At 43.2% G+C, this 57671-nt stretch carries 62 protein-coding genes (2 of these 62 cut by a window edge); 53 read left to right on the top strand and 9 right to left on the bottom strand.

Features of this window, described 5'->3' with window-relative positions; genetic code table 11:
- The 3 genes in view from dxs to xseB are tightly spaced (at most 53 nt apart) and all read right to left on the bottom strand, a layout consistent with a single transcriptional unit that may run on beyond the window.
- Window positions 1-1408 carry the 5' portion of a 1-deoxy-D-xylulose-5-phosphate synthase gene (gene dxs / locus V6259_RS14325; RefSeq protein ID WP_341585073.1) on the bottom strand. It extends 473 nt beyond the left edge of the window, so 1408 of the gene's 1881 nt are visible here — the first part of the coding sequence; its start codon is at window positions 1406-1408; its stop codon lies beyond the left edge, outside the window.
- Window positions 1409-1461: 53 nt separating this feature from the next.
- The gene (locus V6259_RS14320; RefSeq protein ID WP_341585072.1) at window positions 1462-2343 is read right to left on the bottom strand and encodes a polyprenyl synthetase family protein; all 882 of its coding nucleotides are present in this window, start codon (window positions 2341-2343) and stop codon (window positions 1462-1464) included.
- Entirely contained in the window at window positions 2340-2582 is a 243-nt protein-coding gene (gene xseB, locus V6259_RS14315) for an exodeoxyribonuclease VII small subunit (protein ID WP_133011778.1), read from the bottom strand. The genes V6259_RS14320 and xseB overlap by 4 nt, the downstream gene beginning before the upstream one ends.
- Before the next feature lie 171 nt (window positions 2583-2753).
- Between xseB and pomA the strand changes: the two genes are divergently transcribed.
- Both pomA and V6259_RS14305 read left to right on the top strand, forming a co-directional pair.
- Entirely contained in the window at window positions 2754-3509 is a 756-nt protein-coding gene (gene pomA, locus V6259_RS14310; RefSeq protein WP_133011777.1) for a flagellar motor protein PomA, read from the top strand.
- Between the two features lie 27 nt (window positions 3510-3536).
- Complete coding sequence (locus V6259_RS14305) at window positions 3537-4544, top strand: flagellar motor protein MotB (RefSeq protein ID WP_341585071.1); 1008 nt, start codon at window positions 3537-3539, stop codon at window positions 4542-4544.
- Window positions 4545-4669: 125 nt separating this feature from the next.
- On the opposite strand, the gene bioA is transcribed toward V6259_RS14305, so the two are convergent.
- Window positions 4670-5959: an adenosylmethionine--8-amino-7-oxononanoate transaminase gene (bioA, locus tag V6259_RS14300; RefSeq protein WP_341585070.1), complete on the bottom strand. Its 1290-nt coding sequence runs from the start codon at window positions 5957-5959 to the stop codon at window positions 4670-4672.
- Between the two features lie 58 nt (window positions 5960-6017).
- Window positions 6018-6770: a ComF family protein gene (locus V6259_RS14295; RefSeq protein ID WP_341585069.1), complete on the bottom strand. Its 753-nt coding sequence runs from the start codon at window positions 6768-6770 to the stop codon at window positions 6018-6020.
- 37 nt (window positions 6771-6807) lie between these two features.
- Here V6259_RS14295 and bioB point away from each other — a divergent pair, with 37 nt between their 5' ends.
- From bioB to V6259_RS14105, 38 genes are all read left to right on the top strand, one after another.
- Window positions 6808-7863 carry a biotin synthase BioB gene (gene bioB, locus V6259_RS14290; RefSeq protein ID WP_341585068.1) on the top strand — a complete coding sequence of 352 codons (1056 nt, stop codon included), beginning with the start codon at window positions 6808-6810 and terminating at the stop codon, window positions 7861-7863.
- On the top strand, window positions 7847-9025 hold the full coding sequence (gene bioF / locus V6259_RS14285; RefSeq protein ID WP_341585067.1) for an 8-amino-7-oxononanoate synthase: 1179 nt from the start codon (window positions 7847-7849) through the stop codon (window positions 9023-9025). The genes bioB and bioF overlap by 17 nt, the downstream gene beginning before the upstream one ends.
- 11 nt (window positions 9026-9036) lie before the next feature.
- Window positions 9037-9834: an alpha/beta fold hydrolase gene (locus tag V6259_RS14280; protein ID WP_341585066.1), complete on the top strand. Its 798-nt coding sequence runs from the start codon at window positions 9037-9039 to the stop codon at window positions 9832-9834.
- Window positions 9821-10675: a malonyl-ACP O-methyltransferase BioC gene (gene bioC, locus V6259_RS14275; protein ID WP_341585065.1), complete on the top strand. Its 855-nt coding sequence runs from the start codon at window positions 9821-9823 to the stop codon at window positions 10673-10675. Before V6259_RS14280 ends, bioC begins: the two co-directional genes overlap by 14 nt.
- Window positions 10672-11349: a dethiobiotin synthase gene (gene bioD, locus V6259_RS14270; protein WP_341585064.1), complete on the top strand. Its 678-nt coding sequence runs from the start codon at window positions 10672-10674 to the stop codon at window positions 11347-11349. The genes bioC and bioD overlap by 4 nt, the downstream gene beginning before the upstream one ends.
- 132 nt (window positions 11350-11481) lie before the next feature.
- Window positions 11482-11964, top strand: coding sequence for a helix-turn-helix domain-containing protein (locus V6259_RS14265; RefSeq protein WP_341585063.1), 483 nt, complete (start codon window positions 11482-11484; stop codon window positions 11962-11964).
- On the top strand, window positions 11964-13118 hold the full coding sequence (locus V6259_RS14260) for a sensor histidine kinase (protein WP_341585062.1): 1155 nt from the start codon (window positions 11964-11966) through the stop codon (window positions 13116-13118). The genes V6259_RS14265 and V6259_RS14260 overlap by 1 nt, the downstream gene beginning before the upstream one ends.
- Before the next feature lies 1 nt (window position 13119).
- Window positions 13120-14469 carry a sigma-54-dependent transcriptional regulator gene (locus tag V6259_RS14255; RefSeq protein WP_133011766.1) on the top strand — a complete coding sequence of 450 codons (1350 nt, stop codon included), beginning with the start codon at window positions 13120-13122 and terminating at the stop codon, window positions 14467-14469.
- A 67-nt stretch (window positions 14470-14536) separates the two neighbouring features.
- Window positions 14537-14899 carry a flagellar hook-basal body complex protein FliE gene (gene fliE, locus V6259_RS14250; RefSeq protein WP_133011765.1) on the top strand — a complete coding sequence of 121 codons (363 nt, stop codon included), beginning with the start codon at window positions 14537-14539 and terminating at the stop codon, window positions 14897-14899.
- 27 nt (window positions 14900-14926) lie between these two features.
- Window positions 14927-16606, top strand: coding sequence for a flagellar basal-body MS-ring/collar protein FliF (fliF, locus tag V6259_RS14245; RefSeq protein WP_341585061.1), 1680 nt, complete (start codon window positions 14927-14929; stop codon window positions 16604-16606).
- Window positions 16607-17617 carry a flagellar motor switch protein FliG gene (gene fliG / locus V6259_RS14240; protein WP_341585060.1) on the top strand — a complete coding sequence of 337 codons (1011 nt, stop codon included), beginning with the start codon at window positions 16607-16609 and terminating at the stop codon, window positions 17615-17617.
- A 7-nt stretch (window positions 17618-17624) separates the two neighbouring features.
- Complete coding sequence (locus V6259_RS14235; protein WP_133011762.1) at window positions 17625-18428, top strand: FliH/SctL family protein; 804 nt, start codon at window positions 17625-17627, stop codon at window positions 18426-18428.
- An 11-nt stretch (window positions 18429-18439) separates the two neighbouring features.
- Window positions 18440-19771, top strand: coding sequence for a flagellar protein export ATPase FliI (gene fliI / locus V6259_RS14230; RefSeq protein ID WP_133011761.1), 1332 nt, complete (start codon window positions 18440-18442; stop codon window positions 19769-19771).
- A gap of 54 nt (window positions 19772-19825) precedes the next feature.
- A complete protein-coding gene (fliJ, locus tag V6259_RS14225) occupies window positions 19826-20260 on the top strand; it encodes a flagellar export protein FliJ (RefSeq protein ID WP_341585059.1) in 435 nt (144 codons plus the stop codon).
- 95 nt (window positions 20261-20355) lie between these two features.
- On the top strand, window positions 20356-22254 hold the full coding sequence (locus tag V6259_RS14220; RefSeq protein WP_341585058.1) for a hypothetical protein: 1899 nt from the start codon (window positions 20356-20358) through the stop codon (window positions 22252-22254).
- Between the two features lie 241 nt (window positions 22255-22495).
- Complete coding sequence (locus V6259_RS14215; RefSeq protein ID WP_240537033.1) at window positions 22496-23014, top strand: ATP-binding protein; 519 nt, start codon at window positions 22496-22498, stop codon at window positions 23012-23014.
- Window positions 23015-23067: 53 nt separating this feature from the next.
- A complete protein-coding gene (locus V6259_RS14210; RefSeq protein WP_341585057.1) occupies window positions 23068-25170 on the top strand; it encodes a flagellar hook-length control protein FliK in 2103 nt (700 codons plus the stop codon).
- Between the two features lie 114 nt (window positions 25171-25284).
- Entirely contained in the window at window positions 25285-25800 is a 516-nt protein-coding gene (locus V6259_RS14205; protein ID WP_133011756.1) for a flagellar basal body-associated FliL family protein, read from the top strand.
- A 5-nt stretch (window positions 25801-25805) separates the two neighbouring features.
- A complete protein-coding gene (gene fliM / locus V6259_RS14200) occupies window positions 25806-26783 on the top strand; it encodes a flagellar motor switch protein FliM (protein WP_133011755.1) in 978 nt (325 codons plus the stop codon).
- Window position 26784: 1 nt separating this feature from the next.
- Complete coding sequence (gene fliN, locus V6259_RS14195; RefSeq protein WP_341585056.1) at window positions 26785-27246, top strand: flagellar motor switch protein FliN; 462 nt, start codon at window positions 26785-26787, stop codon at window positions 27244-27246.
- A gap of 5 nt (window positions 27247-27251) precedes the next feature.
- Window positions 27252-27674 carry a flagellar biosynthetic protein FliO gene (gene fliO, locus V6259_RS14190; protein WP_240537031.1) on the top strand — a complete coding sequence of 141 codons (423 nt, stop codon included), beginning with the start codon at window positions 27252-27254 and terminating at the stop codon, window positions 27672-27674.
- Window positions 27671-28408 (top strand): flagellar type III secretion system pore protein FliP, encoded by a 738-nt coding sequence (gene fliP, locus V6259_RS14185; RefSeq protein ID WP_133011753.1) that lies wholly within the window; start codon window positions 27671-27673, stop codon window positions 28406-28408. Before fliO ends, fliP begins: the two co-directional genes overlap by 4 nt.
- A 2-nt stretch (window positions 28409-28410) precedes the next feature.
- Window positions 28411-28680, top strand: a complete 270-nt coding sequence (gene fliQ / locus V6259_RS14180) for a flagellar biosynthesis protein FliQ (RefSeq protein ID WP_133011752.1) — start codon at window positions 28411-28413, stop codon at window positions 28678-28680.
- Window positions 28680-29462, top strand: coding sequence for a flagellar biosynthetic protein FliR (fliR, locus tag V6259_RS14175; RefSeq protein WP_133011751.1), 783 nt, complete (start codon window positions 28680-28682; stop codon window positions 29460-29462). The genes fliQ and fliR overlap by 1 nt, the downstream gene beginning before the upstream one ends.
- The gene (flhB, locus tag V6259_RS14170; RefSeq protein WP_341585055.1) at window positions 29455-30591 is read left to right on the top strand and encodes a flagellar biosynthesis protein FlhB; all 1137 of its coding nucleotides are present in this window, start codon (window positions 29455-29457) and stop codon (window positions 30589-30591) included. Before fliR ends, flhB begins: the two co-directional genes overlap by 8 nt.
- Before the next feature lie 39 nt (window positions 30592-30630).
- On the top strand, window positions 30631-32751 hold the full coding sequence (flhA, locus tag V6259_RS14165; protein ID WP_133011749.1) for a flagellar biosynthesis protein FlhA: 2121 nt from the start codon (window positions 30631-30633) through the stop codon (window positions 32749-32751).
- Window positions 32752-32850: 99 nt separating this feature from the next.
- Window positions 32851-34152, top strand: coding sequence for a flagellar biosynthesis protein FlhF (gene flhF, locus V6259_RS14160; RefSeq protein WP_133011748.1), 1302 nt, complete (start codon window positions 32851-32853; stop codon window positions 34150-34152).
- A gap of 98 nt (window positions 34153-34250) precedes the next feature.
- Entirely contained in the window at window positions 34251-34988 is a 738-nt protein-coding gene (locus V6259_RS14155; protein ID WP_133011747.1) for an RNA polymerase sigma factor FliA, read from the top strand.
- 55 nt (window positions 34989-35043) lie between these two features.
- The gene (locus V6259_RS14150; protein ID WP_207923232.1) at window positions 35044-35424 is read left to right on the top strand and encodes a chemotaxis response regulator CheY; all 381 of its coding nucleotides are present in this window, start codon (window positions 35044-35046) and stop codon (window positions 35422-35424) included.
- A 9-nt stretch (window positions 35425-35433) separates the two neighbouring features.
- Window positions 35434-36222, top strand: a complete 789-nt coding sequence (locus V6259_RS14145) for a protein phosphatase CheZ (RefSeq protein WP_341585054.1) — start codon at window positions 35434-35436, stop codon at window positions 36220-36222.
- Window positions 36223-36233: 11 nt separating this feature from the next.
- Window positions 36234-38423, top strand: coding sequence for a chemotaxis protein CheA (locus V6259_RS14140; protein WP_341585053.1), 2190 nt, complete (start codon window positions 36234-36236; stop codon window positions 38421-38423).
- Window positions 38424-38452: 29 nt separating this feature from the next.
- A complete protein-coding gene (locus V6259_RS14135) occupies window positions 38453-39517 on the top strand; it encodes a protein-glutamate methylesterase/protein-glutamine glutaminase (protein WP_341585052.1) in 1065 nt (354 codons plus the stop codon).
- Window positions 39517-40254: a flagellar motor protein gene (locus V6259_RS14130; RefSeq protein WP_341585051.1), complete on the top strand. Its 738-nt coding sequence runs from the start codon at window positions 39517-39519 to the stop codon at window positions 40252-40254. Before V6259_RS14135 ends, V6259_RS14130 begins: the two co-directional genes overlap by 1 nt.
- The gene (locus tag V6259_RS14125; RefSeq protein ID WP_341585050.1) at window positions 40247-41095 is read left to right on the top strand and encodes an OmpA family protein; all 849 of its coding nucleotides are present in this window, start codon (window positions 40247-40249) and stop codon (window positions 41093-41095) included. Before V6259_RS14130 ends, V6259_RS14125 begins: the two co-directional genes overlap by 8 nt.
- Before the next feature lie 69 nt (window positions 41096-41164).
- Entirely contained in the window at window positions 41165-41938 is a 774-nt protein-coding gene (locus tag V6259_RS14120) for a ParA family protein (RefSeq protein WP_133011740.1), read from the top strand.
- A gap of 9 nt (window positions 41939-41947) precedes the next feature.
- Entirely contained in the window at window positions 41948-42826 is an 879-nt protein-coding gene (locus V6259_RS14115; RefSeq protein ID WP_341585049.1) for a chemotaxis protein CheW, read from the top strand.
- A 92-nt stretch (window positions 42827-42918) separates the two neighbouring features.
- Window positions 42919-43362: a chemotaxis protein CheW gene (locus V6259_RS14110; RefSeq protein ID WP_133011870.1), complete on the top strand. Its 444-nt coding sequence runs from the start codon at window positions 42919-42921 to the stop codon at window positions 43360-43362.
- Window positions 43363-43383: 21 nt separating this feature from the next.
- On the top strand, window positions 43384-43788 hold the full coding sequence (locus V6259_RS14105; RefSeq protein ID WP_133011738.1) for a DUF2802 domain-containing protein: 405 nt from the start codon (window positions 43384-43386) through the stop codon (window positions 43786-43788).
- A gap of 6 nt (window positions 43789-43794) precedes the next feature.
- Here the strand turns inward: V6259_RS14105 and V6259_RS14100 are convergent, their stop codons facing one another.
- Window positions 43795-44049, bottom strand: a complete 255-nt coding sequence (locus tag V6259_RS14100) for an EscU/YscU/HrcU family type III secretion system export apparatus switch protein (RefSeq protein ID WP_133011737.1) — start codon at window positions 44047-44049, stop codon at window positions 43795-43797.
- Window positions 44049-45437 (bottom strand): flagellar hook-length control protein FliK, encoded by a 1389-nt coding sequence (gene fliK, locus V6259_RS14095; protein WP_341585048.1) that lies wholly within the window; start codon window positions 45435-45437, stop codon window positions 44049-44051. Before fliK ends, V6259_RS14100 begins: the two co-directional genes overlap by 1 nt.
- A gap of 119 nt (window positions 45438-45556) precedes the next feature.
- Here fliK and ccmA point away from each other — a divergent pair, with 119 nt between their 5' ends.
- The 12 genes from ccmA to V6259_RS14035 all read left to right on the top strand — a co-directional run bounded on the left by ccmA (window position 45557) and on the right by V6259_RS14035 (window position 55746).
- Window positions 45557-46165, top strand: coding sequence for a cytochrome c biogenesis heme-transporting ATPase CcmA (ccmA, locus tag V6259_RS14090; RefSeq protein ID WP_341585047.1), 609 nt, complete (start codon window positions 45557-45559; stop codon window positions 46163-46165).
- Window positions 46166-46168: 3 nt separating this feature from the next.
- Window positions 46169-46831 carry a heme exporter protein CcmB gene (ccmB, locus tag V6259_RS14085; RefSeq protein WP_341585046.1) on the top strand — a complete coding sequence of 221 codons (663 nt, stop codon included), beginning with the start codon at window positions 46169-46171 and terminating at the stop codon, window positions 46829-46831.
- Window positions 46831-47577 (top strand): heme ABC transporter permease, encoded by a 747-nt coding sequence (locus V6259_RS14080; RefSeq protein ID WP_341585045.1) that lies wholly within the window; start codon window positions 46831-46833, stop codon window positions 47575-47577. The genes ccmB and V6259_RS14080 overlap by 1 nt, the downstream gene beginning before the upstream one ends.
- Window positions 47564-47743 carry a heme exporter protein CcmD gene (ccmD, locus tag V6259_RS14075; protein ID WP_240537030.1) on the top strand — a complete coding sequence of 60 codons (180 nt, stop codon included), beginning with the start codon at window positions 47564-47566 and terminating at the stop codon, window positions 47741-47743. The genes V6259_RS14080 and ccmD overlap by 14 nt, the downstream gene beginning before the upstream one ends.
- A complete protein-coding gene (gene ccmE, locus V6259_RS14070) occupies window positions 47743-48204 on the top strand; it encodes a cytochrome c maturation protein CcmE (RefSeq protein ID WP_133011732.1) in 462 nt (153 codons plus the stop codon). The genes ccmD and ccmE overlap by 1 nt, the downstream gene beginning before the upstream one ends.
- A 6-nt stretch (window positions 48205-48210) precedes the next feature.
- Window positions 48211-50157 (top strand): heme lyase CcmF/NrfE family subunit, encoded by a 1947-nt coding sequence (locus V6259_RS14065; RefSeq protein WP_341585044.1) that lies wholly within the window; start codon window positions 48211-48213, stop codon window positions 50155-50157.
- The gene (locus tag V6259_RS14060) at window positions 50150-50659 is read left to right on the top strand and encodes a DsbE family thiol:disulfide interchange protein (RefSeq protein WP_341585043.1); all 510 of its coding nucleotides are present in this window, start codon (window positions 50150-50152) and stop codon (window positions 50657-50659) included. Before V6259_RS14065 ends, V6259_RS14060 begins: the two co-directional genes overlap by 8 nt.
- The gene (locus V6259_RS14055) at window positions 50656-51069 is read left to right on the top strand and encodes a cytochrome c-type biogenesis protein (protein ID WP_341585042.1); all 414 of its coding nucleotides are present in this window, start codon (window positions 50656-50658) and stop codon (window positions 51067-51069) included. Before V6259_RS14060 ends, V6259_RS14055 begins: the two co-directional genes overlap by 4 nt.
- Complete coding sequence (locus V6259_RS14050; protein ID WP_341585041.1) at window positions 51066-52280, top strand: tetratricopeptide repeat protein; 1215 nt, start codon at window positions 51066-51068, stop codon at window positions 52278-52280. The genes V6259_RS14055 and V6259_RS14050 overlap by 4 nt, the downstream gene beginning before the upstream one ends.
- A 65-nt stretch (window positions 52281-52345) precedes the next feature.
- On the top strand, window positions 52346-53401 hold the full coding sequence (gene zipA / locus V6259_RS14045) for a cell division protein ZipA (RefSeq protein WP_341585040.1): 1056 nt from the start codon (window positions 52346-52348) through the stop codon (window positions 53399-53401).
- A gap of 69 nt (window positions 53402-53470) precedes the next feature.
- A complete protein-coding gene (gene ligA, locus V6259_RS14040; RefSeq protein WP_341585039.1) occupies window positions 53471-55510 on the top strand; it encodes an NAD-dependent DNA ligase LigA in 2040 nt (679 codons plus the stop codon).
- A complete protein-coding gene (locus V6259_RS14035) occupies window positions 55510-55746 on the top strand; it encodes a YheU family protein (protein ID WP_133011726.1) in 237 nt (78 codons plus the stop codon). Before ligA ends, V6259_RS14035 begins: the two co-directional genes overlap by 1 nt.
- A gap of 28 nt (window positions 55747-55774) precedes the next feature.
- Here V6259_RS14035 and cysE read toward each other — a convergent pair whose 3' ends face one another.
- Window positions 55775-56602 (bottom strand): serine O-acetyltransferase, encoded by an 828-nt coding sequence (cysE, locus tag V6259_RS14030; protein WP_341585080.1) that lies wholly within the window; start codon window positions 56600-56602, stop codon window positions 55775-55777.
- Between the two features lie 117 nt (window positions 56603-56719).
- Between cysE and V6259_RS14025 the strand changes: the two genes are divergently transcribed.
- Window positions 56720-57049: a hypothetical protein gene (locus V6259_RS14025; protein ID WP_133011725.1), complete on the top strand. Its 330-nt coding sequence runs from the start codon at window positions 56720-56722 to the stop codon at window positions 57047-57049.
- Window positions 57050-57111: 62 nt separating this feature from the next.
- Here V6259_RS14025 and mnmC read toward each other — a convergent pair whose 3' ends face one another.
- Window positions 57112-57671, bottom strand: the 3' portion of a protein-coding gene (gene mnmC / locus V6259_RS14020; RefSeq protein WP_341585038.1) for a bifunctional tRNA (5-methylaminomethyl-2-thiouridine)(34)-methyltransferase MnmD/FAD-dependent 5-carboxymethylaminomethyl-2-thiouridine(34) oxidoreductase MnmC. The gene runs 1477 nt beyond the window's last position; the window shows 560 of its 2037 coding nt (coding positions 1478-2037); its start codon lies beyond the right edge, outside the window; its stop codon occupies window positions 57112-57114.

Raw genomic sequence — 57671 nt, 5'->3', positions numbered from 1 at the left:
GTTCATAACCTGTTTGTAGCATTTTACGGCATTCATCTTCATCTGATGGTGCCATAACAAGCATGTTCGGAATGCAACGCAGAAAGCTTAAATCATAAGCGCCTGCGTGAGTAGGACCATCTTCTCCGACTAAGCCGGCGCGATCGATAGCAAATAAAACGTCTAGATTTTGCAGTGCAACGTCGTGGATTAGCTGATCATAGGCGCGTTGTAAAAATGTGGAATAGATCGCAACGACAGGTTTTACGCCATCGCATGCCATGCCAGCAGCGAGGGTGACGGCGTGTTGCTCTGCAATGGCGACATCAAAATAGCGCTTTGGAAAACGTTCTGCAAAGTCGATAAGGTCAGAGCCTTCTTTCATTGCTGGAGTAATCGCGACCAGTCGATCGTCTTGCTCGGCGGCATCGCAAACCCACTGACCAAAGACATTGCAATATTTGGGTAATTTAACCGCTGGTTTTGTTACTTTAACGTCTGGTTCTGTTTTATTGATCGCGTGGTAGCCAATTGGATCGCCTTCAGCGGGTTCAAAACCTTTGCCTTTTTTGGTAATGACGTGAAGAAATTGAGGGCCTGAACGATCTTTCAAATTGGCGATGGTGGTCAAAAGATGATCCATATCGTGACCATCAATTGGTCCAATATAGTTAAAACCTAGCTCCTCAAACATGGTGCCAGGGGAGACTAACCCTTTCATGTGCTCTTCGGCTTTGCGGGCGATTTCTAATGCGGTGGGTAAGCCTGAGAATACTTTACGGCCACCTTCACGAATATTCTCGTATGTTTTGCTCGCCCACATGCGAGCGAAATAACTCGACAGTGCACCAACGGGTTTTGAAATAGACATTTCGTTGTCATTCAAAATTACCAGCATGTCAGCTTTTACATCACCAGCATGGTTGAGCGCTTCAAACGCCATACCAGCAGACATAGCGCCATCACCGATAATAGCAACGGCTTTACGTCCTGTTTTTAAATGGCGAGCGGCCAAAGACATACCCAGCGCAGCACCGATGGAGGTACTAGAGTGACCAACACCAAAGGTGTCGTATTCACTTTCTTCGCGTTTTGGAAAGCCAGAAATGCCATCCTCTTGACGAATGGTTAATAGCGCATCGCGACGGCCTGTAAGGATTTTATGGGGATAAGCTTGGTGTCCTACATCCCAAACGAGGCGATCTTCAGGGGTATTGAAAATATAGTGCAACGCGACGGTCAATTCGACAACGCCTAGTCCTGCGCCAAAATGTCCACCTGTTTGGCCAACACTAAAAAGCATATATTCGCGTAGCTCTCGTACTAGGGCAGGCAGCTGTTCTTTTTTTAATGCACGTAAATCTGAAGGTGCATTTACCTGATCTAGTAGTGGCGTTTCGGGACGCGAGGTTGGGATTTCATCAAACATTGGCACCAGTAAGGTCTCACAAATTAAGGCTAAATTGTTAACGCGCTAGTATATCAGTGGTTGCGACCAATAATATAGTTTGCGAGCTCAACTAAGGGTTGTGCAGATTCTCCAAACGGGGAAATATGCTCAATGGCTTGCTTGTGTAATTGCTTAGCCAGCGTTTGAGCGCCTTCGAGTCCTAGTAATTTAGGGTACGTTGGTTTATTTGCTTCTTCATCTGAGAACTGTGTTTTACCTAACGTTTGGGTGTCGCTAGTAATATCAATGATGTCGTCTTGGACTTGAAAGGCTAAGCCTATTGCACAAGCGTAGGCGTCTAAGGATTGGAGCTGCTCTTGTGTTGCCAGTTCTGTGCTTAGCGCGCCCATTCGTACACTGGCGCAAATTAATGCTCCCGTTTTATGCTTGTGCATTTGCTCTAATGTTTCGATCGAAATATCTTGCCCAATGTTCGAAAGATCAATCATCTGGCCTGTAATCATGCCGTGTCGTCCTGAGGCAAGAGACAGTTCACGTATCAATTGAAGCTGTGTTGTCGCTTGGCCAAGTGACGGAGCACTTAGCAATTCAAAAGCAAAAGTTTGTAGAGCATCACCAGCAAGAATGGCCGTTGCTTCGTTAAAGTAAATATGACTGGTAGGCTTGCCGCGACGTAGATCGTCATCGTCCATAGCGGGTAAGTCGTCATGAATTAACGAATAAGCATGGATAGATTCAATGGCCGCTGCGCAAGCATCGGTTAGCGGATTTGGTTCAGCGAAAATGGCCGCGGTGGCGTAGGTGAGCATTGGCCTAATACGTTTTCCGCCATTGAACAAACTATATGCCATTGCTTCTTGCAAATTCGTCGCTGGCGGGTAAGTATCTAATTGTTGTTTAAGATAACTATCAACGCGAAGGCGAGCGTATTGAGAGAATTGGTCTAAATTCACGAATCAGATTCCGGATCAAAGGGTTCTAAATGTTCTCCGTCTTGCTTATCGAGTAAGATTTGAACCTTTTGCTCGGCTTGTGTTAGAACGGATTGACAGTCTTGGCTAATTTTCACCCCTTTCTCAAATGCTTTTAATGCTTCTTCGAGTGGTAGTTGATTAGACTCTAATTGAGTCACAATACTGTCTAACTCGTTTAGATTTTCTTCGAAATGACGAACGCTATTTTTACGAGGCATGATTAATTCTCTTAGGTATTACGATAATTTGTAACAGAAAACGATAAATTCTTCGAGTATCGTTTCTGAGAAAATTACAAAAATACTGATCAAAGATCTGATCCTTTTATATTCTTTCGTTTAGAATTGGTTAAACTGTGTTTATTATAGCTTTTTTGTTAGGAGACGTGTGTGGATATCGCAACGTTAATTGGGTTGGTCGGCTCTTTTGTCATTGTTTTAATGGCTATTCTCTTGGGCGGCTCTGCAGGGATGTTCTTAGACCCCGCCTCTGTACTGATTGTATTGGTAGGTTCCACTTTCGTGGTGCTCATTCAATACCCTTTAGGTCAGTTTCTTGGCGCAGGTAAAATCGCAGCCAAAGCGTTTATGTTTAAAAGTGTTCCTTTAGATACTTTGATTGATGAAATTTATGGTTTAGCAGATGAGGCGCGTAAAGGCGGCCTGCTTTCCCTTGAAGGAAAAGAGGTGAGTCATCCTTTTTTATCAAAAGGTATTCAAATGCTTGTCGATGGTCATGATGGTACTGTCGTCAAAAATCAGTTATCTAACGATATGAATATGGCCTTTACTCGTCATGATACTGGTGCAAAAGTTTTTAAAGCCTTCGGTGACGTTGGTCCTGCGATGGGGATGATAGGAACCTTGGTGGGATTGGTACAAATGTTAGCCAACATGGATGATCCTAAAGCAATCGGTCCGGCTATGGCTGTCGCCTTGTTAACCACATTATATGGTGCCGCACTTGCAAACATGGTGTGTTTGCCTATTCAGGCTAAGCTACAAAATCGGGCTAATGAAGAATTAATGTGTCAGAAGCTGATTTTAGACGCACTGCTTGCTATCCAGGCAGGTCAGAATCCACGAGTGGTTGATGGTGTTCTGAAAACCTATATTGCCGAAGGCAAACGAATTGAACGTGAATAACTTTTTTAGCGGTAGTCGGATTGTTTAATGAGTGATGAAGAAGAGCAAGATTGCCCCGAATGCGTAGAAGGCTTACCAGCTTATATGGGCACATTTGCCGACTTGATGTCGTTGCTAATGTGTTTCTTTGTGTTGCTGTTGTCATTCGCCGAAATGGATGTTTTGAAATTTAAACAGCTAGCTGGTTCGATGCGAGAAGCGTTTGGTGTGCAAAAGGAAGTGAAGGCGGAAACTATTCCGATGGGAACATCGATTATTGCCCAAGAGTTTAGCCCCGGGAAACCAGAACCCACACCAATAAACGAAGTGCGTCAAAAAGCCGATGATCGTCCTGATAATACGCTGGAAGTCTTATGTAAGCCGGGTACAGCGGAAATGGATGATCACGACGGTGCAGGGAAACCTTCGCAAGCTATTTTGATTGATAAATCTTCAGCTGATTTAGAGCGTGAAAAGAAAATTAAGCAAACCGAAGAAACCGCGCAGCAAATTGCCTCGGTGATGAGCGAGCAGATTTCAAAAGGGACCGTTGAGGTCGAAACACAAGAGCAGACCATCACAATACGCTTAAAAGATAAGGGAACGTTTGAGTCTGGCTCAGCACAGTTAAATTACGACTTTATTCCTGTTATCGATATGATTCGAGATATATTGGTTAATGTGAAGGGGTCTATTTCTGTTGAAGGGCATACGGATAATATCCCTATTGATGGTAAGCGCTTTAAATCCAATTGGCAGCTTTCTTCTGCTCGAGCGATTTCTGTGGCGGAGGAGCTATTTGCTTCTGGTAAATTAAACCAGAGTCGTTTTGCTGTCACAGGTTTTGCTGATACGCGTCCATTGGTGCCAAATGATACCCCCGCGGATAGGGCAACGAATCGTCGAGTGGAAATTGTTATTAAGCAAAATGATTTTTCTGATCCATCAAAAGTGGATATAAATGGCAGTAAGCCAACAAGTGATAATGCGCTTGAATTTGATAAATCGAGTCTCGATAAGAAAACATTTAATTTATCTCCCCGTGAGATCTTTTAAGAGTAAATAATAGTTTTTATCGCTGTCACTGGGGTTAAAAAAAGAGCCTGTCTTATTGAAATGAGACAGGCTCTTTTTTTACTTAATTTGATGCTTTCAAGCGAGCGGCATACTGATTAAGGATGTTATTCTTCACTGGCAATTTCATAAATGGCTTTACCGAGTGTCTCAATTTGTGACTGCGTGATGATGTAAGGTGGCATGAGGTAGATGAGCTTACCAAATGGACGAACCCAAACGCCTCGTTCAACAAATTTAGGCTGGATCTCGTGCTGGTTTACGGCATTTTTCAGTTCGACTACACCAATAGCGCCAAAGCATCTGACATTCGCAACTTGTTCTAATTGAGCGCAAGGTGCGAGCGCTTCTTTCATCCAATGTTCGATCTTTCCGATACGATTTTCAATGTCATATTGAGCCAGTAGTGACAGGCTTGCGTTGGCTGCTGCACAGGCCAATGGATTCCCCATAAACGTTGGTCCATGCATAAATACACCACCTTTATCGCTTATCCCAAGGGCCACTTTATCGGTTGCTAGGGTTGCCGCTAGAGTGATGTAACCGCCAGTAAGTGCTTTGCCAACACACATAATATCTGGGCAAATATCGGTATGATTGGTGGCGAATAGTTTTCCAGTGCGACCAAACCCTGTGGCAATTTCATCGAAAATGAGCAATATGTCAAATTCATCACATAAGGTGCGGATACGGTTTAAATAGTCAGGATTATAGAAGCGCATACCCCCGGCATTTTGTACGACGGGTTCTATGATAAATCCTGCGATTGAGTCGCCATTTTTTAAGAAAAGTTGACGAATTTCGTCGATATACGCTTCTTCTATTGGGTTAGATATTCCTGTTGGTGGCGGTGAAACGAAAAATTGCTCTGTGACCGCGCCATTAAATAGGCCATGCATGCCGTTTTCTGGGTCACACACGGACATGGCCGCAAACGTGTCTCCGTGATAGCCGCTTTTGGGCGTAGCAAAAAACTGCTTAGCCGGCTTGCCTTGGGAGTGCCAATATTGAATCGCCATCTTGAGAGCGACTTCCACAGAAACCGAACCTGAGTCTGAAAAGAATACTCTTTGCAGTGGTTCTGGTGTCATCTTGATGAGTGTATCTGCGAGGTCGATGGCGGGTTTGTGGGTAAAGCCACCAAACATTACATGGGAGAAATCGTCTATTTGTGATTTAAGTGCCGCGTTGATGACAGGGTGGTTGTAACCATGAATGACACTCCACCATGAAGACATGCCGTCGATGAGTGTTTGTCCGCTCGCCAGAGTAATATTGCATTCAGAGGCGTGTTCAACAAAATAGTGTGGCGTGGGAGTGCTCATCGAGGTGTAAGGGTGCCAAAGACGTTGTTTGTCGAGCTCAATGTACTCTTCTGGTGTCAGTGAATTTTGCATAGTGGAAGCCATTTTGTTGTTTAAGCTGGCGCATACTAAACAATGCTAGTCTGCTTTTCTAGCCAGTTTTGTCTGGTGTTCTGGCAATAACCCAAATGTCCACTTGCGTTGCACCGGCCTTTTTTAGTTGTTTTGTGCAGGTTTCTAGGGTGTTTCCACTGGTCATCACATCGTCAAACAGAGCGATGTGAGAATCCATTATTCCTTCAACTTGATATACCCCTTTGTGATTTTCTAAGCGCTGTTTTCGGCTCAGTGTATGTTGAGCCTGCGTGTTGATCGTTTTTTTGATTACGCTTTGCTTCACGAATGATGGTGTTCTGTTGCCGAGTTTTTGTCTAAGTATTTTATAAAGCTCTGATGCCATTAGTTGAGTTTGGCAGAAGCCGCGTTCTTTGATCCGCTTAGGATGACTCGGTACAAAAATAAGCTGAGTGGGCCAGTCTTCAATATGTTGATAGTGTTCTATTAATTTTCTACTAAGTAGTTCAATTAAGGGTCGAATATAGTCAGCTTGCTGATGAAATTTTATCGAGTGAATTAAGCTTTTAGTGAGGCTTTCAAAGCGAAGTGGCGCTATGCATACATCATAAGGTGGTGGCATTGCTTGGCATTGGCCGCAAATAAATTGGTGCTCGGAATAGGTTGGTCGTTTACACAGTAGACAGGCAAATTGATTAACTGCAAAACCGGCTTCACAGAAAGCGCAAAGTGTTGTGTCGCTTTTGGCGTGACACAAATAACAGTGATCAATAAGTAATCTTCTGTAAACCTTGGTTATATTTATGGTTGACAGTTTTTTCTGGTCCATTAGTATTGCCATCCTTGACACTATTTTTGAGGCTACCATGTCTGCTACTAACACTAATGAGCCACGTTTCGATTGGACGCACGCTGAAATACAGGCACTTTTTGATTTGCCTTTTACAGATTTATTATTTCGTGCGCAGACAGTGCATCGTGAAAACTTTACGCCTAACGAAGTACAGGTTAGTACACTTCTTTCTATTAAAACGGGTGCATGCCCAGAGGACTGCAAATATTGCCCTCAGAGTGGACATTACAATACTGAGTTAGAAAAAGAAAAACTCATGGAAGTGCAAAAAGTCCTTGAAGAGGCGGCGCTGGCGAAAGAAAAGGGCGCAGGCCGTTTTTGTATGGGCGCGGCGTGGAAGCACCCATCAGAAAAAGACTTTCCTTATGTGTTGGAAATGATTAAGGGCGTAAAGTCACTTGGATTAGAGTCTTGCGTTACTTTAGGTACGCTAAACGACGAGCAAGCGGCACGTTTATCTGAAGCGGGTTTGGATTATTACAACCATAACCTAGACACCTCAGCTGAATTTTATGACAGCATCATCACGACTCGTACTTATCAAGACCGTTTAGATACTTTGTCACGAGTACGTGATTCTGGCATTAAGCTTTGTTGTGGCGGTATTGTTGGGATGGGTGAAGAGCAAAAAGATCGCGTCGGTTTACTTCGTCAATTAGCGCTTATGACGCCTCATCCTGAAAGTGTACCGATTAATATGTTGGTTAAAGTGGCGGGTACGCCGTTAGAAAACGTAGATGATTTGGATGAGTTTGAATTTATTCGCTCTATTGCTGTGGCTCGTATCGTAATGCCAAAATCTCATGTGCGTTTGTCTGCCGGTCGTCAAAGCATGAGTGAGCAAACACAAGCGCTTTGCTTCTTAGCGGGTGCTAACTCGATTTTCTATGGCGAAAAACTGCTCACCACGAGCAATCCTGAAGCCAGTAAAGATATGCTGTTGTTTGCTAAGCTGGGAATCAAACCAGAGCAGCGTGAAGAACATTCAGATGATGCGGTTGCAGAAGCAATAGCCGCCCAAGTGGTTAAACAGGAAGAGTCAAAACTCTTCTATGAAGCGAATGTCTAACAACCCACTATGGCTTGAGGCGGCGCTTGATGAGCGCCGCCAGCAATCATTATTGCGTCAGGTCATTACATTAGATGGTCCGCAAACACCGAATGCGTCTTTTTATCATCGTCAATATAAAGCCTTTTGTTCCAATGATTATCTTGGCTTAGCCAATCATCCTGCGTTAATTCGTGCTCTGAGTGATTCTGCCCAGCAATATGGTGTGGGTGGCGGTTCTTCTCATCTTGTTTGTGGTCATTTGGCCCCTCATCAGGAGTTGGAAGAAGCGCTCGCGCAGTGGTTAGGTTATGAGCGAGTGATGCTTTTTAGCACGGGTTATATGGCGAATTTAGGTGTTATTTCAGCGTTAGCCGCTAAAGATCGACCTGTTGTGCAAGATAAGCTTAATCATGCCTCTTTGCTGGATGGCGCGGCCTTAGCTCAAGCGCCATTACGCCGTTATTTGCATGGGGATGTGGCAAGTGCGGGTAAATTACTCAGTAAACTGACGCCTGGTTTACTGGTGACAGATGGTATTTTTAGCATGGATGGTGATTTAGCCCCTCTAGCTGAATTGTCGCAATTGGCCGCTGATCATAAATGGCTTTTTATGGTGGATGATGCCCATGGTTTGGGCTGCATCGGCGACAATGGTCGTGGCAGCTTAGAGTTAGAAGGTTTAAATGCTGAGTCACTGCCTATTCTGGTGGGAACATTTGGTAAGGCGTTTGGTACGTCTGGTGCGTTTGTCGCGACAAACCATGCGATTGCTGATTATTTAACTCAGTTTGCACGTCCTTATATTTATACGACCGCGATGTCTCCTGCTATTGCGGGGGCAACATTAAGTGCGCTTAAGCTGATTCAATCCGCAGAAGGGCAAGAGCGTAGAGAGAAATTAGCACGGCATATCCATTATTTTCGTCACCGTATATCACAACTTCCTGTTAAGCTGATGTTATCAAATACCGCAATTCAGCCTATCGTCATTGGAGATAGCAGTGCTGCCATTAAGGTGAGCGATGCGTTAAAATCTCTTGGTATATGGTGTACAGCAATTCGTCCACCTACGGTACCAATCGGTAGCGCTCGTTTGCGTATCACTCTTAGCGCTTCTCATACAGAAGAGGATTTGGTTTTTCTGTGCGATTCGTTAGAGTGTGTTTTAACGTCTTTGTAGTGGAGGGAAATATGCACGTAAACATCGAAACAGAAGCACTTGGTGATCCAAGTCATTCGGCTATTTTTATGGTATCCGGTTGGGCGATGCCAAAAGAAGTGATGAAGCCTTTGGCTAAACGCCTCAGTGAGCGTTTCTATGTTGTTATCGCTAATTTACCAGGGATCTCTCTAGATGATCAGCGTAGAGCGCGAGTTCGCATTGAGCCAAATTATGATATCGATGCTTTATCTGAACGTTTGATTGCCGCCGCTCCAAAGGATTGCTGGTGGATCGGTTGGTCTTTAGGCGGCATGGTGTCGACTTATGTCGCTGCGCGACGTTCTAGTTGTGTAAAAGGTTTGATTACGATATCGGCAGCGCCTAGTTTTATCCAGCGAGAAGATTGGCCTGAAGGCATGGCTCCTATGGTCTTTGATGAGTTTTCTCAGCTTGTTAGTGAGTCGCCTGAGCAAGGCATGAAGCGATTTTTAATGTTGCAGGTGAAAGGCGCGCGACATGAGCGCCCATTAATGAAACAGTTGCAGGCTTTGCTGCCTAAACAGCTTCATAAAAACGCGTTAGTCGGTGGGTTGCGGTTATTGAGATCATTAGATGTACGTCGTGAAGACTCACTTTTGGATCTTCCTAATTTACATATTCTGGGGCAGAACGATTGTTTAGTTGTGCCAACATTTTTAGCAACGCAAACCAATGTTAATCCGTTTCAAGAGGTTATTGTTGTGCCTGACTGTGCGCATCAACCTTTTTTAGAAGAAGAGGATGTTTGCGTTCAATACATTGAAAATTTTATAGATGCAAACACCTGATCATGAAGACTTCTTTCATTATAAACGACAAATTGCTCAAAAATTTGATCGTGCCGCACTAACTTACGATGCCTATGCCGACTTCCAACGCTTAGTGTTGGATTGGCTCATTTGTCATCTACCTTCTTTACCTTCTGCTCGTACTGATATTGTGCTGGATGTAGGAGCGGGGACGGGGCAAGCGCTTCCCCGATTGGCGCGCCTTTTATCGCCGCGTTTGTCCATCGCTCTAGACCTATCTTCTTTGATGTTAACCAAGGCCAGTACGAACCTTGCCAAGCAAGGGGGGGATCATTCTTTTTCGTTTGTTTGTGCTGATGCTGAGGCGCTACCCTTTGCCGACAATAGTATTGATGTCATTTTTTCAAGTTTGGCGATGCAGTGGTGTTTGAATCCCAGCATGTTATTTAGTGAGCTTTATCGTGTGACAAAGCCGGGAGGGTACTTAGTTTTTTCGACTTTGTGTGAAGGTTCTATGCCGGAAATCGAAGCATCTTGGAAGGGTGTGGATCAAGCGCCGCATATTAACCAATATCCTTCGTTCGATGCTTTGCTTGAGCAGGTCTCACATTGTCATTGGCAGACACATGCTGCTGAATTAGTCACTGTGCCCATGTGGTTTGAGTCGCCAGAAAGTGCTATTCATTCGTTAAAAAAAGTGGGTGCTAGCTTGGTGGTTTCAACTCAAAAAAACCAAATGTCGCCCTCTAAGTGGAAAGTCTTTATTAAACAGTATGAGCAGCTTAGGGAAAGTGCCGGTATTCCTTTGCGTTATCAAGTGGCCTTTGTGGTATTGCAAAAGCCCGTTTTAAATAGGTGTCTAGTGGAGAGTGATCTGTGAAAAAAACGTTTTTTATTACCGCAACGGATACCGATGCGGGAAAAACCTATGTGAGTGTTGGTTTGTTAAAAGCGGCCCATCGTGCCGGCCATCGCTCGTTAGGACTGAAGCCTATTGCGGCGGGCGCTGAATTAATTAATGGTGCATTGCGTAATGATGATGCGCTGTTAATTCAGGCTGCGAGCAGTGTGCGTTTGGCTTATGAGCAAGTTAATCCAGTTGTTTTTGAACCCGCTATTGCGCCACATATTGCGTCGGCTAAAGAAAATAAGTTAATCACGGTATCGCGACTTGAAGGCTATTTGAAAGGCTCGCTTTTAACGCCTTATGATTTCGCGATTGTGGAAGGTGCCGGGGGTTGGCGAGTGCCGCTCAATGATCGTGAGTTGATCTCAGATTTAGCTAAAAACCTGGGGTTCCCTATTATTTTAGTGGTTAATATGAAGTTGGGTTGTTTAAATCACGCGGTATTAACAGCCGAAGCGATTGTTCGAGATGGGCTTAAGCTTGGCGGGTGGGTTGCTAATGGTGGGCAGGATACGATGCCTTATTATGAAGAGAACCTGCATAGTTTAACAAATATGTTATCAGCACCTTTGCTTGGTACGTTGACGTGGCATAATACGCCTTCTGAAGCGGATGTTGAGTTTGACCATATTTTTTCGCAGCTTTAGTTATGCGGCAAAGGGTTGAAACCTAAGATTAAAATCGCATTATTAGATTATAAGAAGAGCGACTGACTTCTTTTTTGGCGCTATTCTTGTAGGATAAGTTGCTTTTTTATATTGGGTTAGAGGGTAAAACGCGTGAAAGCTTGGTTGTGTGGATTAGATGACGAGGAGATGCTGAGCGTCTCAAGTGTGCTGACCTTTATTGGTGTTGAGCATAGTGCGTCATTCACCGCGTTTCATTTGCCTGATTTCATCGTTATCGGTCAAACTGTTGAGTGTGCTCAGCTTGACGAAATGATTCCAATTATTACATTGAGTCATTCTTTAGTTAATATTGATGATGATAAAACTGAAGACAATGTTTGGTTTTGTCCATTGCCTTGGCGTTCTCAAGATTTTTGGGCTGTACTCAAAGAAATACAACAGCGACGTTTATTGCCTCAGCCATCAGGTGTGAACTTGAATTTACATGTGCGTCATCTAGAAGCCTTATTGATCAGGCAAGCTTTGCTTTCAGCGCAAGGCGTGGTTTCACGAGCAGCGCAGAATCTACAAATACAAAGAACAACGCTGATTGAAAAAATGCGTCGATATAATATTGATAAGTCGGAGTTTTAGTGACAAAGGATGAAGAAATTGCCGAGTTAAAGGCAGCCTTTCAAGCATTTTCAGAATCTTCAGAGGTTCTTGCTAAGTCTTATTTAGACTTGCAAGAGCAGGTAGCACAACTTTCCATCCAGTTAGAAAAATCTGAGCAAGATCGTCGAGAAGAGCAAGATAAGAATCGCGTGCTGGTGCAACAATTTCAGCAGCTTTTCGAATCTATGCCAGTGGGTGTTCTGTTGTTGAACGCAGAAGGCCTTGTGGTGATGGCTAACCCGGTTGCAGATCGCCTTTTTGAACTGCCTTTGATCGGCCGTTCTTGGGGTGAAATAGTTCCGTTAAGTTTTCGTCCGCAAAAAGACGATGGTCATGAAATTAGCATGACATCGGGGCGTCGAGTACGTGTCGAAACCGCTTCGCTTGGGGATGTACCCGGTCAGCTGCTGATTTTGGTCGATTTAACAGAGGCCTATGTCTTACAAAAGAAGCTTTCTCATCATGAAAGATTGTCTAATATGGGGAAGATGGTAGCGGCTCTTGCGCATCAGATTCGCACCCCTTTATCATCGGCTACTTTGTACGCAGGGCATTTGCAAAAGAGTGATTTATCTCCCGTTATGCGTCAGCGCTTTGCGGATAAACTGGCTAATCGCTTAGAAAATATTGAACGACAAATTAGAGATATGCTCATTTTCTCACGCAGTGATATCAAGCTGGATGAGCATGTCGACGTTGCTACTTTTTTAGAAACGCTCATTACCGATTGTCGGGATATTTGCGAGCAGAAAAATGTCAGCCTTAATATTGATGGCGATGATGTGGTTGGCTCACTGTTAATTCAGTGTAATAAAGAAGCATTAATCGGCGCTTTGTTAAATTTATTAAACAATGCAATCGATGCACAAGCGGAAGGTGGCCACGTTATATTGCAGTGGCATTGTGATAAGTCTACGTTACGTATTACATTTAAAGACCAAGGTGAAGGGATGTCTCGTGCTCAATTAGAGCATGTTCAGGAAGGGTTTGTGACGACAAAACAACATGGTACAGGGTTAGGGTTGATGGTTGTGAAAGCGGTTGCAAGAGCGCATCATGGTTTTTTTGAAATAGACAGCGAAGAGGGAGTAGGTACGATAGCAAGCCTGCAGCTTCCTCTTGTAAGGGTATAGAATGTCTGATGTGAAGTTATTAATCGTTGAAGATGATAAGGGATTGGCTGAAGCGTTAGAAGACACATTAATGTTGGCAAGCTATCAATGTAAGTTAGTGTTCAACGCCGAAGATGCAATGTTAGCACTTAAAACAAATGTGTTTGATATGGTTGTTTCCGACGTTAATTTACCCGGCATGGATGGCTATGGGTTGCTGAATCATGTTGTCGAGAATTATCCAGAATTGCCGATCATGCTAATGACTGCGTATGGTGATATTGCCCATGCGGTTGAAGCAATGAGAGATGGCGCGGTAGATTATTTACTCAAGCCGTTTCAAGAAAAAGAACTGTTAGAAGCAATCGAAAAATACACCATAAAAAAAGTGGTGACGCATAATCACCAACCTATTGCTAAAGATCCTTCTAGTGTTGCCATGCTGGAATTAGCAAAGCGCGTCGCTGTAACCGATTCAACGGTGTTGATATGCGGTGAAAGCGGTACCGGTAAAGAAGTGCTTGCTAACTTTATTCATCAGGAATCGACTCGAAGCAATGCCCCTTTTGTTGCCATAAACTGTGCTGCTATCCCAGAGAATATGCTGGAAGCCATTTTGTTTGGTTATGAAAAAGGCGCATACACAGGTGCTGTTTCTGCGCAGGCGGGTAAATTTGAGCAAGCGAATGGCGGCACTTTACTGCTTGATGAAATTACTGAAATTGATATTGGGTTACAGGCTAAACTGCTCAGAGTATTGCAAGAGCAAGAAGTAGAGCGGCTTGGTGGGAAAAAAATAATTCAACTTGATGTGCGAATCATTGCTACAACCAACCGAGACTTAGCGGAATATGTTCGTGATGGCGGTTTTAGAGAAGATTTGTATTATCGCTTAAATGTATTTCCTCTGCGCTGGCTTCCTATTCGGGAAAGAAAAGGCGATATTCAACCAATTGCACAGCGATCGTTAGAAAAACATTCGGCGAAAATGAGAGTGGCGGGTGCTGTATTAAAGCCATCGGCGTTAAGTAAGCTGGAAGCGCATCCTTGGCCAGGCAATGTCCGTGAATTAGATAATGTTATCCAGCGCGCGCTAATTTTAAGTCCTAATGGTCAAATACACGATGACCATATCGCCTTTGATATGATGAGCGCCTCGGCAGCGAGCGACTCTATTTCTGAGGAGGAAGAAGACAGTGCCGCTTCTATTCTAGGCAAAGGTGTTCAGCAACATGAGTTTCGCATTATCGCTCAGGCTTTGATTGAGGCGAATGGTAAGCGCAAAGTCGTGGCGGATAAATTAGGCATTAGTCCAAGAACATTGCGCTATAAAATTGCAAAAATGCGTGAAAGTGGCCTTGATGTAGATTGATTTTTGTATCTTTTTTTAATCGTCTTTATGCTAAGCTGTCTAAATGTGTGTTTTATAGGTGAGTTACATGGTCACGAATAGACCAGATATTAATCAGGTGCTTTCCCAGATGAGGGAAATGAAGGCGCAAGTTCATTCGCCTAGCTCATCTATGCCTAGTATTCCTAAGATCGGTGACCAACAAGGTGATGGAAGTGCGGTTGGGCGTGCGGACTTTGCTGATATGTTAAAAAATGCTGTTGATAATGTAAATTCGTTGCAACAGGATGCGACAAAGTTGGCACAATCTTATGAGCGCGGTGACGCCGGCGTGGATTTACCTCAGGTCATGATAGGCTTGCAAAAATCGAGCATTTCATTTGAAGCTATGACGCAAGTGCGAAATAAGCTTGTAGATGCTTATGAAAAAATTATGAATATGCCAATTTAGGCATGATATATCGCTTGGCGCTTTTTAATGGATAATGTCCCAGCAGAACGATCAGAGCAAAAGCTCTATCTGGATCTTGTAACTGGCTTCAACAAGCTAACGGTTATTCGGCAGCTCGCTTTGATGGTCGGCCTTGCCGCCTCCATTGCTATTGCGTTGGCGGCTGTTTTATGGACGAGTGACCCCGATTACAAACCTGTTTTGAGCAGTATTACTAACTATAATGCGGATCAAATCGTACAGGTTCTTAACACCAATAATATTCCTTTCAAAATAGATAAAAACTCAGGTGCGCTTCTTGTCGAGTCTGATTATTACCAACAAGCTCGTCTGAAATTAGCGGGTTCTGGCATTGTCTCTGATAAGACAGTTGGTATGGAAATCATGGATAAGGATCAAGGGCTTGGCACATCTCAATTTGTGGAAAGCGCTCGTTATCGTCGCGGCTTGGAGGGTGAGTTAAGCAAAACAATTTCAAGTTTGCAGAGCGTAAAATCGGCTCGAGTGCATCTTGCTATTCCTAAAGAATCCGTTTTTGTTCGTGACACACGCAAGCCATCAGCTTCTGTATTCCTTGAGTTGTATCCAGGACGTCGCTTAGACCATAGCCAAGTAGAAGCTATTGTTAATCTAGTTGCTTCTAGTATTTCTCAACTAAGCGATAATAATGTCACGGTTGTGGATCAGCGCGGTACCTTGTTGACGGAAAAAGATCCTTCCTCTCAGTTATCGGTTGCGGGCAAGCAGTTTGATTATACTCGTCGGGTGGAAGACGTGCTCTTGCATCGAGTTAATAGTATTTTAGGACCGGTTGTCGGTGATGGTCGCTTTAAGGCTGAAGTGTCAGCCGATGTCGATTTTACCGCAGTAGAGAAAACGGCAGAACAGTATAATCCTGATTTGTTGGCGCTTCGCAGTGAGCAGACTTTAAAAGAGAACAAAGGAGCTGGCGCAACTAATGGAGGGATTCCAGGGGCGTTAAGTAACCAACCACCTGGTGCAGTTACGGCGCCTGAGACAGTTGATGAAAATGGTGCGCCAATTGGTTCATCATCGACTAGCAAGGCAGCTAATGGGCAGTCGCGTGAAGAGACAACCCGTAATTTTGAATTAGATCGTAGTATTAGTTATACCAAAAATCAGCAGGGTACTATTCATCGCTTATCCGTGGCGGTTGTTGTTGATGACTTGGTAAGTATTAATCCTGATACCAAAGCGATAGTAAAAACGCCATGGAGTGATGAAGAATTAGGCCGATTGACCCTGTTAGTTAGGGATGCAGTAGGTTACAACCCGTCTCGTGGTGATAGTGTCAGTGTGATCAATTCACCTTTTGCTTTGCCTGAGCCAGAGGCACCAGTGGCCGTTGTACCTTTTTACAAGCAAGAGTGGTTTCTTAATCTGTTGAAACCTAGTTTAGTTGGTTTGTTTGTTTTGATTTTACTGTTGATTGTGGTTCGTCCTATTCTGAAAACACTCAGCGAGCAGAATAAAATCGCGGTGGCAGAAGACACTGAAGCGGCTATTTTCTCTGATGAAACAGATGAAATATCAGACGATCAAGTCTCATTGGTGAGTGCTGAAGATGTCATGGTGCCTGGTTCGCCAGAGAAAATCGAGCGTCAAATTAATGCGATTCGCGGTTTGATTGCTGAAGAGCCAGAGCGTGTTGCTCAAGTGGTGAAACAGTGGGTAATGGAAGGTTAAATGAGTGATATTGGTCAAAACGATTTAAGCTCAATTGAGAAGGCGGCTGTTTTATTGATGTCGCTTGGCGAGTCTGATGCAGCCCAAATTCTTAAGCATATGGGGCCAAAAGAGGTTCAGCGTATTGGCCAAACCATGGCTCAGCTTTCTAATGTCCAGCGTCATCAAGTTGAAAAAGTATTGGATGATTTTCTTGTTTTAGTTGGCGATCAAACCGGGTTGGGCTTGGGATCGGATGGTTATATTCGTAACATGCTAAAAGAAGCATTGGGTGATGAAAAAGCCAGTAGCCTGATTGACCGAATCCTACTTGGTGGAAATACGACGGGTCTGGATACGTTGAAATGGATGGAGCCTAGAGCGGTAGCGGATGTAATTCGTTATGAGCATCCTCAAATTCAAGCCATTGTTATTTCGTATCTCGATCCAGATCAAGCGGCAGGCATTCTAGCAAACTTCGATGAGCGAGTTCGTTTGGATATTGTATTGCGAGTTGCATCACTAGACACAGTACAACCAGCGGCATTACAAGAGTTAAACGATATTCTAGAAAGACAATTCTCAGGTAATCAATCGACACAATCTACGTCAATTGGTGGCATTCGTACCGCGGCCAATATTATGAACTTTATTGATAGTACTGTTGAATCTGAGTTAATGGAGTCGATTCGTGATGTGGATGAAGATCTTGCTAATACGATTCAGGATCTCATGTTCGTGTTTGATAACCTCATGGACGTAGATGATCGTGGGATCCAGGTTATTTTACGTGAGATTGAGTCCGAAACCTTGATTCTAGCGTTGAAAGGCGCAGAGCTAGAGATGCAAGAAAAAGTCTTTAAAAATATGTCATCGCGCGCAGCGGACATGTTGAAGGATGACCTTGATGCGAAAGGCCCAGTTCGTGTTAGTGAGGTTGAAGTCGCTCAAAAAGAAATTCTGGCTGTAGCCAGACGTCTTGCTGATAACGGGGAGATTGTTCTCGGCGGCGGCGGTGAGCAGATGGTTTAAATAACGAATGTCAGAAGAAGACGTAACAAAGCCAGAACGAAAATTAACAGCCTATGAACGCTGGGAATTACCTAATCTTGAAAGTAACCAAGTAACGAAAGACTCCGGCCCTGCGCTGCTGATTCAAAAAGATGTGTCCATTACCACGGAAGAAGTCGATCAAAGCAGTTTAGTTTATGAACCGTTAACCGCTTCTCAGCTTGAGGAAATTCGTGCTGCAGCTTATGACGAAGGCTTTATTCAGGGTGAAGAGGAAGGCTACAAAAAGGGTTATGAGGACGGCCTTTCTAAAGGTGAAGTTGAAGGCCTAGAAAAAGGCCATGCAGAAGGCTTTGCGCAAGGCAAAGCAGAAGGCGAAGTAGCAGCTAAAGAAGTGGCTCAAAGTCAGCTTGAACACCTAGAAAAAATATTAACGGATGTGGTAAATGAAATCACGTTACCCTTGGAAGAAAGCCGAGCGGCCGCCGAAAATATTCTTTATCAAACCATGACTCGTATTATTGAAAACGTTTGTCTTTCCCAAATGAAAGAAGAGGGGCAAAGTGTTCTTAAAACACAGCTTTCGCGAGTATTTGAAGAAATTGGTGAATATGAAGGCCGTATTAGACTGCGTTTGAATCCAAATGATATAGATGTACTAGAATCTTTGGGTGTTCGAGATCGTTTGGCGATACAAGTTGATCCAGATGACAATTTGGTTGAAGGAGGTTTTTTACTAGACTCAAAATCCTTTCATGTTGATGGTCGTGTCGAGCAGCGCTTAGAAGCAGTTTGTAACGAACTTCGTCATTTATCTACTCCAGAAGAATAAAGGTAGCAAGGGTGTCGACGATAGAAGAGCGCTTACAGAAGTTGCAAGATATCTCACCCGTGTCATTACCTCCTCAGTTAGAGGGCAAGGTTACTCGCATGGTGGGGCTGACCATGGAGGCGGTGGGGTGTGTTGTTGCCCTGGGTGACCGCTGTTTGGTACAAGTCAGAAAAGATCGTTGGGTTGAATCTGAAGTGGTTGGCTTTACTGGAAATCTGACCTACTTAATGCCAACCGAAGCCATTGATGGTATTTCTCCCGGCGCTCGCGTTCGTCCCTTATTTGAAGAAAGTGAAATGCCTGTTGGTGATGAGCTGCTTGGGCGAGTAGTCAATGGATTGGGAAAACCTTTAGACAGTAAAGGGCCGATAAGAACGAAAGACTCCGTGAGTCTACAATGTGAAGTGATTAACCCTTTGCAGCGCCAGCCTATTCATGAGCCTCTCGATGTTGGCATTAAAGCGATTAATAGCCTGCTAACGGTTGGTAAAGGCCAGCGAATAGGTCTTTTTGCCGGTAGTGGTGTGGGCAAGAGTATGCTGCTTGGTATGATGACTCGCTTTACCGAAGCAGATGTCACTGTTGTTGGTTTGATTGGTGAGCGTGGCCGGGAAGTGAAGGAGTTTATTGAGCAAACTCTTGGCGAAGAAGGTCTTGCTCGTTCTGTCGTTGTTGCTTCTCCAGCGGATGATTCCGCATTAATGCGTTTACGTGCTGCTATGCTGGCAACTCGGATTGCTGAATATTATCGAGATCAAGGGAAGAGTGTTCTCCTTCTGATGGATTCTCTAACTCGTTATGCCCAAGCGCAGCGCGAAATCGCGTTGTCCGTTGGTGAGCCGCCAGCGACAAAAGGCTATCCACCTTCTGTGTTTTCAAAACTTCCTCAATTAGTTGAACGTGCTGGTAATGGTCGTAGCGGTAGTGGCTCTATCACAGCATTTTATACAGTGCTTACGGAAGGGGATGATCAGCAAGACCCAATCGCAGATGCTGCAAGGGCTATCTTAGATGGGCACATTGTACTGTCTCGTCGCTTAGCTGAAGAGGGGCATTATCCTGCTATCGATATCGAGGCGTCCATCTCACGAGCGATGCCAAATATTGTCAGTGAGGCGCATCTCCAAGGTGCGATGCGTGTTAAACAGCTGTACTCTAAATTCCAGCAAAACCAAGATCTAATTGCCATTGGTGCTTATTCAAGAGGAAGTGATCCCGATTTGGATCAAGCTATTGTCCGAATGCCGGACATTCGTGAGTTTCTTCAGCAAGGACTGTCAGAAAAGTTCTCTCTTGAAGGCAGTTTAGAAGCACTTGTTCATGCGATGACAAAAGGAGAGTAGACCTTTGTATAGAAAAGCGTCTAGTATTCAAGTAGTTCGTATTAGAGAGACGCTATGAAAAAAACTAAAAGAGCTCAGCTACTTGTCGATATAGCTAAACGTAAAGAAGAAGTTATTGCTAGGCAATTAGCGGGTGATAGAGCCAAAGTTGAACAAGACAAAAGCAAGCTTGAAGAGCTAAAAGAGTATGCGGGTCAGTATGAATCTGAACGAAATCTATTGGGTTTAAGTGCCTATTTAACTACTAATTACCAGCATTTTGTAGATCGTGTGCAGCAGGCAATCAAGCAGCAGGAAGCGGCTATAGGTCGATCTCAGCAACAAGCTGATATGACAATGCGCCAGTGGGTAGAAGCAAAAACCAACACGAAAAGTATGGATTGGCTAAAGAACAAATATCATACACAAGAGTTGTTAGTCGAAGATAAAAGAGAGCAGCGTCAAAGTGACGAGTTTGCAATGCGTCGTTTTAGGGATAATATTCGGTAATACCTTCACTTCTTTTACATTATCAATAAAATTCATATTTAAAAGTTAATAGATCATCTTTGTTTGCAACATCCTTTAGAAAAGTGTGAATCATTATGGCTAAACCGCAATCTTCTATTAATTCGCCTCGAAGAGAGTTAATTAGCTCTGTGCAAAAAGGTGTTTTTGCGCTTTTGATATTGCTTGTTGTGGGGGCCGTAGGGCTTTATAAGTTTATTGATTTAGAGTTTGGTGAAAGAGCGAACAATCAATCGACGCTAATGACATTAACGGCACATACTCATACGGCTGAGCGCTATTGGTTTGAGTGGTTATTGCATGATAAAAATGACGCTACGCTTTCCTCTGAGGCTTTGTCTTCTAAGCTGACAGCGCTCTATACTAAAATTGATCATCAGCTCTCTTTATACCAACGCATTAATCCTAAATCACGTTTTCTAGACGTTAAAGCCGAATTGTCCTTTCTTAGTGAAGTTAGAAGCCATGTTGCTGAGAGAAAACAACTATCCTCTCCCTCACTCTCGCCGCCAGAAATAAAAAAAATCTATACGTTTATTGAAAAAACAAAGGCGCAAAGTCAGGAGTTGAAAGAGCAAGAATTACTGCTAAACTACCGAAACAAAACGATATTTGATTATGGAGAATGGGGGCCTTTTGCTGTTTTTGGGCTCATTGGTTTAGTGCTTTTTGTTTTGTCAGTAAAGCTAGTTAAACAATTAAATAAAGGCTTTCAGCATCTGCACGTGGTACTTGAGCAGCATAAAAAAGGACATTTTACCTTAGACCGCGATTACCATGTTATTGATGAATTTACTGATATTGGGCGACTGTTTGATAATGAACTTTCTTCTAGAGAGTTTGAATTATCAGATGCACTTGGCAATATAACATTGATGACATTAGGTTTATCTAAGCTTGGTTCCGCTTTTCTAATCACTAATAATAGTGGGGACGTTAAGTGGTTAAGTAAGGGGTTTAGTGATCTGTGGGAAAAAAATGCAACGCTATTTGAACCGCTTTTTGAAATAGATCCTGGTCTCGATGGTCCTCTTGGTGAGCAGCTTCCTGAGCGCATATTGAGTGGTGATCATGACATTAAGCTTAGTTTATCCGATGGGCGTTATTCGTTAATTGTTGAAACACTAGTAGAAGAAAGCAGTAAGAAAACTTCATTTTTACTGTGGTTAGCCCCGCTTTCTCAGGCCGCAGAAATTGAAGTACTGCGTAAAAGTCTTGAGCTAATGGTGCAAGGATCTTGGCAGTATCCAATTAGGGTATTGCGTGATGATTCGCCATTCAAAAATTTTGCTTTGTTATTAGAAGAAATACGCATAGGTGTGCAGGGGATTATTAGTGTCACCTCGGCATTAACGCTAGAAAGTCAGCCGGATGTCAGGGTTACTAAACTACAACAAATAAAAACGCTGTTAGCTTTAAAAATAAACGACAATCAAGATTCCGTTAAATCAATTATTCCGCTAAACACTTCATTGCCGAAAGTCGCCATTGATGAGCTAAATGACATGTCTTCGTTATCTAGGCAGACTCATGACTCATTATTAGTCGGTTATGAACTGCTTCTTCAGCAATTGGCGCTTGTAGAGAAAGATGCGGTAGGGCTTGTACAGCTTCTTGATGCAGTGGATCGTTGTTTGAATGAAGTTCGTTCTGGCGTCCTTTCGAGTTTATCGACTGCGAAGGGGGATAGTGACACGGCTCGTCACACTTTTTCTGTTGATTTAGACCATGATATAGACAGTGTGCAAAGACAGATTGTTTCAATGCAGGACATGATTTCTTCCACGCTTATGCTTCTGAAGTCTGATCGTAGTGTGGGTGTGGCTCGATTGAATCGGGCTAAGCAATCGGTTGCAGAAATAAGCGATCTAATGGCAGATATCTTAAAACAGGTTACCTTGTTAAGCGATGACCGTGATGTTGTTGGAAATAGTGTTGCAGCAATAAAAAATAGAGAGGAATTGGATTCGTTTTAGCAGAACTCTTCTTTTTTTGATTTAAGGGCTTGCTGTAGCGGGCTAATAAAATCGATTGTAAGTTCTATGTTTTCATCGCTTTATAAATAAAGATGGAAGTGAGTGGTTGTCTTGCTTGCTTGCTTGCTTAGTTGATTGCATGAAAGAGACGCGTTTTTTTAGGGAGGCTCATAATGATAATTTCTGTCTTGGTGTGTGTCTTAATGCTTGTATGCGTATCCGCTCCAACGAGGTCTTAAGTGTGGAAAAGTTTTCTCATGAATCATCATCAGACTTTTCATTCGAATATGTATTGAGCGCTGAATCTCTGCGTTCGACAGACCCCTTGCCTTATATTCTTCATCTCATTATCACGGCTCCTGGGTTAGATCGGTATGCTAGTCATGTATTCATGATTATTTCAGAATTGTATTCAAATGCGCTTGAGCATGGTGTTTTAAAGCTCTCGTCTTCTAAGAAAAATACCTTGGATGGTTTTTCTGCTTATTATGAAGAAAGAGAGCAATTGCTATCCGTGTTAGAAGAGGGTTTTGTGAAGATTCAGGGTGAAGTTATCTCGGACTCTACTTTAGGTAAGCTTATTTTACAGGTGACGGACAGCGGTTCAGGATTTGATTATCAGGATATTAAACTTGATACTGAGAACGCTGATATGTTTTTCAACAGAGGTTTGGCGTTATTAAATCAATTGTGTGACAAGCTTGAATTTTCCAATGAAGGTCGCTCTGTTACTGCGCATTTTTATTGGCACCCTAGCTGATGTTGTAGATTGGCCTTTGTTTTGCATATTGTCTTCTATTGCCGGAGGAAACTATGCAAGCAGTTACAAACCAGGTGTTGTCTTCACAAATACCAGCTAAATCGTCTGAGTCTCGTAACTCTGAGTCTGAGTCTCGGGGTCATTTTTTTGCGGAAAACCTTCATAAAGCAAAGCAGTCAATAGATTCTGGTTTGAATGACTCGACGGTTAAGAATGAAGCTGGCGTTGATTCAGGTGAGCATTCTGATAGCGCTACCGAGCAGAACGATGATTTTACTCGTTCTGAAAATACAAAATTAGCGTCCTCCGAAGGCTCAGAAAAGTCCGATTCAAAGCCGTTTCAGAACCCCCCTCCCTCTTTAAAAAGCGTAGTTGAGACCAGTAGTGGTAATGCTATTAATCAAGATAGCTCTCTTGATAGCGGCAAAATATTGCAGCGCGATGGACAAAAAACGTCTGATACAACACCTCTAAAAGAAGCTAACGGTAATGCTGTCGTATCCACCCAGGATAAGAAGCTAACAGGTAGCGACTTGGCGTCTAAAAATATTGGGCGTGAAGGTGTCAAACCAACTCTAATAGCTAGCGATGCTGATGATGCTAGCGAAGGAAAATCCCTTTCAACTTCTTCCTCAAGTGATCTTGTTAAAATCCCCCAATTAGACTCAAAAGCTCAAACTGTGGCCATTGATAAAGAAGGGCGACCTGTTATTGCTTCTGAGGGTGACGCTAAATTAACTAAAGCGGTTAATGGCATAGCTAAAAAAGCGACTTCAAAAGAAGGGCATCCTGCAGTGACTTCTGAGGGTGACGCTAAATTAGCGGCTTCTGAAGCATTATCGAACCATTCAAAATTGGTTAAGCATTCACTAGACCAAAAAGAAGGGGCTGCCAATGCTGATGTGGCACCTGTTTCAGTTTCAGATGCGTCAGTTTCAGGTGAGGATACATCATCGATAGTGGCAGGAAAATCAACTGAGGCAGATCGTTCTCAGTTGATAAAGGGTGAAAGCACTGAGGTGACGAACAGTAAAGTTCCCGCGGAAGTGAGGGCGCTTCATTCGGGGGCTGGTAAGGCGGGTGAAAACAAGAGTGCAGAAGCTGGACTTGCCTCGATAGGTTCAAAAGCAAAAATACTAAATCAAGTCGCCGCTAAAAAAGTAGCTGGAGAAGCCGCTTTAGGAAGTGATATTGATAAAAAGAGTAAAGAAAAGCCCTTAGATGCTGAAGGTTCACCAAATGCCGGTGATAGTACTGATTTGTCATGGGTACTTTCTCAAATGGGGCATTCAGCAGCGCAGACGCCTGCTCAAACTAAATCTACTGTAAGCAGTGGTATTCCTCATGTTTTATCGTCCTCTGGAAGTAAAGTGTCTGACCAGATTGCTTTGGCGAACGCTGTAAAAGGGTCTCAGCCGAAAGAAGTGAGTCCTTTGATTTTAGGTGATGGTACTAGTGAAAAAGGTGCTATTGTAGGTGGCGTCACTCTTGGCACCGGTGTGGATCATCTGTCGTCTAACGAGCCTGTTGAACTGCGTAAAAAAGAACAAGACGCCTTGATCGGAAAAATGACAGCGCAGCTAGACGGTGCCTCCAAAGAGGCTGATACAGGAGGCTTGAATAGCTCAATTTCTGCGACTAATAATTTGGCTAATCGCTTGTCGCCAGCGGCTTCGCAAAATACACAAACATTCAGTGCTCAACAAAACTTAGCGATGTCTATGCCGCCGAATCATCCAGGTTGGGCAGGAGAGATGAGTCAGAAAGTAGCTTGGGTGGCTCAATCTGGCATACATACCGCGCACATTAAATTAGATCCACCTGAATTAGGCAGTTTAACGGTTAAAGTATCAGTGGACAGTGATAATAATAACACCCAAGTAAGTTTTATGGCCGCAACGCCTCATACAAGAGATTTGTTGGAAAACCAGATGGGAAGGTTGAGGGACATGCTGGCACAGCAGGGAATGGACCTTAATAGCGTGGATGTGGGCGTTTCTCAACAGGATACAACTGGCAGTCAATATCAAGGGGCAGAGCAGGGGCAATCTAATGCTAATCCTCGGGGTGTTGTAGCGCAAGATACGAATGAAGATGCTCTAAATTCTCAGAATGTATCTTATGTGTCCCCTTCTGGTGTTGATTACTATGCTTAAATGTAAGGAAATAAATGGTGCTATCCCTTATTCTTTGTAGAATAGAGGGTTGTTGGCGCGAAAAACTCTTTATGCGTCCTATTTAATCAATTACATAACACCAAAGGTTTGGTCATGGCTGAAAAAGATAGTTTAGATGTCGATACGGGCAGTGAGAAAAAGGGTGGCAAGAAAAAGCTCATTATCATATTGGCTGTTGTCTTGGTTTTATTAGCCGGCGGCGGAGCGGCAGCCTATTTTTTCTTATTTAGCTCGGCAGATGGTCCTGCTAGTGACGGCGTGACGGCAGAAGAAGCATTGCCTACGAGCACACCTTCCATCTATTTAAAACTGGATGCGCCTTTTGTCGTGGACTTTATGGTGGATGGGAGGCAGCGTTATTTGCAATTGGATATGACGATCATGTCCAAAGATCAAGTTCAAATCGATGCTGTTAAAGTGCATATGCCTTTAATTCGGAACAGTTTAGTCTTGCTTTTATCTAGTCAGTCATTTGATGCGTTGCAGACGATGAATGGTAAAGAAGCATTAAAGAAGTCTGCGTTAGAAGCTATTAATGGTATTCTGCAGCAAGAGACTGGAAAAAGCGGTATTGATGGTGTGCTATTTACTAACTTTGTGATGCAGTAACGATTATGTCAGCTCAAGACTTATTATCTCAGGATGAAATCGACGCTCTCTTACATGGCGCGGATGAAAAACCTGAAGAAGAAGAGATCAAGGATGCTAATGGTGTAGCGTCGTATGACATTACTAGCCAAGAGCGCATCGTGCGTGGGCGTATGCCTACCCTAGAGATGATTAATGAGCGCTTTGCTCGTTACACTCGCATTAGCCTTTTTAATTTATTAAGACGTACGGCAGATGTTTCGTCAGGCGGACTTCAGGTAATGAAGTTTGGGGAATATGTTCATACGCTGTATGTTCCAACCAGTTTAAATTTGGTTAAATTCCGCCCCTTGAGAAGTACCGCGCTGTTTATTTTAGACGCAAAACTTGTCTTTAAGCTTGTTGATAATTTTTTTGGTGGTGATGGGCGTCACGCTAAAATTGAGGGGCGAGAATTTACCCCGACAGAGATTCGTATTGTTCAATTAATGTTAGAACAAGTTTTTGTTGATTTAACCGAAGCTTGGGCGCCAGTTTTAAAACTCGACTTGGAATACATTAGTTCCGAAGTGAACCCTGCAATGGCAAACATAGTGAGCCCAAGTGAAGTTGTGATAGTGTCAACTTTTCATATTGAGCTTGATGGCGGTGGTGGTGAACTTCATATTACCTTGCCTTACTCTATGATTGAGCCAGTTCGAGAGTTATTAGACGCCGGTGTGCAAAGTGATGTTGATGAAAAAGACGATCGTTGGGGAAAATCTCTTCAGCAAGATGTCAAAGACATTGATGTGAATCTTAAGGTGAGTGTGGCGAATCGTAAGATTGCATTGGGTGAGGTGTTGAAATTCAAGGCGGGTGATATTATCCCAATAGAAATGCCAGAATTTGTCACGGTTCGAGCGAATGGAGTGCCTACTTTTAAAGGTAAGTTAGGCGTAAGTAATGAGCACTATTCGGTTCAGATGGTTGAAAATTTTAAAATTAATAAGGTAACGAAATAGCATGGCAGAAGAACAAAATCCAGACGCAGAAGGTATGGGTGAAGATCTAGCTGACGAATGGGCAGCCGCGATGTCTGAATCCGGAGATGCTGGCGGAGAGGGAGATATTGATGACGAATGGGCCGCTGCCATGTCAGAACAGGAAGTTAAACCTGTTAAGTTGGAAGAGCTTGCAACGCCTTCAGTTGCTGGAGCTGACGTTGGTTCTGATCTTGATCTTATTATGGATATTCCTGTTACCCTATCCATGGAATTAGGTAATACAGAAATTGCGATACGTAACCTTATGCAATTAACGCAAGGTTCAGTTGTCGAGTTAGATCGTTTTGCTGGTGAGCCATTGGATGTTTTAGTGAATGGCACCTTGATAGCTCATGGTGAAGTGGTTGTGGTAAATGACAAATATGGTATTCGCCTAACAGATGTTGTTAGTCCTAATGAGCGTATTAGACGATTGAAGTAAGCCTTGTGAAACTCTGTATAAAAACGAAAAAAACAATCATTACAGCCATGCTTTGCATGGCTGTTTCCTATGTGCAAGCCGCTACTCCCCAAGAAATGCCCACCACCTATTCTATTTGGAAAGTCGTTTTATCTCTGGCTTTTATCGTGGTTTTTATTCCGGCATGTTTATGGCTTGTTAAGAAATTACAGGTTACCCAAATGCGTTTCGGGCAATCTGATATTCGTATTGTAAGTAGTCAGTCTTTAGGGGCAAAAGAAAAGATTGTGCTGGTTGAGGTCGAAGGAGAAAGAGTGCTGTTAGGCGTTACCTCTCAATCAATTAACCATCTCAAGAGCTTTTCCTCAAATGGTAAGGCGTTTGCCCAGATGATGAGCGAAACAGAACCTTCTTCTGATATAAAAACAGAAAAAGGATCAACATTATGATGCGCTTAGTCTTGTTGGTTTTATTGTTGTTTCCAGCGATGTCGTGGGCTGAAGTGGGGCTTCCTGCCGTAAAAGTTGTTACTAGCGCGGATGGTAGTCAGGAGTACTCAGTATCACTTCAAATTCTATTTATCATGACGGCGCTGACTTTATTACCAGCGGCGTTAATGATGATGACAGCCTTTACCCGAGTGATTGTTGTATTGGCTATATTGCGGCAAGCAATTGGTTTGCAGCAGACGCCTTCGAATCAAATTATGGTGGGTATGGCCTTGTTTCTCACCTTATTTATTATGACACCTACTTTAGATAAGGTTAATGAAGTGGCGTTGCAGCCTTATCTGAATGAGAAAATCACCTCGATTCAAGCGGTGGAAGCAGCCGCGACTCCGATGCGTAATTTCATGTTAGCGCAAACTCGAGAAGATGATATTGCTCTGTTCGTAAAATTAGCTGGCAAGGAAGGTAAAATCCAATCTCTGGATACATTGCCTTTCACTATTCTTATGCCAGCGTTTGTAACCAGTGAGCTTAAGACTGCGTTCCAGATAGGTTTTATGATTTTCATTCCATTCTTAATTGTTGATATGGTGGTGGCAAGTGTTTTGATGGCGATGGGTATGATGATGTTGTCTCCGGTTATTATCTCTTTACCTTTTAAAATCATGCTTTTTGTTATGGTAGATGGCTGGTCTATGATAATGGGAACGTTAGCGGCTAGTTTTGGGATGTAAATATGGATCCTCAGGTTGTTTTAGATCTTTATGGGCAGGGTTTTTATTTAATTGTGGTGATTGTGGCAGCCGTTATGGTGCCAAGCCTCTTGGTTGGCTTGATTGTTAGTATTTTTCAAGCAGCGACGCAAATAAATGAGCAGACCCTTTCATTTTTGCCGCGTTTGATTGTGACTATTTTGGTGATTATGCAGTTAGGACCTTGGATCTTGACTAAGCTAACTGACTTTACGACACATTTATTTATTAATATTCCGATGATAATAGGCTAATGCTTGAACTTAATCCTGATCAGTTAATAAATCTTACGATTAGCTTTTTGTTGCCTTTTTTCCGTATTGGTGCCTTTTTCATGGCGCTGCCTTTGTTTGGTAGTCGGCTGGTTAATGCTAGAGTGCGAATCGCTTTTTCTTTTCTGATTGCTATTATTATTACACCAGTCATCCATGTTCCTCCTTATGATCCTGTATCACCCGCTTTTATTGTGTTGATTGCAGAGCAGTTGGTGATTGGTTTTGCGCTGGGTTTTGTTATCACTATCTTGTTTCAAGTGTTTTCTTTAGCCGGTCAATTAGCGGCAATGAAAGCGGGCCTTGGTTTTGCTATGTCGAACGACCCAGCCAATGGCGTTTCTGTTGCCACAATGGGGCAGTATTATGTGTCTATGGTGGCGTTGGCGTTTTTAGGAACTGATGGCCATTTGGTGATGATTGAATATTTGGCTGAGAGTTTTACCTATTGGCCTATTGGTGGAGGCTTTGACAGTCAGCATTATTGGCAGTTGGTATCACTGGGTGGTTGGATGTTTGAAAAAGCCCTATTGGTTGTATTGCCTCTCGCTATTGCTGTTTTGGTCATGAACTTTGCTTTTGGGGTGGTGGCCAAAGCGTCCCCTCAATTGAATATCTTTGCGTTGGGCTTTCCTGTCATAATGCTATTTTCTTTGTTTTTTTTCTGGATAATGTTGAAAGATTTTTTGGATATTTATCGTTTGTTTTTTCACGAAATAACCAGTTGGATGAAAGACACATGGGGGATTCGTTTACATGGCTGAGAACGAAGACGGTAGTGAAAAAACGGAAAGTGCCAGTGGTAAGAAACTTGAAGATGCTCGAAAGAAAGGCAATGTAGCCCGTTCGAAAGACCTTAGTGCTGCCTTGTTGCTTATTATTGCGTCAGCGACTATTTATGGAACAGGTGCTTATCTAGCAGAGGACCTTGAAAAGGTTTTTCATTTTAACTTTGTTATTGAGCGGCAAGATATTTTTAACTATGGGCGTATGATTTTTCATCTCTATAGTTCTATTGTTTCAGTGATGGATTCGATGGTCGTCATGATGGCTATTCTAGCCGCCGCTGGGATCATTGGTAGTATTGGATTGGGTGGGCTTAACTTTTCTTGGGAGCCATTAATGCCCAAGCTGAGCAAGATGAATCCTATTACGGGATTAAAGCGAATGTTTTCAGTTCAGTCGCTTGTTGAGCTGCTCAAGTCCATTGCAAAAGTAACGCTCGTTGGTACAGTTGCCACTATCGTTATTAATCACTTTTTGACAGAGGCCCTAGGGCTGCCATTCCAATCTATTCAGCTGGCCATTTCTCATGGTGTCAGTATTGCTATTTGGTCGTTTGTTTTTATTGCGCTGGCTTTAGCGTTGATTGCCGCTATAGATGTGCCATTTCAGGTCTGGTCCCATAAAGAAAAGCTCAAAATGACCAAGCAGGAAGTCAAAGATGAGTACAAACAGCAAGAGGGTGATCCCCAAGTAAAAGCGCGAGTTCGCCAATTGCAGCAACAAGCCGCTATGAATCGAATGATGACAGATCTTCCTGAAGCTGATGTGATTATTACCAACCCGACTCACTTTTCTGTGGCGTTAAAGTATGATCAAGAGGGTGGCAAAGCACCAGTTATGCTGGCAAAAGGGGCTGATTTCATTGCATTGAAAATACGTGAAGTAGGCAACCACTACGATATCCCTGTGATACAATCGCCGACGTTAACTCGGGCTATTTTTCATCATACTGAAATAGGGGAAGAGATTCCTCAGGGCCTGTTTCAGGCGGTTGCGCAGCTGTTAGCTTATGTTTATCAACTGCGAAACGTAAGAAATGGGGCGCCTCGACCAGAAGTTGTGCCGAATTTAGATGTTCCAGATGAGTTTCAATGGGACGGTAATTGATTTACTCAATTGGCTTTTTAATTTTAGTGGGATATTTGTGTGAGTTTTGACCGTCAAAAAGTGACAGGACAATTTAAGGATGTAGTTACTGGGCATTTAGGCATCCCCGTCCTTCTTCTGTCTCTTTTGGCTATGATGGTGTTGCCCATTCCTGCCTTTCTTTTGGACGTATTGTTTACGTTCAATATTGCTTTGGCCATCGTTGTTCTGCTGGTTTCTATCTATTCTCTAAGACCTCTTGATTTTGCTGTTTTCCCTACGGTTTTGTTGGTTTCTACTTTAATGCGGTTGGCGCTTAATGTGGCTTCGACTCGAGTTGTTTTGCTTCACGGGCACGAAGGGCCGGACGCCGCAGGTAAGGTTATCCAAGCATTTGGTGAGGTCGTTATTGGCGGCAACTATGTGGTTGGTTTTGTGGTGTTCGCTATTTTAATGATTATTAACTTTGCGGTAGTTACTAAAGGTGCAGGGCGGATTTCAGAAGTAAGTGCTCGCTTTACTTTGGATGCGATGCCCGGCAAACAGATGGCTATTGACGCTGACTTGAATGCCGGCATGATTGATGCTGATCAAGCCAAAATTCGACGTTCTGAAATTGCTTCAGAAGCTGAGTTTTACGGTTCCATGGATGGTGCCTCTAAATTTGTTAAAGGTGACGCTGTCGCCGGATTGCTTATTCTTGGTATTAATATTATTGGTGGTCTTGCCATTGGTATGGCGCAGCATGATCTTTCTTTCTCTGAGGCCATTCAGCGTTATTCCCTATTGACCATTGGTGATGGTTTGGTGGCGCAGCTACCTTCTCTTATGTTGTCGACAGCCGCGGCCATTATGGTGACGCGAGTCAACGAATCTGGCGATATGGGGACTCAAATTGTCACCCAGATGTTTGGTTCTCCAAAAGCGCTTTATGTGGCAGCGGCAGTACTCACCGTTATGGGTATCGTGCCTGGGATGCCACATTTTTCTTTCTTATCTTTAGCTTTTGGGTTGGGTGGTTTTGCCTATTACCTCGAATATCGTAAGAAGCAAAAAGCACTTTTGGGTGTGAAAAGTTCTACCAAACTTTCGTCAACAGATACGGCGCCTTCTTCAGAATCTAAGGATTTAAGCTGGGATGATGTCGCACCCGTAGATATGTTAGGTTTGGAAGTAGGTTATCGTTTGATTCCCTTGGTTGATAAATCTCAAGGAGGAGAGCTGCTTGCTCGTATCAAAGGCGTGAGGCGTAAGCTTTCCCAAGATCTTGGTTTTCTTGTGCCTAGTGTTCATATTCGCGATAACTTAGATCTAATGCCTAATGCATATCGAGTGACGTTAATGGGGGTGAGTCTGGCTGAGGCAGAAGTGCACCCAGACAAGGAGTTAGCCATCGATCCTGGTCAAGTCTTTGGTGTTGTTGATGGGATTGCCGGAAAAGACCCCTCGTTTGGCTTAGATGCGGTATGGATTGACCCTAAAAAACGAGATCAAGCACAGACCTATGGTTATACCGTAGTGGATGTGAGTACGGTTGTTGCTACCCACCTGAATCAGATTATGCATAAGCATGCCTATGAATTAATTGGTCATGATGAAGTGCAGCAGCTTCTAAGTTTGCTTAAACAATACAATCCTAAGTTAGCAGAAGAGCTGGTGCCCAATACGATACAGTTGAGTGTGCTGTTGAAAGTCTTGCAAAACTTATTGATCGAAGGTGTTCCGTTACGCGACATGCGTACGATTGCTGAGGCAATAATGGGGGTTCAGCCTAAAAGTCAGGATCCTATGGTGTTGACGGCAGCTGTTCGAACCGCACTTTCGCGGATGATTATTCAAACGCTAGCGGATGGTGTCGAAGAGATTCCTGTTCTTACGCTCGACCCGCAGTTAGAAAAAATGCTCATGCAGACGGTGCAGCAGAGTCAGCAGTCTGGTATCAAAAACGAAGAAGCATTAATTCTAGAACCCAAAATGGCTGAGCAGTTGCAAAGTTCACTTAAAGAGTCGGCAGAGCAGCAAGAAGCCATGGGGAATACACCAATTTTGATTGTTTCTGCGCCTATACGCCCTATGTTGGCGCGTTTTATGCGATACGGAATGGTAAATATGTCGGTTCTGTCCTATCAAGAAGTGCCTGATCATAAGAGAATTACAGTGGTCGGTGTGATAGGTCAATAATCCGTATTGATTGTAATGATTAACTCTCTATATTTATCAAAATCTTTCGGGTAAGCTATGGATTTGTAAGAAAAATAAACTAGAAGGATTGTAGTATTCATGCAAATTAGGCGGTTTCGAGCACCCGACATGCGTCAAGCTATACGGAAAGTCCGTGATGCTGTGGGCCCTGACGCGGTCATTTTGTCGAATCAACGCTTAGCAACGGGTGAAATAGAGATCGTTGCAGCATTGGATTATGATGGTTCTATGCCTTCTAGTCTGGTTGAAAAGAAAGTGTCAGCGCCTTCTCCTCGCTCGACTCCAACTCAGCGAACCGATTCTAATCAAAATCCAAGTGCGGATTATTTTGAGCGAATTGAAAGAGCAAAGCAGCACACTCCTCCTAAATCAAATTCTTCCGACTTTGCTTCTAAAGAAACTTCTTTCGAAATGCCACCGCTGCAAGGTGATCAAGAAGATCCTGCAGTTGAAGAGGCATTGTCGGTAAAAAATAGCGCAAATACTCGCCAAATTCATGAAATGGAACTTGAATTGCAGCATGTTCGTCAGATGTTAGAGAAACAAACGTTAGCGAATTCAAAAACCAAAATTAAAACTAATCCGGTTGAAACGGAAGCGCGGGAAAAGTTAAAACGATTAGGGCTTTCTGAAACCGTGATATCACGTCTTTTAGATGATATTGATTTAAAAGGTCGCGAGGATGACTGGAATAGATTATTAGCGCATTTAGCAGATTATATACCGGTAAGATCTAATGCCGCGGAGCTGCATGGTTGTATCGCTTTCATGGGGCCAACGGGCGTTGGAAAAACGACTTCTATCGGCAAAATTGCTGCACAGCATGTATTGAAATATGGTCCAGGTAGTGTTGTTCTGGTAACAACAGATACTTATCGAATTGCCGCCCATGAGCAACTGCGTACATTTGGGCGAATATTGAATGTTCCCGTTGAAGTAGTGAACGAATATTCTGATTTAAATGAAGTGCTTGCGAAGTATTCTGATTATTCCCTAGTACTGGTTGATACTGCTGGTATGAATCCGAGGGATTCTAATTTAGAGCGCCAATTGTTAATGATGAAACGTGCTCGTGCAGGTTTAAAAAAATTGCTCGTATTGCCTTGTACAAGCCAAAGACAAGTGTTGAAAGCCGTGATCGATGTTTACTCTCAGGTTCAATTAGACGGTTGTGTATTAAGTAAGCTGGATGAATCGGCGTCGCTGGGAGAAGCCATTAGTGTCATTATTGAAGAAGGGCTGCCTGTTGTTTACATTGCAGATGGACAGCGAATTCCCGATGATATCGAACCAGCAAGAGCACATAACTTAATTAGTCGAGCGGTCTACACGTCAGAGCATTACAGTCAGCTTTATGGCGCACTAAAATACGGTAGTTAGTAAAATGATGTTATTACATTAAGCGCTGAGGCGAAGTATGTAGTACAGTTCTTATATGTTTAGATTCAAATAGTTAAAGGTTGCTTACGCTACAACTTATGCAGACCAAAAACGGATATCACACATACGCAAAAAAAGCGACATTGTCAGTTGACGCCATTGTTGAACAATACGGTTATTTGGTGAAAAAGATTGCCTATCACTTATTGGCGCGTTTACCCAATAGCGTAGATGTGAACGATTTGACGCAAGCGGGAATGATGGGTCTTATAGAAGCCTATAAACGATTTGAATCGACGAAAGGAGCGAGCTTTGAGACTTACGCTGGTATCCGTATTCGTGGTTCAATTATGGATGAAATTCGTAAAACGGATTGGGCTCCTCGTTCAGTAAGGCGCAATGGTCGTGCTGTTTCTTCTGCTATACAAGAATTAGAAGCTAAAGCTGGTCGTGATGTGACCGATATGGAAATAGCGGCTCACATGGATATTAGCATTGGCGAATACCATGAAATGATACATGCCTCAATGGCAACGCAGTTGTTTAGCTATGAAGAAATAATTGAAAGTGATAATGGTGTATTAGACAGCGTGCCGTCGAATATAGAGAGTACGCCATACGCGATGACTGAAGAAAGCGGTTTTCAAGGTCAGTTAGCACAAGAAATTGATTTGTTGCCGGAAAGAGAGAAATTAGTATTGTCTCTTTATTATAACGATGAATTGAATTTAAAAGAAATTGGCGCTGTTTTAGGTGTTAGTGAATCAAGAGTCAGTCAAATACACAGCCAAGCTGCGATGCGGTTAAGAGCTAGATTAAGTGACTGGCAGGACTAAATTATGAGCTGTGAAATATTACCTTTAGGTTGTGGAGGATGCATTGGATAAAAACATGAAAATCCTGATTGTGGATGATTTCTCGACAATGAGACGTATCATCAAAAACCTATTACGGGATTTGGGATTTACGAATACGGTTGAAGCGGACGATGGAACAACCGCGTTACCGATTCTTCAAGCAGGTTCAATTGACTTTCTGGTGACAGATTGGAATATGCCTGGAATGACAGGAATTGAGTTGCTTCGAGCAGTAAGAGCGGATGAAAAGTTAAAAACTATTCCGGTTCTTATGGTGACGGCAGAAGCAAAACGAGATCAAATTATTGCGGCTGCACAAGCTGGTGTAAATGGTTACGTTGTTAAACCTTTTACAGCCGTAGCCCTCAAAGAAAAAATTGAGAAAATATTCGAAAGAATAGATGCAGCGAAATAAGGACTTTAAATGTCAAAGAAATTGGAGGCTGGCCTAGGCGATTTTGAAAGCTTAGTAAAAGACGGCGCTGTAGATCTTTTAAATTATCTTGAAGCAGGCAATTTTAGCGGTGCTATCAGTGTAATACAGGAGTTAAGTGACGCCCGACATAAAAGTTTTTATAAAGAGGTAGGAACATTAACTCGTAGCCTCCATGATGCCATTCGAGACTTTCAAGTTGATTCGGTTGATTTAGCGGTAGAGGGAAGCGTGGGTGATTCTGGAACCAAAATCACTGACGCTTCTGATCGTTTAAATTATGTCATCGAACTAACGAATTCTGCTGCAAACAAAACCATGGACATGGTAGACAATAGTCTGCCAGTTGCCAATGAGTTAAAAATCCAGGCAAAAGACTTGCGAAAAGATTGGAATCGCTTAATCCAAAGAGATCTAACTCCTCAGGAGTTTCGTGAGTTATATAAGCGTATTGATACCTTTCTACAGTATACCGAGAACAGTGCCACAGCTTTGCATTCCAACCTCAACACCATTCTTCTTGAGCAAGGTTACCAAGACTTAACCGGTCAGGTTATTGCTCGAGTAAATGATCTAATTCGAGATGTAGAAGAACGCCTTGTACATCTCGTTGCTGTTGCGGGACGCGTTGATAGTATCTCCGGAATTGAATACGAAGAGAATGTGCCTGAACACGATGACACTCGTGGGCATGGACCGGCTATTAATAAACAAAATAACCCTGAAGTACTAAATAGCCAAGACGAAGTAGACGACTTGCTATCAAGTCTTGGTTTCTAAAGGAGCTGGGGATGAGTTTCGAAGTCGATGAGGAAATTCTGCAAGATTTTTTGGTAGAAGCTGGAGAAATTCTTGAACAGCTTTCCGAACAATTAGTGGATCTAGAGCAAAATCCAGATGATAAACAATTGCTTAATGCAATTTTTCGTGGATTTCATACAGTTAAAGGCGGTGCAGGTTTCCTTCAACTCACACCGTTAGTTGATTGCTGTCATTATGCTGAAAGTGTTTTTGATATCTTGCGTAATGGTCAGCGTCAAATTGACTCAGATTTAATGGACGTGGTGTTACAAGCATTAGATGCTGTTAATGAAATGTTTGATGTTGTTCGAGCTGGCGGTGAGCCTGAGCGTGCAGACCCAGATTTGATTAAGGCATTAAGTGCTTATGCGGTACCACCAAGCGCAAACGAAACATCAGCGGTGCAGGTCGACGAAATAAAAGACACTGTGGCAGCCAATGATAATGCAGCGCCTGATGATATTTCCGATGATGAGTTCGAGTCCTTACTTGACGCACTAGAAGGTAATGACACCTCTTCTTTAGAGCATGGTACGCCTGTGTCAGAAACACCATCTTCTGATGAAATCACAGAAGATGAATTTGATGCACTACTTGATCAGCTACATGGTTCAAGTGCGCCTGGCGTATCTTCTGAAAGCCCTTCGGAAGATCAGACGATATTACCCAACTCTGATGACATTACGGATGACGAATTTGAGAAATTACTTGATGAACTTCATGGTGGAAAGGCGCCTAGTCAAGTAGGTAATACTGAGCCCGAAGAGACTGAAAATAATCCGCCTATTGGTGGAGAGTCAGAGCTAATTACCGACGATGAATTTGAGTCATTACTCGATAGCTTACATGGTAAGGGTCAAGCACCTAAAGTTACCTCCGATGATGCTGACACTAAGGCGAATTCACCTCAGAAGAAAGCAGAGAAGGTGACGGCTCCTAAATCGGCACCTAAAACGGCACCAAAGCCAGCGCCAGAGGTGGTCAAAGAAAAAACGACACATACGCCCGTTACTCAAGAAGCAACCGTCCGAGTTGATACCAAACGACTTGATGACATTATGAATATGGTGGGCGAACTCGTTTTAGTTCGAAACCGATTAGTACGCTTAGGTCTTCAAAGTGAAGATGAGTCAATGGGCAAAGCTGTCGCTAACTTAGATGTAGTGACTGGCGATTTGCAAAACGCGGTGATGAAAACGCGGATGCAACCTATCAAAAAAGTATTTGGTAAGTTTCCTCGTGTAGTGCGAGATCTTGCTCGTACTTTGAAGAAAGAGGTTAATCTAGAGCTTCGAGGGGAAGACACAGATTTAGATAAAAATCTTGTCGAAGCCCTTGCTGATCCGCTTGTTCACTTGGTGAGAAACTCAGTAGATCACGGTGTGGAAACACCTGATATACGCGAGGCGAGTGGCAAACCACGAATTGGACATGTTGTTCTTTCAGCAGAGCAAGAGGGCGATCATATTCTGTTGTCCATCGAAGATGATGGCGCGGGTATGGATCCTGATGTGCTTCGTCGAAAAGCGGTTGAAAAAGGCATTATGGATTCAGATGCTGCGGAGCGTTTGTCTGATGAAGAGGCATTTAATCTAATCTTTGCTCCTGGCTTTTCCACTAAAACTGAAATTACTGATGTATCGGGGCGTGGCGTAGGGATGGACGTTGTTAAAACGAAAATTTCTCAGCTAAACGGTACCCTGAAAATTCAATCAGCCTTAGGGCATGGTTCGCGCTTTATTATAAAAGTGCCACTTACCTTAGCCATTATGCCAACGCTGATGGTAACGTTATCCGATCAGGCGTTTGCGTTTCCTTTGGTTAGTGTTAATGAAATTTTCCACTTAGATCTACAGAAAACAAATGTTGTAGATGGCCAGCAAGTAGTGGTTGTGAGAGGTAAGACGCTTCCAATCTTCCATCTGAAGAGTTGGTTAATAAAAGGTGCTACGACAGAGGTTTCACCAAAAGAAGCTCATGTGGTGGTGGTCCAAGTGGGTACTAATGAAGTGGGCTTTATTGTTGATCAATTAGTTGGTCAAGAAGAAGTTGTTATCAAGCCATTGGGTAAAATGTTGCAAGGAACGGTGGGGATAGCAGGTGCAACAATTACCGGTGATGGCCGTATTGCATTAATACTAGATGTACCGAGCATGCTTAAAAGCTATGCATCAAGGTAGATGATGTTTTCATTTAGGAGTAGCTATATATGCCGGTAAAGGTTCTGGTCGTTGACGACTCAGGGTTCTTTCGACGTCGTCTCGTTGAAATTTTCGAGGCTGATCCTAGGCTAACAGTCATAGGGACAGCAAATAACGGCCAAGAAGCGATTGATAAAGTGCAGTCTTTATCGCCTGATGTAGTGACAATGGATTATGAAATGCCTGTTTTAGATGGTATTTCTGCTGTATCCAGCATCATGAAATTGAAGCCTACACCCGTTTTAATGTTCTCTTCTCTAACGCATGAAGGGGCCAAAATCACACTCGATGCATTAGAAGCGGGTGCGGTTGATTTTATGCCAAAGAATTTCGAAGATATTTCTCGGGATTCAGCCGTGGTGAAACATGCATTAGTTGAAAGGGTTCTTGCTGTTTCTCGAACTCGATTAGGTAGGGTAAAAGCTCCTGTTCAACCTTTGGCGCCCAGAATAGCGCCAAAACCAATCGTGACAGAGCGAGGTGTTATTATCCCTCGTTCGCGAAAAAGAGTCAGTTTGGTCGCGATCGGAACTTCAACAGGAGGGCCAATGGCGCTTCAAGTCGTTCTTAGTAAGTTGCCAAAAGATTTTTCAGCACCCTTGGTTGTTGTTCAACATATGCCAGCCGCGTTTACAGGCGCCTTTGCGGAGCGACTTAATAACCTTTGCCAAATAACTGTAAAAGAGGCAAAGGATGGCGATCATCTTGTACCTGGCGTTGCTTTACTAGCACCAGGAGGAAAGCAAATGATGGTGGACCCTCGAAATGGTGGGTGTGTTCGTATTTTAGAAGGTGATGAACGGCTTAATTATAAGCCATCGGTTGATGTTACTTTTGGTTCTGCGTCTAAGTGCTACCCTGGAAAAGTGCTTTCAGTTGTGATGACTGGTATGGGTGTTGATGGTCGAGAAGGTGCTCGAATGTTGAAAAACACTGGGTCAACGGTTTGGATACAAAGTGAAGCGTCTTGTGTTATCTATGGCATGCCAATGGCGATAGAGAAAGCCAATTTAGCCGATGATATCATTGACCTTAATCATATTGGTGAACGTATAGCTCGTGAGGTCTCTTAGTGGATTTTGTGACTCTAGCAGGATTGCTGCTTGCCTTTAGCTCTGTATTTCTAGCAAATTGGCTAGGAGGAGGAGAGATCGTACTTCTTCTTAATTTACCTTCTGCCATTATTGTCATTGTTGGGAGTATTGGTGCGACCTTAATGCAGAGCAGTATTCAAGATGCCTTAAGAGCATTTTACCTCGCTAAATGGAGTCTTTTTCCACCGATTCATGATTTTTCTTATGCAAAAGCGTTTTTAATCGATTTAGCTCAAAAGGCACGACGTACCTCTTTATTTTCTTTAGAGTCTGAGATTTCTTCCTTTTCCAATCCATTTGCCGCGCGTGCTTTGCAAATGGCGATTGATGGCACTGACCCTGAATTACTTGCAGACCGCTTGCATGATGAAGCGAATCGCATTCATGATAAGCGAATGGCTAGCGTCAGCTTTTTAGAGTCAATTGGGAGCTATGCGCCAACGTTAGGTATCATGGGGTCGGTGCTTGGTCTTATCCAAGCCATGGCGAACTTAGATAGTCCTACTGCTTTAGGGCATGGTATCGCTGTTGCTTTTGTCTCTACACTGTATGGGCAAGGGTTTGCTAATTTAGTCGTGTTTCCAATTGTTAAAAAGTTGTCCTCTTATGTTGATCAGGAGCTGCTTTATAATCAGCTTATTATTGACGGAGTTCATGGGATCGCAACAGGAAAACATCCTCAGAGATTAGAGGTTGAGTTGAATAGTTATGAGTGATGATGTCCCTCATTCATCACGTCGCCGACGAGTGCGTAAAAGCAAACCTGCGAGTGCGACACAAGGGAGAGATCGTTGGATCTTATCCTATGCTGATTTCATTACGTTATTGTTCGCTTTTTTTGTTGCCCTTTATTCTATCTCCCTCAAAACACAAGGCAATGACAGGCGCTTAACAGAAACCCTGAATGGTGTTTTTGAAGCAGTACAAAAGTCTGTTAAGCCTATTAATATTGGCCAACCTATTATCGGTGATCCTAAAGATCAAGACGTGGTTAATGCTAAAGCTATTCCTGCAAATCCACCTAATATGGAAGAGAAAGTGCAGAATCCAGTTTCTGCCACAATCACTCCTAAGTCGACTATTTATGATCTATTGAATAATACGATTAATAACGATTTTAAATCTCTTCAAAAATCTGGGCAAATCTCTATATCAGAGTCACCACACTGGATTAATTTAGAGTTGAAATCCGCTTTGTTGTTCGGCGCAGGAGAATATCAGCTTACGAATGAAGCGGTAGCTCTATTGATTGTTATTAGTAATATTTTGAAAAGCTACCCAGCGCCCATTTTAGTGGATGGCAACACTGATAACCTTCCTGTTACCTCTAATCGTCTGATATCCAATTGGCATTTATCAAGCTTACGAGCATCCTCTGTGGTCGATGAGTTGGTATATCGCGGTGTTAATCCGAAACTAATTGCGCCTATTGGCTTTGCTAGTGAGCACCCTAAGGTTCGCAATACAAATAGTGAAGCAAGGCAGCAGAATCGGCGAGTTGTGCTACGAATCAGTAAAACGCAAGCGGGCAATCTTTATGATTACTTGTTTAAATAGATAGTTACTGTATATGATTGCAAGAAAGTAGTAAGCAAAATAACAGTATAGGATCTCTAGGGAGTCAGAGTGCACATTTGGGCAGTGGCAAATCAAAAAGGTGGAGTGGGCAAAACCACCACAGTGGTTACCTTAGCTGGCTTATTGGCAGATGCCGGAAATAGAGTGCTAATGATCGATTTGGATCCGCACGGATCGTTAACAAGTTATTTTCGCTTCGACCCCGATACAATAGGACACAGCGCATACGATTTATTCCAAGTAAATGGGAAAATCCCCGAATCGCTCCCCGCTCAATTGGTCTTAGAAACGGGTCATCCTAACCTTTCCCTGTTGCCGGCTTCTACCGCATTGGCAACATTAGAAAGGCATGCCCAAGCACAAGGTGGTATGGGATTGGTTATTTCAAAATCACTCGCGATTTTATGGGAAGACTTCGACTATGTTTTGATTGATAGTCCGCCTGTTTTAGGTGTGTTGATGATTAATGCATTAGCGGCTTGTCAGAAGTTAATTATTCCAGTGCAAACCGAGTTTTTAGCGATTAAAGGTCTGGAGCGTATGGTGCGAACGCTGACCATGATAAATCGCGCAAGAAAACGCCCAGTTCCTTATATTATCGTGCCAACATTATTTGATAGAAGAACTCAGGCGTCAAATAAAAGCTTACGCAGTATAAAAGACACATACGACGAATTAGTATGGCACTCTGTTATTCCTATTGATACAAAACTGAGAGATGCGAGTACCGCTGGTGTTGCGCCTTCAGCATTAGATGCTAATGCTAGAGGGGTTAAAGCTTATAAAAGTCTAATTAGTTCTTTATTAAATCCGGCGGACTAGATCACAGTTATGAAAGATTTAAAAACGAAAGACAGTACTATGACTGGCCCGCAATTAGCGGTACAGCGTTATCTTGATGATTTGTTACAAGAAGCGACAGACATTAATTCATCTGATCAAATAGATGGTCAGGTGGAAGATTCCGAAATGGGCGATCAGGCTCAAGGAATACAAGAAATAAAAACAGATTCAGATTCTAAAGGAATCGAAACGCGAAGTTCTGAGTTAGAAAGCGAGGAGCAATTACTTACCACTGAAGTCATACCAGAAAGTGAGTCGTTTCACTCAATTGAGACATCCTTTGCCGATTTTGAGGCCGCCATTACTGATGTTCCCGCTGCGGTCTTGTCCGATAGTGAGTATGAAATAGAAGCTGATGAGCCAGAGCCAGAGGTGCGTAAATGGGTCGCTAAAACCGAACCATTACCCTGGGCTAGTGGAAGATTTGAATGCCTACTATTTTATGTTGGTGGATTAAAAATGGCTGTGCCATTGATTGAACTAGGCGGTATTTTCCAAAGTGGAGGGGAAAAATTAACCTCTATTTTTGGTCAACCTGACTGGTTTATGGGCGTTGCTAATGTAGGGGAATTTAACTTGCGGTGTGTTGATACCGCTCGTTGGGTGATGCCTAATCACTATAAAGGTGAACTTAAAGAAAATTTTAAATTTGTTATTCAGCTAGATCGTTCTGATTGGGCGTTAGCATGTGAGGAAGTCGCCGAGGCTATCTCTTTAGAGCCTTCACAAGTAAAATGGCGAAGCGATAGAAGTAAAAGACCGTGGTTGGCCGGAACCGTTATTGATCATATGTGTGCCATATTAGATGTTCAAGGTTTTATTGAATTGTTAGATGACCCTGATAATGGTTTTAAGAAACATCTTTGATAGACGTATATTGATTATTTTACTATTTTAAGGAAATTGATGTGACGACAATAGGTAGAGCGTTAAAAGAGTCTAAACAAGCTGAAGATCCAATGCTTCAATGGGTCACATTTAGACTAGAAAATGAGACCTATGGCGTAAATGTCATGCAGATAAAAGAAGTATTGCGCTATACCGAAATTGCCCCAGTACCAGGAGCCCCTAGTTTTGTGCTCGGTATTATTCATCTTCGTGGCATGGTTGTCACCGTTATTGATACTTGTCAGCGATTTGATTTACCGTCAGGTGATATCAATGATGCCACTCGTATTATGATTGTCGAGGTTGAAGGGCATGTTATAGGTATTTTGGTAGATTCAGTTTCTGAAGTCGTGTATTTACGCCAATCTGAAATTGAAGCAACGCCGAATGTCGGTAATGATGAGTCTTCAAAATTTATACAGGGTGTATGTCACAAAAATGATACTCTGCTTATTTTGGTGGATCTTGATAGGCTTTTATCCGATGATGAATGGTCTGAAATAGGCTCAATGTAAGTTAAAAGGTAGTTGTACTCGATGGAATCTCAATGGTTATTTAATCTTCTGCTCACCTTTCAGTTTGTTATTTTAGTGGCTTTAGCGGTCTGGGCTGTACGTTTATCAAAGCGTATAAAACAAATGAAAATTCAGCATCAGGAAGACAGTGTTAATCAAAAGAAACAGGTGCAAGTATTAGCATCAGGCTCGATTGGTATGGGACGCCGTTTGGTTGCCATTGAGAAAAAGCTCAATATGGCGGTTGAGCGTCAAACCGAGATCTTATCGAAAGAAGGCAGTGTTTCGTATAACCGTGCGATGGAATTGTTGGCGATGGGAGCGACGGTTGATGATCTTGTTTCTAAGTGCGGTTTAATAAGGGCAGAAGCTGAATTGATTAATCTGTTGAAAAAAGAATCACACCGTAACTCTGATTACCATTAAACCTAATCAGTCTAATACCCATTTGTTTTTGATATTGTGTGCAAACGCGATAATTTCTGCGACGGCTAGATAAAGAGATTCAGGTATTTCTTCACCGAGTTCGAGCGTACTTAACATTTCAACAAGCTCAGGGCTTTGATGAAGTACCACATCGTTCTCCTTAGCAACCTCCATAATACGTTCTGCTAAATAACCTGAACCCTTTGCTATGACTGTGGGAGCTTGAGCGTAATCATATTTTAGTGCCACTGCTTTTTTCATTAGGTTCTCACATCGATTAACGAAGTTTGAGTCGGGCTTTTGGGCTTGTCTTCTTGCAGCTTTGTTTGGAAGACATCGAGCCTTTGCACGTCTATATTCTTATCGATTAGCTGTTGTTTTAATTTCCCCATCTGTTGCTTGATCGCTTTTATAGTGTCGGTATTTTCGGCGGCAAAAAGAATGCCTACTTTATTTTCCTGAATACTGGTTCTTACTTCAAAACGTCCTGTTTCTTCAAAATCAAAGTTAAGTTTTACTAACCAGCGACGCTCATGGTCTGGCACAGTGTTATCGTGTGCATCTTGATCTATTTGTAACTGTACTAAACTGGTGTTCTGGTTGTCTTTTATAGGCAGTTCTATCTGTAGCGGATAAGTTTGAGCATTGACCTGATTAAGGTCTGAAAAATGCCGTAATTGGTTGGTGGTGATTCTTTCGATGGCGTTGGCGACTTGCTCAGTTGGAAAATTATTTGAGCGCTGCACCGGCGAATCATTCGTTGTGTTCTCTAAACGCGTTAAATTCAACTTAAGATCTGTATTGAGCTCGCTGATATTCGCATTTTTCAATAGCGACTCAGCAAACGGGCCGCTGGTTTGAATCGCGTGTTTCATTGCGCTGGGTGATTGAGTCAATTGCTCTAAGGCAGGCAAACTTTGGATTAGCTGAGCGAGTGCGCGCTGCGATTGGGGTGATAATGACGTAGAGGCGGTATTATTGATTTCCTGTAATTGCTTGATCAGTTGAGACATTTCGGAAGCGGATAATTGCTTGGGCAAGCTTTGCTTTAACGCGTCAATTTGCGGTGCACTTGCCGCCGTTGTTTTATTTGGAATGACTTGCAATTGATTGTTCGAATCGAGCAGTACGCGAACGCTATCGCCTTTTTGTAGTGGCGTTTGGCTGGTGATTTGAAATTGATTGTTGCCATCAGAAACCGAGGTGAGATAGCTGCCATTGGTGTTGCTTGAGGCCGATAGGGCGGTTAAAGAGATAATACGTGACGCCACGCTGAGGTTGTTGATTGTACTGCCTTGGATTGCGTTGCTTTGCATGCTGCTATTTGGCTTATTATCTGAGAAAGTTAAGCTGGCTTGATGTTTTGCTGTGAGAGTTAGCTCTGCTGTTTGTTGGCTATCGACGGGTATTCTTGGTCCGGTATTGATCAGGGTAAGTGGCTGTTGTTGGTTGGTTGTTACGCTGAGTAGTTGGGCGGGCTTGCCTTGAAATGACAGTGATTCGCTGCCTTGTACTTTGATCAAGCTGAGCGACTGGATGAGTTTTATTTCGCTTTGCAATTGGCTAATAGTGCCGGTTTGCGCAGACAGACTCGAAGGTGTTTTACCGGGTAGCGCTTGATGGTTAGTGTTTTTGATATCAGGAATCATTCTCGCTGCCATTCGTTCGTTATTTTAAGACGTTTCACATATAATGAAGACGCTTTAGCGCTTGCTTCAATGCGATTAAGCGGCGCTTATTATTTTATCGGCCCACATGGACATATCTTTTGCATTCTGTTGCTATTTTAACCATATCAGATTTATGGGTTGAGCGAGGCGAAAGCGATCTCTTAAATGGATTGTCTTTTTCCGCTCGCTCGGGCGATGTTGTGCATATCACCGGGGCCAATGGCGCAGGTAAAAGTACTTTTTTCAAAGCGCTGTTAGGCTTGCTGCCGATATTAAGTGGCAGCATGACGTTTAATGGTGATTCGCTCACTCAGCAGCGCCAGAATTTCCTTAACAATACGCTCTACATCGGCCACTCCGCAGGGTTGAATGACGCGCTCACTGTGATGGAAAATATACGTTGGTATTTGCCAAAGTGCTCCGAGAAAATCATCGAACAGGCATTAAGTGAGTTATCATTAGGCGCTTTTGCAGAGACCCAATTGCACGCGCTTTCTGCTGGGCAAGTTCGTCGTGTGGCCTTGGTGCGACTCTGGTTATCAGAGCAGCAAATTTGGTTGTTAGATGAGCCTTTTACCGCGCTGGATCAAGGCTTAATTAGTATGCTGGAAGCGAAAATGGCGGCGCACGTGGCGTCAGGTGGTATTGTTATTTTGGCCTCTCATTTACCTTTAGCGCACCTTTCTTATCTGCAAGTGGAGTTATAGCTTGTGACCTACTTGTCGTTTTTTAAAGCCGAATGTCTAACGCTTTTTCGCAGCAAACAACGGGTCGTTAATGCGTTACTCTTCTTTGTTCTGGTCGTCGTGCTGTTTCCGCTAGGCATTGATCCTTCAGCTGACTTTCTGGCACCTGCTGCAGGCGGTATTATTTGGTGTGCTGCGGCGCTGTCGGTGGTGGTTTCCATCGAAAGCCTATACAAGGAAAGCTATGCAGATGGCACCCTTACTCAGCTGATTGTGAGTGGATTGTCACTACCTTGGCTTATCTTAATCAAGGTGGGGGTCTATTGGCTGGCGATGATGCTACCCTTATTGTTGCTCACGCCTGTTTTTGCTCAGATGTTGTTTCTACCCTCAGATAGCCTGCTTGTGTTGCTGGCTACCTTGTTGATTGGTACTCCAGGGTTGTTTCTTATCGGCAGCATTGGTGCGGCGTTAACGGTATCGTTAAAACAAGGGGCTATGCTGATGGTGCTGCTTATTTTGCCTTTCTATTTCCCCATTATTATTTTTTCAACCGCGGCGATTAAAGCGATACAATTTGGCTTGCCTTATGGTGGTTTATTGGCCTTGTTGGCGGCTATTTCATTGTTAGCGCTGGTGGTTGCACCTGTGATGACATCCCTGTGTATTAAAGCGAGTGTGCGTTAATGAGCTGGATCTGGTTTCATAAATTAGGATCGCCGAAATGGTTTTACCAATGGTCTAGTAAGTGGGCAACTGCGGTGTTTTTGATTGGCTTGCTGGCGACGCTGATTGGGGTTGGCTGGGGGCTAGGTTTTGCTCCGACGGATTATCAACAAGGCGAGACTTACCGGATCATTTATCTGCATGTACCGGCAGCCGTGTTGACGGAATCTTGTTACTTCTCTTTGGGTGTCGCTGGTTTTGTGTATCTGGTTTGGCAAATGAAAATGGCACCGATATTTATTAAATCGATGGCGCCGATTGGCGCAGCGATGGCGGCTATTGCCCTTTTGTCAGGGGCTATTTGGGGCAAACCCACATGGGGTACTTGGTGGGTTTGGGATGCTCGGCTCACGTCTGTATTAGTATTGTTCATTTTGTATATGGGCATTATTGCTCTGCAAAATACCTTGGAAGACGTTACGTTGGCGAACCAAGCTGCCGCGATTGTCAGTGTACTGGGTTTGATTAATTTACCGATTATTAAGTATTCGGTGAACTGGTGGAATACTTTACATCAACCCGCATCGTTTAGTTTGACTAAAAAACCAACGATGCCGATGGATATGTGGTTACCCTTATTGATCGCGGTGATTGGTTTTTATTGTTTGGTAGCAGGGCTAGTTATGTGGCGCATGCAATCAGAGATTTTACTGCGCGAGCGTCGTACCCAATGGGTTAAAGAAAAGGTAATGAATGATGGCGTTTGATAGTGTGGCTGATTTTCTACAAATGGGAACTCATGGTGGGTTTGTGTGGTCAACGTATGGCTTGGTTTTATTGATCTTAACCGGCTTGATACTGAATACGCTTCAAGGTCGCCGCAAGGTGATCCGACAATTAAAAAAACGCTATTTAAGAGAGTCTAATTCCTAGTGCACGCCATCCGCAAAAAACGCCTTATTACAATAGCTGTTATCTTGTTCATACTCAGTGCAGCGCTTGGCTTGGTGATGTATGCACTCCAACAGAATATTAATTTATTTTACTCGCCAACCCAAATAGCGTCAGGCGAAGCGCCTGTAAATACGACTATTCGAGCTGGTGGAATGGTTGTGGTTGGTAGTGTGCACCGTAATTCTGACACCCTGGACGTAACATTCGATGTAACGGATTTTAAGCATAATGTCCGAATTCAATATCGAGGCATACTTCCTGATTTATTTCGCGAAGGCCAAGGTATCGTTGCCCAAGGCAAGTTGATGAATAATGGTATCTTCAGAGCGTCACAAGTGCTTGCTAAACACGATGAAAAATACATGCCGCCGGAAGTCTCCGATGCTTTAAAAGAAGCACAGAAAAAGACGACGACTAAACCCTCTACTAGTGATTTTTAGGCTTTTATGATTCCTGAAATTGGACATTTTGCATTAATATTAGCGCTGTTTTTCTCTCTTTGTCTGGCCGTTGTTCCTTTGATTGGTTATTGGCAAAAAAATCCAACGCTACTCTACACCGCTCGCCCTTTGACGTTTTTAATGTCTTTTTTTGTGTTAGTGAGTTTTTTGGTGTTAGCGTTTGCGTTCATGACAGATGATTTTTCTGTTATGTATGTCAGCCAAAACTCAAATAGCCATTTACCTATTTGGTATAAGTTCAGTGCTATCTGGGGAGGACATGAAGGCTCATTGTTGCTGTGGGTTTTGATCTTATCGGGTTGGAGCTCTGCGGTAGCGTTAAAAATTCATACCTTACCCAAAGACGTTGGCCCTGTTGTATTGAGTGTGTTGGGCATAGTGTCATTAGGCTTTTTGTCTTTTATGTTATTTACCTCCTCGCCTTTTGTGCGACTGATGCCTGAAATACCGACGGATGGACGAGACTTAAATCCGCTACTGCAAGATATTGGACTAATTATTCATCCACCTATGTTGTATATGGGCTATGTGGGCTTCTCTGTGGCGTTTGCGTTTGCTATTGCTGCACTAATCACCGGTAACTTGAACTCTTCTTGGGCGCGCTGGACAAGGCCTTGGACATCTTTATCTTGGGCTTTTTTGACACTGGGTATCACGTTAGGTAGTTGGTGGGCGTATTACGAGCTTGGTTGGGGTGGCTGGTGGTTTTGGGACCCAGTCGAAAACGCTTCTTTTATGCCTTGGTTAGCGGGTACGGCACTCGTGCATTCTCTGGCGGTGACTGAAAAGCGTGGCGTGTTTAAAAGCTGGACCGTGTTGTTGGCTATTTTTACTTTCAGTCTCTCTTTATTAGGCACCTTTTTAGTTCGCTCAGGGGTACTCACCTCAGTGCATGCTTTTGCCGCGGATCCGACACGAGGCATTTATATTCTTGCCTTGTTAATTGTGTTGATTGGCGGCAGTTTATTGCTTTACGGCTTTCGCGCAGGTCAGGTTCGTGGGAGTGCAACGTTTGGTATGACGGGGCGAGAAGCTTGGTTGCTGCTGAATAATATTTTATTGACTGTGCTGACGCTAACGGTGTTGTTAGGCACTTTATATCCGTTGATTTTTGAGGTGTTAGGGCTTGGTCGTATTTCCGTCGGTGCGCCTTATTTTAATACCGTATTCTCTCCGATAGCGCTTTTACTGATTGTCTTTATGGCGGTTGGTCCCCTTTCAAAATGGCACAAGACAAAAGCATCGGTCTTACTAAAAGCTTGTCTTTTCGCGGCGTTACTTTCCATCGTGCTAGCGGGAGCAGTGAGTTATGTTAATTCACTAGGAAGCTTAGCTTGGTTAACGTTAAGTGTGGCATTTTGGGCGGTGTTACTGACCTTTAAAGATTGGTTCGATAAAGTTTCTGCTGGAACAAAAGGTATTATTCCTAGGGCACGACAATTACCACGTAACTACTATGGCATGATGCTTGCGCATCTTGGCATGGTTGTTACCTTGATTGGCATATTGTTAGTGAGTACCAGTAGTTATGAATCAACGCTTAAGTTATCGCCAGGTGAGTCTGTTTCTTTTGCGGGTTATGAGTTTCATTTTGATGGAATATCCCATGTGGAAGGGCCGAATTATATAGCGGATAGCGGTGAAATATCAGTCTCTAAACAAGGGCGATTTGTCACTTTACTGACACCAGAAAAACGCTTTTATTCAACAAGCCGCCAAGTAATGACAGAGGCGGGTTTGGACGCTGGCTTTACCCGCGATCTTTACGTCTCTCTTGGTGAAAAGTTAGAAGGCGACGCTTGGAGTGTACGTATTTACGTGAAGGCCTTTGTTCGCTGGATTTGGCTAGGTGGGTTAATGATGATGTGTGGTGGTTTATTGTCTGCATTAGATAAACGCTATAGTACGAAAGTGAGAGGTAATAATGCGTAAATGGGTGTTATTTCTGCCACTGATTGTGTTTATTGGTCTAGGGGTTGTGTTGTATAAGCAGTTGGGGGCTAACCCTGAATATATGCCTTCAGCATTGATAGGTAAGCCAGTACCTGACTTCACATTAGTCACGCTGCAAGCAGATAAAGTACTTGATCAATCTTCACTCCCTAAAAGTGCTTACTTGCTGAATTTTTGGGCGACGTGGTGCCCAACCTGTGAAGAGGAACACGCCTATTTAAATCAACTTGCTAACCAAGGTGTTCCTATTGTTGGGATTGATTATAAAGATGATCAAAAAAAAGCGCAGCAATGGTTGTCTATTAAGAGCAATCCGTATCAATTGGTTCTAATGGATGAGTTGGGTAAGTTTGGTGTTGATATGGGGGTTACTGGCGCGCCAGAAACATTTATCGTAAACAGTAAAGGCATTATTGTTTACCGCTATCAAGGTGCTATGGATGACGTTGTCTGGCAAAAAATCAAAGGCTATTTACAATGAGAATGATTAACTCTTTTCTTGTGATGATTGCTTTGTTAGCTTCATCTTGTGTTCTTTCTGAGCCGCTAATGACCTTTAGTTCATCTTTAAATCAAACTCGTTTTCAATCTTTAACACAAGAATTGCGCTGCCCTAAATGTCAAAATCAAGATTTGGCCGATTCTCAATCTGGGATTGCTAAAGATTTAAGAACGCAAATTCACTTTATGATTGAACAAGGTAAAACAGACCAAGAAATAGTCGATTATATGGTGGCGCGCTACGGTAATTTTGTTTTATACCGACCAAAATATTCAGCGGCAACCTCGGTACTTTGGATGGGGCCAGTGGCCTTTTTAGTGATTGGTTTAATGGTTTTTGTGTTCGTCGTTTGCCGTAATAAAAAGCGAAGAATGGGAGAAACGTCATGATGCTACTTTGGTTAGTGATGGCATTAATGATGGTGGGAAGTCTGACGTATCTTTTTCTTTCGGTGCAAAAAAGCTTGTACGATGAAAGACATAATCATGAAGAAGATCATATTGCTGAGAGTTTTTCACGGGTCCGAAAAGTAGAAATAGAAAACGAAGAAGAAATAGGGCGTTTGACCTCAAAAGAAGCCGAAAGACTATTAAGTGATCTTCAACTAGAGGAGCAATTATCTTTCGAACCAGTTGAAAAACCTTTATTTTACAGAGTGCTCTCTTTGCAAAGGGCGCTATCTACAAAGTACGTTTTCTTGGGGATTTTCGCCCTAGTCGTGCTAGGTAGCGTCAGCATGTATCAATATTTAGGTTATGCGAAAGACGTCACTTTTACTCAAGAACTCGCATCTAAAACCAACACGCCTAAAAGTACGCTTGATTTTTTGAAGTATAGAAGTCAGCGGTATGACCGGGCTGAAGATTGGTATTATGAAGCTAATGATTTAATGGCTTCTGCGAACTATAGCCAAGCGATAACGGCGTTTCAAAAAACATTGGAAAAATTACCAGAAAACTCCCCTGACAGGGTCGCAGTATTGGTGAAATATGCTCAAGCCATTTTTTATAATAATGGTAATGTGAGTAGTCCAGACATGGAGAAAATCGTTAAACAAGTGTTGGCGCTTGATCCAAAAAATGCGACAGCTCTAGGGTTGAAAGGCGTAGTTGAATTTGATCATAAAGAATATTTAAATGCGGTGTTAGCGTGGCAAGAGGCAGCTCGATACAATGAAAATGCCATCGAACGTCAAACATTATTAGGCGCTATTCAGAGCGCTCGAAAAGTGGGAAATATTAGTTATCAACAAGTGCCCGCGCTTGTAACTCGTCAAATTGCGATAAGAATTGTTTGGGATAAGAACAAGGTTGTGTGGCATCCTGATGATGTATTATTAATTTATGCCGTAGCGCCCGGTCAAAAAATGCCCGTTGCGATACGCCGAGTGTATCCGCAGGACTTAAATCGATTAGTAATATTAACGAATCTTGATAATCTAATGTCAAAAATGTCATTGGAGAACGTAGGGAAAGTTGATCTTGTTGTAAAATTATCGAAGATTACAGCAAAAGATCTGACAAAAGGGCGGGTAATCGGTATAAAAAAAGCCGTACCTTCAAACACTAAGGCGATTTATGCAATCAATGTGACCTTATAATTGAATCCTAAGGCACTTCGTTTGATAATAGCATTAACTTTATTGATCTAATTCGGAAAAATGTAATGGAATTTAGCTTGCGTGAGTGGCTAATCTTGATTGGGGTTGTTGTTATAGTCGCAATTCTGGTCGATGGATTTCGTCGATATAAAAAAGGCCAACAGTTTAGTCAGGAAGAAGATGACGATGATTTCGTCGATCCTGAAGAACTAGCACGTGAAGCCATTGTCAGGAGAGAGTTGCCTAATGGCGGCGCGAGACCAGCCTCATCTGAGGTAAAACGTGGTCGTTCGAACCCTATTAATAATGCGTTTGAAAATGCTCGTCAAACGGTTAATGCACCGCTTGCAGACGTACCTCATAAAGTGGATTCAGGGCCTACGTTAGATCGCGATGAAGGTTTGCATCTTGATGAATTGGCTTCTTTGGTGCCGGATCGTGAATCGGACTCAGTGCGTTTTTCTGAGCAGAATTATTCGGATGATCATTTTGAGGAGCATGATTCGGAATCATTTAGCGATCAATATAGTGATCTGGATGTTGGAAATGAAACGCCAAGTCATGAGACTTTTGAAGAAGTAGACTATGAGCGAGACTATTCAAACGTCGATGTAGATCAACGGACTCCGCAAGGTAGCGCTTATGATTTAGTTGGCGATGAGCAGGAAACTGATGACGAGGCAGAAATAGAAGAAGTCATTGTTATTAATATTCTAGCCCCTGAAGGACAAACTTTCTCAGGTATTGAGCTACTTCAGTTGGTCTTAAATTGTGGTATGCGTTATGGCGATATGGATATTTTTCATCGCCACGAAGAAGGCTTTGATCGTGGTCGAGTGCAGTTCAGTATGGCCAATGCGATTGAACCAGGCACCTTTGATTTAGACACTATGGGTGAAGGTAATTGTCCTGGTGTGAGTTTCTTTATGGGATTGCCAGGCCCTAAAAACAGCATGAAAGCATTCGACTTTATGCTTGAAACAGCGCAAGCATTAGTGCGTAATTTAGGGGGGGAGCTGCGCGATGAGCGTCGCACGCCAATGAGCGAACAAACCATAGCTCATTGTCGTCAGCGGATACGTGATTTTGAGCGTCGGCGCTTGATGAAACGCAAACCTTAAATTTTATCAAGGCCCTAAGGGGCCTTGATTGTTTCTACCTTCTGTACGGTTTTATTTCGAGCTTTCTTTATGAGTCACAACAACGGCATTACCCAAGAACAGACGCAGGCTTTGGTTAAACAATTAAATGACTACAGTTACGCCTACCATGTAAAAGACAATCCATTAGTTCCTGATGCTGAATACGATCGTTGCTATCGACAGTTGCAGTCTATAGAGGCTGAGTATCCTGATTGGATTCAAGCGGATTCTCCGACTCAACGGGTAGGAGAAAAACCAGACAGCGGTTTTGAAAATGTACCACACACAGTCCCCATGTTGTCCCTTGATAACGCCTTCGATAATGAGTCTTTAGCAGATTTTGATCAGCGTATTCGCAAACTACTGGACGTCGAAAAGGTCACTTATTGCTGTGAGCCAAAACTTGATGGCTTAGCGATCAGTTTACGTTATGAACATGGTCGATTAGTGAGAGGTGTCACTCGTGGTGATGGTTTATCTGGGGAAGACATTACTTCCAACATCAAAACAATTTATTCCGTTCCTTTGTCGTTGCGAACAGATACGCCACCGCCTGTACTTGAGGTGCGTGGTGAAATCTACATGCCAAAAGCGGGCTTTGAAAAGCTTAATTTGCAAGCGGTAGAGCGAGGCGATAAGCCATTTGTGAACCCTAGAAATGCCGCCGCCGGCTCACTCCGCCAACTTGATCCGAAGATCACGGCGTCACGTCCTTTGGTGATGTGTGCTTATTCTATTGGTTATGTTGAAGGTTGGTCCCAGCCAGACAGTCATTATGATGGTTTGGTGCAATTAGGCGAATGGGGCTTTCGTATTAACGACCTGATGCAAACCGTTGAAGGCGCGGCAGGTTGCATTGAATATTATGCCATGCTCAACGAGAAACGCCCGAATTTGTCTTATGACATCGATGGTATTGTGTACAAAGTTGATCAGATCGAGCAGCAAGAAGAGCTTGGTTTTATTGCTCGTGCGCCGCGTTGGGCAATTGCTCGAAAATTTCCCGCTCAAGAAGAAGTGACGCGCATTTTAGGCGTTGATTTTCAAGTGGGACGTACTGGCGCCATTACACCGGTTGCGCGCCTAGCGCCAGTGTTTGTCGGCGGTGTTACCGTGTCTAATGCGACCTTGCACAACAAGGATGAAATTGCGCGCTTAGGAGTAAAAGTAAACGATTATGTGGTGATTCGCCGTGCTGGCGATGTGATACCACAAGTGGTTCAGGTGCTAGAAGATCGTCGTGTTGAGTCAGAAGTCACCAGTGTGGTTTTTCCTGATGTGTGTCCGGTTTGTGGCTCCGATGTTGAGCAAGTTGAAGGCGAAGCCGTAGTGCGTTGTACTGGTGGCTTGGTGTGTGGTGCGCAATTAAAAGAATCGTTGAAGCATTTTGTATCCCGTAAAGCGATGGACATTGATGGTCTAGGCGACAAGTTAATTGAGCAATTAGTCGATCAAGAATTGTTAAAAACGCCGGTGGATATTTTCACTTTAGCAGAGAAAAAAGACACCCTATTGTCGATGGAGAGAATGGGGCAAAAATCGGTTGATAAGTTGTTGAACGCGATTGATGTGGCGAAGAAAACACAGTTTAACCGTTTTATTTATGCCTTGGGCATTCGAGAAGTGGGTGAAGCCACAGCGCGCTCTTTAACAAGTCATTTTGCCGAATTAAATGCTTTGATGCATGCAGATCAAGAAGCCTTGGTTGAAGTGGACGATGTTGGTCCTATTGTCGCGCAACACGTCAGATTGTTTTTTGAGCAAGAGAAAAACGTGGCGACGATACAAGGTTTGCTGGCAGCTGGGATTGAATGGGAAACAAAAACACTAGTCGATGACAGTGATTTACCCTTGGTTGGAAAAACCTATGTGGTGACAGGGTCGTTGAGTCAATTTTCCCGGGATCAGGTCAAAGAAAAGCTGCAAGCTTTGGGCGCTAAAGTGAGCGGCTCAGTATCGGCCAAAACCGATTGTTTAGTGGCAGGTGAAAAAGCAGGGTCAAAATTGACCAAGGCGCAAAGTTTGAATATTCCGGTTCTTGATGAGGCGGGTGTTATTGCGTTATTAGCCAGTCATGGAGCGGTGTAATGGATACCTTGATTCCTTATGAATCTTTAGAGTCGGACACATTAATGACCATTCTTGATGATATTGTGTCTCGTGAAGGCACAGATTATGGTGATTATGATTTGTCTGCAGAACAGAAGCGTCAGCAAGCCGTAGCCGTATTAAAAAGCGGTGAAGCGGTTTTGTTATTTGATACGGAAAGTGAAACCATCAAGATGGTGCCAAAAGACACGCTAGGACATTACGACCTCATGTGAGGGCGTAATGTCGGTTAGTAAGTCGTGATTAAGACGCTGTCGCGTCGCTGCAATCTCGAACGCAATGGTTAATATTGTGATCCATTGCGCGCGAAGGCTCTTCGCCAGTATTGCGGCCAACGATTTTGGCAGGAACGCCTGCCACCGTGGTATGGGCGCCAACGGCTTCTAATACCACACTACCAGCACCAATTTTCGCGCCTTCACCGACTTCGATGTTTCCCAATATTTTCGCACCAGCGCCAATCAGGACACCTGAACGAATTTTGGGATGACGATCGCCATGCTCTTTTCCAGTGCCACCAAGTGTGACAGATTGTAGAATAGAAACATTGTCTTCGATGATACAGGTTTCGCCAACGACCAAGCCTGTAGCATGGTCTAACATGATGCCACAGCCAATCCTTGCTGCCGGATGAATATCAACGCCGAATACCATCGACATCTGGCCTTGTAAGTACAGGGCAAGACTTTTTCTGTTGTTTTTCCACAGCCAATTGGCAACGCGATACGTCTGTAAGGCGTGAAAGCCTTTAAAGAATAGCAGGGGGGTCGTTAGGCAATCGCATGCGGCATCCCTTTCTTTTATCGACAAAATATCTTGCTCTATACACTCAACAATGCCAGATTGAGGGGCAGACATGGCTTCCTCAAAGACCTCTCTTAGTACGATAGAGGGAATTGAAATACTGTCCAGTTTACAGGCCAGTAAGAAGCTAAGCGCTGAGCTTAACGACTCGTGCCTAAGGATAGTGGTATTGAAGTAGCTGGCGAGTATGGGTTCATCTAACGCAAGTTTTTTTGCTTCAGCTTGTAAAGATGGCCATAAGTTGCCAGAAGTCACGGCATTGTACATTGTGTTACTCAAGGGGCTATTTACCTATGTTAATTCGCAGCTAGAATGTTAGTAATAGTGTTAGCATGAAACAAAACAAGGCGTAAGGCAAAGATTGCCACAGATTATGGAGACAGTATGACTAAAAAAACCGTTGCCGATGCATTGCATGTATTCTACGAGCTAAATTCTACTTTCGCTGATGCTTACTGGGAAACCAACGATATTAATCAAAAAGATCGTTTTTTTGCTATGAAGAGCATGTTACAAGATGAGCTTGATGAACTCCATAAGCTAAGTGTTCAAGACCATATTTATCCTTATGAATCGATAGATCCTGGTGTTTTGCAACTGAGTGATAAGTTACGTTCATTGTTACCTGAAATGAATCGTATTGTGTTAAGGCCGAAAACCATCAATCGTTTCATCGAATTGATTCCAGCTGCGTGTGACCTTTTCGAACTATAAAAAAGACGAATGCTAATCTTTTCTGTTTTAGCATTCGCCTAATTGGTTAGCGATTATCTCGTTTACCCTCGTTTTAATGCTCTGATTACAAAGCGATTAGGATGAAGCTTATCCATAATGCTTTGCTCTAAGGGTGAGGGGGTATTCGTGATTAGGCTGGTTAGGTAGCTGCCGCTTAAAGGGGCAGAAACTAACCCTCTTGATCCATGGCCAATATTGATAAATAAACCATCTTGAGGGTTAGCGATTTGATTGCATTTCCATTTGGCATTTTTGCTGAGCATGGCGTAATGGTTTTCTAATATTGCTGGTGTCGAAATGGGACCTACCATAGGAGTGTAGTCAGGAATGGCGCAGCGAAACGATACTCGTCCACCACAATCTCGCTCATTGAGTGTCCCTGTTTCTAAGTGCAGTAAATCTTCTAAAATACGCAGATTACGTTGCTGACTTTCTGCTCTGACTGTTTCATCTAAATCTCTCACATCGTAAGTCGCGCCAAAGTGTAGGGTTTCTTTCAGTGCTGGAGAAACATAACCTGCTTGGCAAAGAACATGCTCAGTGGTTAACTTTTCGACGTTTTCATTAACGCTTGAACAGGCTTTTTGTGCGGCTTCTAGAG

The organism is Marinomonas sp. TI.3.20, from assembly GCF_038155025.1.
GTDB lineage: Bacteria > Pseudomonadota > Gammaproteobacteria > Pseudomonadales > Marinomonadaceae > Marinomonas > Marinomonas flavescens.
This window is presented reverse-complemented; position numbering and strand designations above follow the sequence as displayed.

Excerpts from the sequence above, each read along its gene's own strand:
- V6259_RS14210 (WP_341585057.1), top strand. The coding sequence starts at position 23,068 with ATGCAAGCAGTTACAAACCAGGTGTTGTCTTCACAAATACCAGCTAAA.
- V6259_RS14110 (WP_133011870.1), top strand. The coding sequence starts at position 42,919 with ATGCTTCAATGGGTCACATTTAGACTAGAAAATGAGACCTATGGCGTA.
- V6259_RS14145 (WP_341585054.1), top strand. The coding sequence starts at position 35,434 with ATGTCAAAGAAATTGGAGGCTGGCCTAGGCGATTTTGAAAGCTTAGTA.
- V6259_RS14255 (WP_133011766.1), top strand. The coding sequence starts at position 13,120 with ATGTCTGATGTGAAGTTATTAATCGTTGAAGATGATAAGGGATTGGCT.
- bioA (WP_341585070.1), bottom strand. The coding sequence starts at position 5,959 with ATGCAAAATTCACTGACACCAGAAGAGTACATTGAGCTCGACAAACAA.
- V6259_RS14055 (WP_341585042.1), top strand. The coding sequence starts at position 50,656 with ATGAGAATGATTAACTCTTTTCTTGTGATGATTGCTTTGTTAGCTTCA.
- V6259_RS14220 (WP_341585058.1), top strand. The coding sequence starts at position 20,356 with ATGGCTAAACCGCAATCTTCTATTAATTCGCCTCGAAGAGAGTTAATT.
- V6259_RS14115 (WP_341585049.1), top strand. The coding sequence starts at position 41,948 with ATGAAAGATTTAAAAACGAAAGACAGTACTATGACTGGCCCGCAATTA.
- flhF (WP_133011748.1), top strand. The coding sequence starts at position 32,851 with ATGCAAATTAGGCGGTTTCGAGCACCCGACATGCGTCAAGCTATACGG.
- bioC (WP_341585065.1), top strand. The coding sequence starts at position 9,821 with ATGCAAACACCTGATCATGAAGACTTCTTTCATTATAAACGACAAATT.
- V6259_RS14035 (WP_133011726.1), top strand. The coding sequence starts at position 55,510 with ATGGATACCTTGATTCCTTATGAATCTTTAGAGTCGGACACATTAATG.
- fliK (WP_341585048.1), bottom strand. The coding sequence starts at position 45,437 with ATGATTCCTGATATCAAAAACACTAACCATCAAGCGCTACCCGGTAAA.
- zipA (WP_341585040.1), top strand. The coding sequence starts at position 52,346 with ATGGAATTTAGCTTGCGTGAGTGGCTAATCTTGATTGGGGTTGTTGTT.
- fliQ (WP_133011752.1), top strand. The coding sequence starts at position 28,411 with ATGGATCCTCAGGTTGTTTTAGATCTTTATGGGCAGGGTTTTTATTTA.
- V6259_RS14295 (WP_341585069.1), bottom strand. The coding sequence starts at position 6,770 with ATGGACCAGAAAAAACTGTCAACCATAAATATAACCAAGGTTTACAGA.
- V6259_RS14235 (WP_133011762.1), top strand. The coding sequence starts at position 17,625 with ATGTCAGAAGAAGACGTAACAAAGCCAGAACGAAAATTAACAGCCTAT.
- ccmD (WP_240537030.1), top strand. The coding sequence starts at position 47,564 with ATGATGGCGTTTGATAGTGTGGCTGATTTTCTACAAATGGGAACTCAT.
- V6259_RS14080 (WP_341585045.1), top strand. The coding sequence starts at position 46,831 with ATGAGCTGGATCTGGTTTCATAAATTAGGATCGCCGAAATGGTTTTAC.
- xseB (WP_133011778.1), bottom strand. The coding sequence starts at position 2,582 with ATGCCTCGTAAAAATAGCGTTCGTCATTTCGAAGAAAATCTAAACGAG.
- V6259_RS14205 (WP_133011756.1), top strand. The coding sequence starts at position 25,285 with ATGGCTGAAAAAGATAGTTTAGATGTCGATACGGGCAGTGAGAAAAAG.
- ligA (WP_341585039.1), top strand. The coding sequence starts at position 53,471 with ATGAGTCACAACAACGGCATTACCCAAGAACAGACGCAGGCTTTGGTT.
- V6259_RS14305 (WP_341585071.1), top strand. The coding sequence starts at position 3,537 with ATGAGTGATGAAGAAGAGCAAGATTGCCCCGAATGCGTAGAAGGCTTA.
- V6259_RS14025 (WP_133011725.1), top strand. The coding sequence starts at position 56,720 with ATGACTAAAAAAACCGTTGCCGATGCATTGCATGTATTCTACGAGCTA.
- V6259_RS14065 (WP_341585044.1), top strand. The coding sequence starts at position 48,211 with ATGATTCCTGAAATTGGACATTTTGCATTAATATTAGCGCTGTTTTTC.
- V6259_RS14105 (WP_133011738.1), top strand. The coding sequence starts at position 43,384 with ATGGAATCTCAATGGTTATTTAATCTTCTGCTCACCTTTCAGTTTGTT.
- fliE (WP_133011765.1), top strand. The coding sequence starts at position 14,537 with ATGGTCACGAATAGACCAGATATTAATCAGGTGCTTTCCCAGATGAGG.
- V6259_RS14155 (WP_133011747.1), top strand. The coding sequence starts at position 34,251 with ATGCAGACCAAAAACGGATATCACACATACGCAAAAAAAGCGACATTG.
- V6259_RS14150 (WP_207923232.1), top strand. The coding sequence starts at position 35,044 with ATGAAAATCCTGATTGTGGATGATTTCTCGACAATGAGACGTATCATC.
- fliR (WP_133011751.1), top strand. The coding sequence starts at position 28,680 with ATGCTTGAACTTAATCCTGATCAGTTAATAAATCTTACGATTAGCTTT.
- V6259_RS14125 (WP_341585050.1), top strand. The coding sequence starts at position 40,247 with ATGAGTGATGATGTCCCTCATTCATCACGTCGCCGACGAGTGCGTAAA.
- flhB (WP_341585055.1), top strand. The coding sequence starts at position 29,455 with ATGGCTGAGAACGAAGACGGTAGTGAAAAAACGGAAAGTGCCAGTGGT.
- bioF (WP_341585067.1), top strand. The coding sequence starts at position 7,847 with ATGAAGCGAATGTCTAACAACCCACTATGGCTTGAGGCGGCGCTTGAT.
- fliN (WP_341585056.1), top strand. The coding sequence starts at position 26,785 with ATGGCAGAAGAACAAAATCCAGACGCAGAAGGTATGGGTGAAGATCTA.
- fliJ (WP_341585059.1), top strand. The coding sequence starts at position 19,826 with ATGAAAAAAACTAAAAGAGCTCAGCTACTTGTCGATATAGCTAAACGT.
- cysE (WP_341585080.1), bottom strand. The coding sequence starts at position 56,602 with ATGTACAATGCCGTGACTTCTGGCAACTTATGGCCATCTTTACAAGCT.
- V6259_RS14135 (WP_341585052.1), top strand. The coding sequence starts at position 38,453 with ATGCCGGTAAAGGTTCTGGTCGTTGACGACTCAGGGTTCTTTCGACGT.
- V6259_RS14100 (WP_133011737.1), bottom strand. The coding sequence starts at position 44,049 with ATGAAAAAAGCAGTGGCACTAAAATATGATTACGCTCAAGCTCCCACA.
- V6259_RS14140 (WP_341585053.1), top strand. The coding sequence starts at position 36,234 with ATGAGTTTCGAAGTCGATGAGGAAATTCTGCAAGATTTTTTGGTAGAA.
- bioB (WP_341585068.1), top strand. The coding sequence starts at position 6,808 with ATGTCTGCTACTAACACTAATGAGCCACGTTTCGATTGGACGCACGCT.
- fliG (WP_341585060.1), top strand. The coding sequence starts at position 16,607 with ATGAGTGATATTGGTCAAAACGATTTAAGCTCAATTGAGAAGGCGGCT.
- fliP (WP_133011753.1), top strand. The coding sequence starts at position 27,671 with ATGATGCGCTTAGTCTTGTTGGTTTTATTGTTGTTTCCAGCGATGTCG.
- V6259_RS14280 (WP_341585066.1), top strand. The coding sequence starts at position 9,037 with ATGCACGTAAACATCGAAACAGAAGCACTTGGTGATCCAAGTCATTCG.
- V6259_RS14060 (WP_341585043.1), top strand. The coding sequence starts at position 50,150 with ATGCGTAAATGGGTGTTATTTCTGCCACTGATTGTGTTTATTGGTCTA.
- V6259_RS14050 (WP_341585041.1), top strand. The coding sequence starts at position 51,066 with ATGATGCTACTTTGGTTAGTGATGGCATTAATGATGGTGGGAAGTCTG.
- fliF (WP_341585061.1), top strand. The coding sequence starts at position 14,927 with ATGGATAATGTCCCAGCAGAACGATCAGAGCAAAAGCTCTATCTGGAT.
- fliM (WP_133011755.1), top strand. The coding sequence starts at position 25,806 with ATGTCAGCTCAAGACTTATTATCTCAGGATGAAATCGACGCTCTCTTA.